Annotated in this window: 42 protein-coding genes (1 of these 42 running past the window's edge); 21 read left to right on the top strand and 21 right to left on the bottom strand. The window is 73.7% G+C overall.

Annotation, left to right across the window (positions count from 1 at the left end):
• Window positions 1-142 precede the first annotated feature (142 nt).
• The 4 genes from ACIRBY_RS09905 to lipB all read right to left on the bottom strand — a co-directional run bounded on the left by ACIRBY_RS09905 (window position 143) and on the right by lipB (window position 3,162).
• The gene (locus tag ACIRBY_RS09905; RefSeq protein WP_403898646.1) at window positions 143-835 is read right to left on the bottom strand and encodes a DUF4191 domain-containing protein; all 693 of its coding nucleotides are present in this window, start codon (window positions 833-835) and stop codon (window positions 143-145) included.
• Between the two features lie 10 nt (window positions 836-845).
• Window positions 846-1,043: a hypothetical protein gene (locus ACIRBY_RS09900; protein ID WP_030233071.1), complete on the bottom strand. Its 198-nt coding sequence runs from the start codon at window positions 1,041-1,043 to the stop codon at window positions 846-848.
• A 251-nt stretch (window positions 1,044-1,294) separates the two neighbouring features.
• Window positions 1,295-2,242, bottom strand: coding sequence for a lipoyl synthase (gene lipA, locus ACIRBY_RS09895; protein WP_385522243.1), 948 nt, complete (start codon window positions 2,240-2,242; stop codon window positions 1,295-1,297).
• A gap of 110 nt (window positions 2,243-2,352) precedes the next feature.
• A complete protein-coding gene (lipB, locus tag ACIRBY_RS09890; RefSeq protein WP_403898643.1) occupies window positions 2,353-3,162 on the bottom strand; it encodes a lipoyl(octanoyl) transferase LipB in 810 nt (269 codons plus the stop codon).
• 292 nt (window positions 3,163-3,454) lie between these two features.
• Between lipB and ACIRBY_RS09885 the strand changes: the two genes are divergently transcribed.
• Window positions 3,455-4,894 (top strand): regulator, encoded by a 1,440-nt coding sequence (locus tag ACIRBY_RS09885; RefSeq protein ID WP_403898640.1) that lies wholly within the window; start codon window positions 3,455-3,457, stop codon window positions 4,892-4,894.
• A gap of 40 nt (window positions 4,895-4,934) precedes the next feature.
• On the opposite strand, the gene ACIRBY_RS09880 is transcribed toward ACIRBY_RS09885, so the two are convergent.
• From ACIRBY_RS09880 to ACIRBY_RS09870, 3 genes are all read right to left on the bottom strand, one after another.
• The gene (locus tag ACIRBY_RS09880) at window positions 4,935-6,185 is read right to left on the bottom strand and encodes an FAD-dependent oxidoreductase (RefSeq protein ID WP_403898638.1); all 1,251 of its coding nucleotides are present in this window, start codon (window positions 6,183-6,185) and stop codon (window positions 4,935-4,937) included.
• A 255-nt stretch (window positions 6,186-6,440) separates the two neighbouring features.
• Window positions 6,441-7,331: a TIGR01777 family oxidoreductase gene (locus ACIRBY_RS09875; RefSeq protein WP_403898635.1), complete on the bottom strand. Its 891-nt coding sequence runs from the start codon at window positions 7,329-7,331 to the stop codon at window positions 6,441-6,443.
• A gap of 162 nt (window positions 7,332-7,493) precedes the next feature.
• Window positions 7,494-8,183 (bottom strand): VIT family protein, encoded by a 690-nt coding sequence (locus ACIRBY_RS09870; protein ID WP_403898633.1) that lies wholly within the window; start codon window positions 8,181-8,183, stop codon window positions 7,494-7,496.
• A gap of 90 nt (window positions 8,184-8,273) precedes the next feature.
• Between ACIRBY_RS09870 and ACIRBY_RS09865 the strand changes: the two genes are divergently transcribed.
• Window positions 8,274-9,389, top strand: coding sequence for a PP2C family protein-serine/threonine phosphatase (locus ACIRBY_RS09865; protein WP_403898631.1), 1,116 nt, complete (start codon window positions 8,274-8,276; stop codon window positions 9,387-9,389).
• A gap of 52 nt (window positions 9,390-9,441) precedes the next feature.
• Window positions 9,442-10,347, top strand: a complete 906-nt coding sequence (locus tag ACIRBY_RS09860; RefSeq protein ID WP_403898628.1) for a nuclease — start codon at window positions 9,442-9,444, stop codon at window positions 10,345-10,347.
• 59 nt (window positions 10,348-10,406) lie between these two features.
• Here ACIRBY_RS09860 and ACIRBY_RS09855 read toward each other — a convergent pair whose 3' ends face one another.
• Window positions 10,407-10,664, bottom strand: coding sequence for a hypothetical protein (locus tag ACIRBY_RS09855; protein WP_403898626.1), 258 nt, complete (start codon window positions 10,662-10,664; stop codon window positions 10,407-10,409).
• A gap of 106 nt (window positions 10,665-10,770) precedes the next feature.
• On the opposite strand from ACIRBY_RS09855, the gene ACIRBY_RS09850 reads away from it, so the two are divergent.
• Complete coding sequence (locus ACIRBY_RS09850) at window positions 10,771-11,142, top strand: ArsC/Spx/MgsR family protein (RefSeq protein ID WP_403898623.1); 372 nt, start codon at window positions 10,771-10,773, stop codon at window positions 11,140-11,142.
• Between the two features lie 19 nt (window positions 11,143-11,161).
• Here the strand turns inward: ACIRBY_RS09850 and ACIRBY_RS09845 are convergent, their stop codons facing one another.
• Window positions 11,162-11,998: an alpha/beta fold hydrolase gene (locus ACIRBY_RS09845; RefSeq protein ID WP_403898620.1), complete on the bottom strand. Its 837-nt coding sequence runs from the start codon at window positions 11,996-11,998 to the stop codon at window positions 11,162-11,164.
• A gap of 95 nt (window positions 11,999-12,093) precedes the next feature.
• Here ACIRBY_RS09845 and ACIRBY_RS09840 point away from each other — a divergent pair, with 95 nt between their 5' ends.
• Both ACIRBY_RS09840 and ACIRBY_RS09835 read left to right on the top strand, forming a co-directional pair.
• Entirely contained in the window at window positions 12,094-12,534 is a 441-nt protein-coding gene (locus ACIRBY_RS09840) for a MarR family winged helix-turn-helix transcriptional regulator (protein ID WP_403898617.1), read from the top strand.
• Window positions 12,535-12,644: 110 nt separating this feature from the next.
• Entirely contained in the window at window positions 12,645-13,277 is a 633-nt protein-coding gene (locus ACIRBY_RS09835; protein ID WP_403898614.1) for a hypothetical protein, read from the top strand.
• A 203-nt stretch (window positions 13,278-13,480) separates the two neighbouring features.
• On the opposite strand, the gene ACIRBY_RS09830 is transcribed toward ACIRBY_RS09835, so the two are convergent.
• A complete protein-coding gene (locus ACIRBY_RS09830; protein WP_403898611.1) occupies window positions 13,481-14,017 on the bottom strand; it encodes a hypothetical protein in 537 nt (178 codons plus the stop codon).
• Between the two features lie 630 nt (window positions 14,018-14,647).
• On the opposite strand from ACIRBY_RS09830, the gene ACIRBY_RS09825 reads away from it, so the two are divergent.
• On the top strand, window positions 14,648-15,217 hold the full coding sequence (locus ACIRBY_RS09825; RefSeq protein WP_403898608.1) for a hypothetical protein: 570 nt from the start codon (window positions 14,648-14,650) through the stop codon (window positions 15,215-15,217).
• A gap of 32 nt (window positions 15,218-15,249) precedes the next feature.
• On the opposite strand, the gene ACIRBY_RS09820 is transcribed toward ACIRBY_RS09825, so the two are convergent.
• On the bottom strand, window positions 15,250-16,215 hold the full coding sequence (locus ACIRBY_RS09820) for a Gfo/Idh/MocA family protein (RefSeq protein ID WP_403899559.1): 966 nt from the start codon (window positions 16,213-16,215) through the stop codon (window positions 15,250-15,252).
• A gap of 181 nt (window positions 16,216-16,396) precedes the next feature.
• Here ACIRBY_RS09820 and glnII point away from each other — a divergent pair, with 181 nt between their 5' ends.
• Together glnII and ACIRBY_RS09810 are read left to right on the top strand one after the other, a co-directional pair.
• Entirely contained in the window at window positions 16,397-17,416 is a 1,020-nt protein-coding gene (glnII, locus tag ACIRBY_RS09815; RefSeq protein WP_403898605.1) for a glutamine synthetase, read from the top strand.
• A 520-nt stretch (window positions 17,417-17,936) separates the two neighbouring features.
• The gene (locus ACIRBY_RS09810; protein ID WP_403898603.1) at window positions 17,937-18,563 is read left to right on the top strand and encodes a winged helix-turn-helix domain-containing protein; all 627 of its coding nucleotides are present in this window, start codon (window positions 17,937-17,939) and stop codon (window positions 18,561-18,563) included.
• Between the two features lie 55 nt (window positions 18,564-18,618).
• Here ACIRBY_RS09810 and ACIRBY_RS09805 read toward each other — a convergent pair whose 3' ends face one another.
• Both ACIRBY_RS09805 and ACIRBY_RS09800 read right to left on the bottom strand, forming a co-directional pair.
• Complete coding sequence (locus ACIRBY_RS09805) at window positions 18,619-20,079, bottom strand: PepSY-associated TM helix domain-containing protein (protein ID WP_403898600.1); 1,461 nt, start codon at window positions 20,077-20,079, stop codon at window positions 18,619-18,621.
• Between the two features lie 76 nt (window positions 20,080-20,155).
• A complete protein-coding gene (locus ACIRBY_RS09800) occupies window positions 20,156-21,127 on the bottom strand; it encodes a hypothetical protein (protein WP_403898598.1) in 972 nt (323 codons plus the stop codon).
• Window positions 21,128-21,192: 65 nt separating this feature from the next.
• On the opposite strand from ACIRBY_RS09800, the gene ACIRBY_RS09795 reads away from it, so the two are divergent.
• From ACIRBY_RS09795 to ACIRBY_RS09760, 8 genes are all read left to right on the top strand, one after another.
• Window positions 21,193-21,816, top strand: coding sequence for a rhomboid-like protein (locus ACIRBY_RS09795; RefSeq protein ID WP_403898596.1), 624 nt, complete (start codon window positions 21,193-21,195; stop codon window positions 21,814-21,816).
• Window positions 21,817-21,945: 129 nt separating this feature from the next.
• Window positions 21,946-22,740 carry a tyrosine-protein phosphatase gene (locus ACIRBY_RS09790; protein WP_403898593.1) on the top strand — a complete coding sequence of 265 codons (795 nt, stop codon included), beginning with the start codon at window positions 21,946-21,948 and terminating at the stop codon, window positions 22,738-22,740.
• 144 nt (window positions 22,741-22,884) lie between these two features.
• Window positions 22,885-24,807, top strand: a complete 1,923-nt coding sequence (locus ACIRBY_RS09785) for a hypothetical protein (protein WP_403898590.1) — start codon at window positions 22,885-22,887, stop codon at window positions 24,805-24,807.
• Between the two features lie 94 nt (window positions 24,808-24,901).
• The gene (locus ACIRBY_RS09780) at window positions 24,902-25,798 is read left to right on the top strand and encodes a metal-dependent hydrolase (protein WP_403898587.1); all 897 of its coding nucleotides are present in this window, start codon (window positions 24,902-24,904) and stop codon (window positions 25,796-25,798) included.
• Window positions 25,795-26,838, top strand: a complete 1,044-nt coding sequence (locus ACIRBY_RS09775) for a PDR/VanB family oxidoreductase (protein WP_403898584.1) — start codon at window positions 25,795-25,797, stop codon at window positions 26,836-26,838. The genes ACIRBY_RS09780 and ACIRBY_RS09775 overlap by 4 nt, the downstream gene beginning before the upstream one ends.
• Before the next feature lie 64 nt (window positions 26,839-26,902).
• Window positions 26,903-27,610, top strand: coding sequence for a TetR/AcrR family transcriptional regulator (locus tag ACIRBY_RS09770; protein WP_403898581.1), 708 nt, complete (start codon window positions 26,903-26,905; stop codon window positions 27,608-27,610).
• Window positions 27,611-27,673: 63 nt separating this feature from the next.
• Window positions 27,674-28,198 (top strand): GNAT family N-acetyltransferase, encoded by a 525-nt coding sequence (locus ACIRBY_RS09765; RefSeq protein WP_403898578.1) that lies wholly within the window; start codon window positions 27,674-27,676, stop codon window positions 28,196-28,198.
• Window positions 28,199-28,365: 167 nt separating this feature from the next.
• Window positions 28,366-28,959, top strand: coding sequence for a hypothetical protein (locus ACIRBY_RS09760; protein ID WP_403898575.1), 594 nt, complete (start codon window positions 28,366-28,368; stop codon window positions 28,957-28,959).
• A gap of 66 nt (window positions 28,960-29,025) precedes the next feature.
• On the opposite strand, the gene pulA is transcribed toward ACIRBY_RS09760, so the two are convergent.
• Together pulA and ACIRBY_RS09750 are read right to left on the bottom strand one after the other, a co-directional pair.
• Window positions 29,026-34,410, bottom strand: a complete 5,385-nt coding sequence (gene pulA / locus ACIRBY_RS09755; protein ID WP_403898572.1) for a pullulanase-type alpha-1,6-glucosidase — start codon at window positions 34,408-34,410, stop codon at window positions 29,026-29,028.
• Window positions 34,411-34,490: 80 nt separating this feature from the next.
• A complete protein-coding gene (locus tag ACIRBY_RS09750; protein WP_403898569.1) occupies window positions 34,491-36,194 on the bottom strand; it encodes a carbohydrate-binding module family 20 domain-containing protein in 1,704 nt (567 codons plus the stop codon).
• A gap of 256 nt (window positions 36,195-36,450) precedes the next feature.
• Between ACIRBY_RS09750 and ACIRBY_RS09745 the strand changes: the two genes are divergently transcribed.
• Complete coding sequence (locus ACIRBY_RS09745; RefSeq protein ID WP_403898566.1) at window positions 36,451-37,140, top strand: HNH endonuclease family protein; 690 nt, start codon at window positions 36,451-36,453, stop codon at window positions 37,138-37,140.
• Window positions 37,141-37,211: 71 nt separating this feature from the next.
• Here the strand turns inward: ACIRBY_RS09745 and ACIRBY_RS09740 are convergent, their stop codons facing one another.
• On the bottom strand, window positions 37,212-38,780 hold the full coding sequence (locus ACIRBY_RS09740) for a M4 family metallopeptidase (RefSeq protein ID WP_403898563.1): 1,569 nt from the start codon (window positions 38,778-38,780) through the stop codon (window positions 37,212-37,214).
• 252 nt (window positions 38,781-39,032) lie between these two features.
• On the opposite strand from ACIRBY_RS09740, the gene ACIRBY_RS09735 reads away from it, so the two are divergent.
• The 3 genes from ACIRBY_RS09735 (at window position 39,033) to ACIRBY_RS09725 (ending at window position 40,767) form a co-directional block, all read left to right on the top strand.
• A complete protein-coding gene (locus ACIRBY_RS09735; RefSeq protein ID WP_403898561.1) occupies window positions 39,033-40,217 on the top strand; it encodes a helix-turn-helix domain-containing protein in 1,185 nt (394 codons plus the stop codon).
• A gap of 111 nt (window positions 40,218-40,328) precedes the next feature.
• The gene (locus tag ACIRBY_RS09730; protein ID WP_403898558.1) at window positions 40,329-40,502 is read left to right on the top strand and encodes a hypothetical protein; all 174 of its coding nucleotides are present in this window, start codon (window positions 40,329-40,331) and stop codon (window positions 40,500-40,502) included.
• Window positions 40,495-40,767: a hypothetical protein gene (locus ACIRBY_RS09725; protein ID WP_403898555.1), complete on the top strand. Its 273-nt coding sequence runs from the start codon at window positions 40,495-40,497 to the stop codon at window positions 40,765-40,767. Before ACIRBY_RS09730 ends, ACIRBY_RS09725 begins: the two co-directional genes overlap by 8 nt.
• Before the next feature lie 142 nt (window positions 40,768-40,909).
• On the opposite strand, the gene ACIRBY_RS09720 is transcribed toward ACIRBY_RS09725, so the two are convergent.
• From ACIRBY_RS09720 to ACIRBY_RS09700, 5 genes are all read right to left on the bottom strand, one after another.
• On the bottom strand, window positions 40,910-41,923 hold the full coding sequence (locus ACIRBY_RS09720; RefSeq protein ID WP_403898552.1) for a LacI family DNA-binding transcriptional regulator: 1,014 nt from the start codon (window positions 41,921-41,923) through the stop codon (window positions 40,910-40,912).
• Window positions 41,911-43,515, bottom strand: a complete 1,605-nt coding sequence (locus ACIRBY_RS09715) for a glycoside hydrolase family 13 protein (protein ID WP_403898549.1) — start codon at window positions 43,513-43,515, stop codon at window positions 41,911-41,913. Before ACIRBY_RS09715 ends, ACIRBY_RS09720 begins: the two co-directional genes overlap by 13 nt.
• 74 nt (window positions 43,516-43,589) lie before the next feature.
• Entirely contained in the window at window positions 43,590-44,486 is an 897-nt protein-coding gene (locus tag ACIRBY_RS09710) for a sugar ABC transporter permease (protein ID WP_403899556.1), read from the bottom strand.
• A gap of 26 nt (window positions 44,487-44,512) precedes the next feature.
• Window positions 44,513-45,544, bottom strand: coding sequence for a carbohydrate ABC transporter permease (locus tag ACIRBY_RS09705; RefSeq protein WP_403898547.1), 1,032 nt, complete (start codon window positions 45,542-45,544; stop codon window positions 44,513-44,515).
• An 8-nt stretch (window positions 45,545-45,552) separates the two neighbouring features.
• Window positions 45,553-45,584: the 3' portion of an extracellular solute-binding protein gene (locus ACIRBY_RS09700; RefSeq protein WP_403898545.1), read on the bottom strand. It continues 1,243 nt past the right edge of the window; 32 of the gene's 1,275 nt are visible here — the last part of the coding sequence; its start codon lies beyond the right edge, outside the window — the gene reads right to left on this strand; it ends in the stop codon at window positions 45,553-45,555.

Raw genomic sequence — 45,584 nt, 5'->3', positions numbered from 1 at the left:
CGCCCGCCCCGGCCCCCGGGGGGGCCCCGGGGCGGTCTCGGCGCCCCCCCCGGCGGGGGCGGGCGCCGTACAAGGCACCCCGCCCCCCCCCCGCGCCGCCGGGCGGGGGGGCCGCTCCTCTTCTGTTTCGTATACGTGCGGGTCAGCGGGGCCGCTGGCCCCGCATGCCGCGGCCGGGGACCGGGCCCTTCGGGATGGGCATGTTGCTCATGAGGTCGCCCATGGCCCGGAGCTTGTCGTTGACCTGGGTGATCTGCGGGCCCGACAGGACGCGCGGCAGCTTCAGCAGCGTCGTGCGGACCTTCTTGAGCGGCACCTCGCCCTCGCCGGTGCCCACGATGAAGTCGTGGACCGGGACGTCGGGCATGATCCGGGCCAGCTTCTTCTTCTCGGCCGCGAGCAGGGACTTCACCCGGTTGGGGTTGCCCTCGGCGATCAGGACCACGCCCGCCTTGCCGACGGCCCGGTGGACGATGTCCTGGTTCCGGTTCATCGCGACGGCCGGGGTGGTCGTCCAGCCCCGTCCCACGTTGTCCAGTACGGCCGCGGCAGCGCCCGGCTGCCCCTCCATCTGCCCGAAGGCAGCCCGCTCGGCCCGCCGCCCGAAGACGATCGCCATCGCGAGGAACGCCACCAGGAAGCCCAGGATGCCCAGGTAGGCCGGGTGGCCGATCAGGAAGCCGATCGCAAGGAAGACACCGAAGGTGACGATTCCCACGCCCGCGACGATCAGACCGACCTTGGGGTCGGCCTTGCGCGTCATCTTGTACGTCAGGGCGATCTGCTTCAGTCGCCCGGGGTTCGCAGCAGTCTCTGCGTTTGACTTCCTCGCCATAAGGCGAAGTTTACGTGGCCTGCGGGGTACGGGTGGCCGCGGCCTCGAGTACGTGCTCGGTTTCCACCCGGTCCTTGGCCCTGCGGCGGTCCTCCAGGACGGCCGTCCAGGCGTTGCGCCGGGCACCGCTCATGAGCAGCGATTCGATGCCGCGGAAGGCCTCGGTGAAGGACGGAATGGCGATGGCGCGGACGGGCGCGGCCTGCATGATGTCGGTCCCTACTCTCGGTACTCGCATCGGTGGCGTGTGCGGTGCGTGGATCCAGCGTCACTGACTGGTGTTACCAGGGCATGACCGGTGGGTCAAACGTGATGAAATATTGACGCGGCCCGCCGGGCTCTCCCAATGAAAGAGCCTAGGGGCCGCGTCATCACGCATTACTGCCTGGTAATTTTTTGTGCCCGACTTCACACGGTGCGTGGACCAATGGATCACGCACCGTGCCCGCCCGCCGCGGGTCAGGCGCCCGCGCGCTTCTCCATCGCCTGGCCGTAGAGGCGGCCGGCGCGGTAGGAGGAGCGGACCAGCGGGCCGGACATCACGCCGGAGAAGCCGATCTCCTCGGCCTCCTTCGCCAGCTCGACGAACTCGGCCGGCTTCACCCAGCGCTCGACGGGGTGGTGGCGCGGCGAGGGCCGCAGGTACTGGGTGATGGTGATGAGCTCGCAGCCGGCCGCGTGCAGCTCCTTGAGCGCCTCCGAGACCTCCTCGCGCTCCTCGCCCATGCCCAGGATCAGGTTGGACTTGGTGACGAGGCCGTAGGCGCGGGCCTGGCGGATCACGTCGAGCGAGCGCTCGTAGCGGAAGCCGGGGCGGATCCGCTTGAAGATCCGGGGGACCGTCTCGACGTTGTGCGCGAAGACCTCGGGGCGGGAGGCGAAGACCTCCTCCAGCAGCTCCGGGACCGCGTTGAAGTCGGGGGCCAGCAGCTCGACCTTGGTGTGGCCGCCCTCGCGGCCCGCCGTCTGCTGGTGGATCTGGCGCACGGTCTCCGCGTACAGCCAGGCGCCGCCGTCGGCCAGGTCGTCGCGTGCGACGCCGGTGATGGTGGCGTAGTTCAGGTCCATCGTGACGACGGACTCGCCGACGCGGCGGGGCTCGTCCCGGTCCAGGGCCTCGGGCTTGCCCGTGTCGATCTGGCAGAAGTCACAGCGCCGGGTGCACTGGTCGCCGCCGATGAGGAACGTGGCCTCGCGGTCTTCCCAGCACTCGTAGATGTTCGGACAGCCGGCTTCCTGGCACACCGTGTGCAGTCCCTCGCCCTTCACGAGGTTCTGCATCTTGGTGTACTCGGGACCCATCTTCGCCCGGGTCTTGATCCACTCGGGCTTGCGCTCGATGGGGGTCTGGGCGTTACGGACCTCGAGGCGCAGCATCTTGCGTCCGTCGGGTGCGACTGCGGACACGACCGGCTCCCTGTGACTTCGATTCTTCGGCGCCCACCAGGGTACGCCCGTAATTCGTACGCTCTTACGTCCGGCCAACCCGGGGGCGGCAGGACGCATTCCCGCGGCCGTCAGCCGGCGGCGGGCTCCGGCTCCCGCTCGATCTCGCGCGGCTTCAGCTCGGCGTGCTCCAGCACGTCCTTCAGGTGCCGTTCGACGACCGGCAGCACCTCGGCGATGGTGATCTCGCGGCCCAGTTCGTACGAGAGCGAGGTCACACCGGCGTCCCGGATCCCGCAGGGGATGATCCGGTCGAACCAGGTGCTGTCCGGGTTCACGTTGAAGGAGAAGCCGTGCATCGTGACGCCCTTGGCGACGCGGATGCCGATCGCGGCGAGCTTGCGGTCCTCGCGGCGCTGGCCGGCGTTGGACGGGGCGTACTCGGGGCCGTTCAGGCGGGCGTCGAACTCGTCGTCGCCTATCCGGGGGTCGAAGTCCAGGGAGAGGCCCCCGATCCTCGGGCGCTCCTCCACGGGGTCGCCGAGGACCCAGACGCCGGAGCGGCCCTCGACCCGGGTGGTCTCGACGCCGAACTCGGCCGCGGTGCGGATGAGGGCCTCCTCCAGACGGCGGACGTGGGCGACCACGTCGACCGGGCGGGGCAGCTTCATGATCGGGTAGCCGACGAGCTGGCCCGGGCCGTGCCAGGTGATCTTGCCGCCGCGGTCCACGTCGATGACGGGGGTGCCGTCGAGCGGGCGCTCGCTGGGGTCGGTGCGCCGCCCGGCGGTGTAGACCGGCTCGTGCTCCACCATCAGGCAGGTGTCGTCGATCTCGTCGGCGAAGCGGGCCGCGTGGACGCGCCGCTGCTCGTCCCAGGCCTCGGTGTACTCGACGGATTCCGGCCCGAAGCCCAGATGGACAAACCGAAGCTCAGTCACCGCAGCGCCTCCTCGTTGAACCTGCTGTGTGCACGTATCCGCACCGGTCCAAGAGTACGGCGGCCCGTGCGCGACCCCTCGGGCCCCCGGTCCGGGCCCCCGGGGCCGGCGGACCGCGGCGGCGCCGCCCATGGGGGAGGGAGGGGAACGGTCCGTAAAGAGCCCTACCCATTCTGCACACGATCGGATGAATGTGGGGCAGAGAGGGCGGCACAGCCGGAGTTGGCCGCTACATTCACGCCGTTCACAGGGCCGGGACCCCGGTCCGTCACGTACGGGAACCGTGGAGCCGATGACGGAACGACCTGCCCAGCGCGTCCCCAACCGGCAGCTCGCGGCGCTGATCGCGGAAGCCGGGTTCTCCAACGCCGGGCTCGCCCGCCGCGTCGACCAGCTGGGGCTGGAGCACGGGCTGGATCTGCGGTACGACAAGACCTCCGTGACCCGGTGGCTGCGCGGCCAGCAGCCCCGCGGCACCACCCCCGCGCTGATCGCGGAGGTCTTCACCCGGCGCCTGGGGCGCAGACTCTCGGCGCAGGACCTGGGCCTGGACGCGTGCGCACCGGTGTACGCGGGGCTGGAGTTCGCCGCCACCCCCGAGGAGGCCGTGGACATCGCGAGCGGGCTGTGGCGCAAGGACTCCGGCTCGCACGCCGAGCTCCGCAAGATCGCCTTCACCCCGGCCGGGCTGGTGGTGCCCAGCCGGGACTGGCTGATCGGGCGGGCCGACGAGCGGGTGGGGCGCGGCGCGGACCCCGCCGCGCACCGGGTCCCCGCGCAGGGCCGCACCACGGTGCCCCGGCAGCGGCAGGTCGACCGCGGGCCCGGGCAGCGGGTCACCGGCGGGGACATCGCCGCGCTGCGGTCGGTGAGCGAGCTGTTCCGCACCCTGGACCACACCTACGGCGGCGGGCACGCCCGCCAGGCCCTGGTGCGCTACCTGGAGCACGAGGCCGAGCCGATGCTGCGCGGCACCTACGGGGAGACCACCGGGCGCCGGCTGTTCGCGGCCGCCGCCGACCTGACCCGGCTCGCGGGCTGGACCTCGTACGACATCGCCGCGCACGGGCTGGCCCAGCGGTACTTCGTCCAGGCCCTGCGGCTGGCGCAGGCCGCCGGGGACCGGCCGTACGGGTCGTACGTGCTGGTGACGATGAGCCGGCAGGCGGTCTACCTCGGCCACGGCCGGGAGGCGGTGCAGCTGGCCCGGGTCGCCCAGCAGGGCGTGGGCTCGGGCCCGCCGCCGGTGGTGCAGTCGCTGCTGCACGCGGCCGAGGCGCGGGGGCACGCGGTGCTGGGCGAGGTCCGGGCGGCGACCGCCTCGCTGGTGCGGGCCGAACGGGCGCTGGGCGCGGCCCGGCCCGGGGACGACGTACCGCACTGGGCGCGGGCCTTCGACGAGGCGCAGCTGGCGGACGAGTTCGGGCACTGCCACCGCGACCTCCAGCAGTACCGGGCCTCCGCCCAGCACGCGGAGCGCTCGCTCCAGCTGCGCTCGCCGGGGTACGCGCGCTCGCGGCTGTTCTGCCGGGTGGTGCTGGCGACGGCCCGGCTGGGGCTGGGCGAGCTGGACCAGGCGTGCGCGCTGGGGGCGGAGGCGGCGCAGCAGGCGAGCGAGATGCGGTCGGTGCGGGCGGTGGAGTACGTGCGCGACTTCGAGCGCCGGCTGGAGCCGTACCGGGACGCCTCGGCGGTCCGGACCTACCGGGACCGGGTCTCCGCGCTGTCCTGATCCGGCCGGGGCCCGTGGGTCCGGGCCCCGGCCGGGGTGGTCAGGCGGCGGCCGGGAGGACCGGCTCCGGGTGGCTCTGGAGGGGGATGCCGAAGTCGCGGAGCAGGGCCGTGGCGGCGCGGCGGGCGGAGTGCAGGGCGCCCTGGACGGTGTTGGAGTCGCGGTGGTCGCCGCAGACGTAGAGCCCGGCCAGGACGCGGACGGGCCGCTGCCGGTCGTGCGGCGGGGGCATGGCCGGGACGGCCTCGGGGGTGTGGTGGACGGCCAGCAGCTCCCAGTCCCGGGTCGGGGTGTCGTAGAGCCGGGCGAGGCGGGCCGCGACCGTGCGGGCGGGCGGCGGGGGGCCGTGCACGGTGGTGGTGACCAGGCCGCGTCCGGCGGGGGCCCGGGTGGGGTCGACCGCGCTCATCACGGTGGTGTGGGCGACGGGCCACTTGGGGTCGGCGTCCAGGAGCAGCGATCCGTCCCAGGGCAGCGGCCCGGGGGTCGCGTGGTGGATGACGGTGACCTCGTGGAAGGCGGGCACCCGCAGTCCGGGGAGCAGTTCGGCGGCGGCGCGGGCGCCGGTGGCCAGCAGGACGGAGCGGCAGCCGAAGCCGCCGTGCTCCTCGGTGGTGACCAGGTTGGTCGCCACCGACCGCACCCGGATGCCGGTCCGTACGGTGCCGGGCGGCAGGGCCGCGGCGAGGAGGTCGGGCAGGGTCGCGGCGCCGCCCTCGGGGACGGCGAGCCGGCCGCGGGCGAAGGTGCGCAGGGCGAGGTCGGCGACGCGGCTGGAGGTGGTGAGGTCCGGGTCGCGCAGCAGGGCGGAGAGCAGGGGCCGCAGGATCCCGTTGACGGTGCGCGGCGGCAGGCCGCGGGAGCCGAGGGCGGCGTGGGCGGTGCGTTCGGGCCGGGCGAGGAGCCGGTCCGGGGGCAGCGCGGCGAGCCGGGCGAGGGCCGCGCTGAGCCGGGCCTGGTCGAGGGAGCCGCTGGCCAGGGCGCGGGCGGGGGTGAGGGCCCCGGCCCGCTGCCGCCTGCCGTCGGCGCCGTGCACCAGGACCCCGGGGGCGAAGGGGCGCAGGGTCAGGCCCGCGAGGCCCGGGGTGCGGGCGGGTTCGGAGTACGCGGTGTTGAGGAGCTGGCCGACCCGGTCGAGGCGGAAGCCGTCGGCCGAGGCGGTGGCCATGCGGCCGCCGGGGTCGTCGGCGGTCTCCAGGACGGTGACGCTGACCCCGGCGGCGATCAGGTGGTGCGCTGCCGCGAGTCCTGAGACTCCGGCTCCTACGATGACGACGTCGCTGCTGAGCACGTGCCCCTCCCCGAGGTCGGCGCGGCGGCTGTGTGGGGATCGTTCTTCCCCCAACGGACTCCGGGAGAACCCGAGTCCGGCGCGGTATTGCGCACAACTCCGGTCGCACGACGGTCGCATGCGGGTCACAACCGGTCGCACATGGACGCCGGATGCGCCCGGACCAGCGCCTCGGCCCCACGGCCCCGGCCGGCGCTCCGGCCGCCGGGCGGGCCGGCGGCCGGCCGCGTACCGGACCAACGGCCGGGCCACCGGCTAGGCCAAGGCGGCCCGGAGCGCCTCCTCGATACCGGGGTGGGCGAAGGTGAACCCGGCCTCCAACAGCCGCGCCGGCCTGACCCGCTGACTGCCCAGCACGTCCTGGGAGAACTCCCCGAGCGCGACGCGGAGCACGGGCGCCGGGACCGCGCACAGGGTCGGCCGGTGCAGCACGCGGCCCATGGCGGCGGTGACCTCGCGGTTGGTCAGCGGCTCGGGGGCGGTGAGGTTGAACGGCCCGGACAGGCCGGGGGTCTCGATCAGGAACCGCAGGGCGGCGACCTCGTCCCGCAACGAGATGTACGACCAGTACTGCCGCCCGTCGCCGAGGCGGCCGCCGATCCCGGCCCGGAAGACGGGGAACAGCCGCCCCCAGGCCCCGCCCTCGGCCGAGACCACCAGCCCGGTCCGGGCGAACACCGTCCGGATCCCGGCGTCCCGCGCGGGGGCGGCGGCGGCCTCCCACGCGACGCAGACGGAGGGCAGGAACCCGGTGCCGGCGGGAGCCGACTCGTCGACGGCCCTCGCCCCCGTGTCGCCGTAGTACCCGACGGCAGACCCGCACACGAGCACGCCGGGCGGGGTGTCCATGGCGGCCACCGCCCGGGAGAGGGCCGCGGTCCCGAGCACCCGGCTGTCGCGGATCTCCCTCTTGTACGCGTCCGTCCACCGGTGGTCCCCGACCCCGGCCCCCGCGAGGTGCACGACGGCGCCACAGCCGCGCAGCCCGACGGGGTCGACGTACCCGCTCCCGGGGTCCCACCGCGCCTCGTCCGGTGCGGCGGGCGCGCGCCGGACGAAGCGGACGGTGTCGTGGCCGTCGGCGTGGAGGGAGCGGACGAGGGCCTTGCCGATGAGTCCGGAGGCTCCGGTGATGGCGATGCGCATGGGGGCAGTCTTCCTTCTCGACGCGCCGCTCACGCGGACCGGCCGCGAGCGGCCTCCCCGGTTTCACACCGCCGCACCGGACCCCGTCCGGGGCGGGACCGCCGTCCACGGCCCCGCCGGCGTTCGGGGCGCGGAGGTCCCCGGGCCGAGCCCCGGGCCCGGTCAGCCGCCGCCGAGCCAGGTGCCCGCCGCGTAGGTGACCGCCATCGCCAGGCCCCCGCCCAGCACGTTGCGCAGGACCGCCCGCGGCACCGGCGCCCCGCCCAGCCGCGCGCTCACCACCCCGCACAGCGTCAGCGCCCCCAGCACCGCCACCACCGTCACCGGGACCCGGGCCGCGGCCTCCGGCAGGACGATGGCCAGCAGCGGCAGCGACGCCCCCACCGTGAAGGCGACCAGGCTGGCGAACCCCGCGTGCCACGGGTTCGCCAGCTCGTCCGGCTCGATCCCCAGTTCCACCCGCGCGTGCGCCCTCAGCGCGTCCCGCTCCGTCAGCTGCTCCGCCGCCTCCCGGGCCACCTCCCGGCTCAGGCCCCGCCCGGCCAGCATCTCCGTCAGCTCGGCCAGCTCCGCCTCCGGGTCCTCCGCCAGCTCCTGCCGTTCCAGGTCGAGGGCCGCCCGCTCCGAGTCCCGCTGCGAGCTGACCGACACGTACTCCCCCACCGCCATCGACAGGGAGCCCGCCAGCAGCCCGGCCACCCCGGCGGTGAGGATCTCCGTGCGCGAGGTGGTCGCGCCGGCCACGCCCACCACCAGGCCGGCCGTGGAGATGATCCCGTCGTTGGCGCCGAGCACCCCGGCCCGCAGCCAGTTCAGCCGCGTGCTGATCACCGCGCTCTGCGTCTGCGTCACGGCACCACTCTCGCGGCCCCCGCCCGCCCCGGCCAGCCCGCCGGGGCCACCCGGCGTGCGCCGCCCGGTACCCCGTACCAGGGTGGAGGGGTGAGACGACGGGCGAAAGGCGTACAGGACGAGCCCGGCGGGCTGCACGGGGCACCGCCGCCCCGCTGGGCCCGGATCGCGCCCGTGGCCGCGCTGGCCGCGCTCTGCGCCGCCCAGTGGACCACCGCCACCGCCGAGCTCGGCTACTTCCTCGCGGCCCTGCCCGCCGTGGCCGCCTTCGCCTACGGGGCCGTCGGCACCGCCGCCTTCGCCGTCGTGGTGCTGGTCCTGCTCGGCGTCCCCCAGCTCGGCGTCGGGCACGCCCGCGGGACCGACCTGGCCACGGTGGCCACCGTCGGCCTGCTCAGCGTGATCATCGCCCTGGTGCGGCGGCGCCGGGACGCCCAGCTGGTCAGCGTCCGGACCGTAGCCGAGGCCGCCCAGCTCGCGGTGCTGCCGCCGGTCCCCGCGCGGGTGGGCGGGGTGAACTGCTCGGGGCTGTACCGGGCGGCCCAGCGGGGCACCCTGGTCGGCGGCGACCTGTACGACGTACGGGCCGGGCCGTACGGGGTCCGTGCGGTCGTCGGGGACGTCCAGGGGCACGGGCTGGCCGCCGTCGGCACGGTGGCCTCGCTGCTCGGCGCCTTCCGGGAGGCGGTGCTGGACGACGCGGGGCTGGCGGCGGTCGCGGTCCGGCTGGACCGGCGGCTGACGGCCGACGCGGCGGCGGACTCGGTGGCCCACCCGGAACTGTTCGCGACGGCCGTGCTGCTGGAGTTCCCGCCCGGGCTGGACCGCGTACGGGTCGTGTCGTGCGGGCACCCCCCGGTCCTGCTGCTGAGGGACTGCACGGTCTCCGAGGTCCTCGCGGAGCCCGGCCCGCCGCTGGGCCTGGGCCTGGCCGGGCCCGCCCCGCCCGAGGTCGCCGAACTGCCCCTGCTGCCGGGCGACCGGCTGCTCGCGCACACGGACGGGGTGACGGAGGCGCGCGACGCGGCCGGCTGCTTCTATCCGCTGGCCACCCGGGTCCCGGTCCTGGCGGGCGATCCCGCGGGCCTGGTCCCGGCGCTGTGGCAGGACCTCGCGGCCTTCAGCGGGGGCGGCCCGCGCGACGACGTGGCCCTGCTGCTGCTGTCGCCCGATCAGCGGTTGTCCGGCGGTCCGGGGCACCACTAGGTTCCGGGGCCATGCACTGAGCGTACTCGTGCCGACACCCCCAGGAGCCGCCATGTCCATGCCCATGCTGGTGATCAAGGGAACCTTCCGGGCGAAAGGCCTCAAGCCCGACGGCGACACCGTCAACTTCACACCCGACGACGTGGCCGACTGGAAACGCGTGCCCGGGGCCAGACCCGTCGTACCGAGGTGGGACGGCAGCGCCTCGATCCGACTGGAGGGCATCGACGCCCTGGAGACCCACTACGGCGACGAGAACTCGCCGTCGGGCGTGCAGCACCAACCCCTGCCCCTGGCACACGCGGCCATGCAAGGGCTCCTGAAGGCGATCGGCTTCACCGCCTTCGACCGGGACGACCAGGACCAGGAGAAGATCAGCAGCACCACCCCCGAGGCCGTGGACGGCTACGTCCTCACCCGCGGCGCCGACGTCTTCGGCCGGTGCGTCGCCCTGGTCGGCCACAGGTTCCAGCCGGCCCCCAACGGCTACGCGGTCGAGGTCGACGAGCGGATGCTGAAGAACACCGCCAACTACCAGCTGCTCAAGTCCGGCTTGGTCTACCCGACCTACTACAGCGAGTTCCCCGAGCTCCTGCGCGCCTCCCTCACCGCCGCCGCCGCGGCCGCGGCAGCGGCGCCGGAGCCGGGCAAGAGCGTCTGGGAGAAGGACGTGACCACCACCGGCGTGAAGGTCACCGGACTGCAGTCCCTCACGGCCGACGACGGGGCGGTGATCCTGCCGAAGCTCTTCCGCCGGCTGAAGGACTACCTCGACCTGAACCCGTCGGACCCCTCCCTGTCCTGCTTCCGCGCCTACCTGGCGGGAGCGTCGGACGACCAGTTCTACCTCCAGGGGAAGCCCGAGGTCTTCGGCGGCATGCACCACGTCGTCGAGGTCGACGGCGACACCGTGCGGATGACCCGCGCGCCGCACGAGATCGTCTTCGTGGAGAAGTGAACGGGACGACGGCCGGCCCGCCGCCGGTGCGGCCGGCCGGCCGTCGGAGCACCCGTGCCTCAGCCGGCGTTCGCGACGATGAAGGCGCGGACCATCCGGCAGGTGAGGTTGGACGGCCGGTGGATCCCCACCCGGACGGCCATGGTCCGTATCTTGCGGTTGGTGGCGCGCTTGGCGTCGTACGTCCCCGTGTCGAGCAGGGAGATCGCCAGCCGCATGGCCTTCAGGCGGCGGTTGTGGTTCTCGTACCACTCGCGGGGCAGCCCCGCAGGCAGCGCCTTCTTCTTGGGCATCACCAAGGTCGCGGCAGCGGCCATCTACAGCCTCCCAAACGGTAGTTGGCTTCCTGTCGTTCTCCCTCGATTTTACCGGGGGGCACTGACAAAAGCCCTGGCCGGACGTGATCTGGCTAGGCTTGCGGGCATGGAGATCTGGATCAACCCCGCCTGTTCGAAGTGCCGCAGCGCGCTGACCCTGCTGGACGCGGAAGGCGCCGAGTACACCGTGCGCCGCTACCTGGAGGACGTCCCCTCCGAGGCCGAGATCCGCGAGGTGCTGGGACGCCTCGGCCTGGAGCCGTGGGACATCACGCGCACCTCCGACGCCCTGGCGGGGGAGACCGGCGTACGGGACCTCCCGCGCGAGGCGACGGGCGCGGCCCGCGCCCGCTGGATCGCCCACCTGGCGGCGCACCCGAAGCTGATCCAGCGCCCGATCATCACCGCCGAGGACGGCACCGCGGTCGTGGCACGCTCGGAGGAAGCGGTCCGCGAGGCCCTGTCCCGCAAGGGATGACGGGCCGCTGCCGCCGCCGCTAGACCACGAGGAGGCGGGCGATCTCGCCGGCCGCCGCCAACGGAAGCGCGTGGTGCGAGACCCCGCGCACCGTGCGGATCCCCGCCCCGGGCAGCCCGGCCCGCGCCGCGGCCGCCGTCCGGGCGGAGTCGTGGCAGCGGGCGCGCTCGGCGAAGAGGATGTCGAGCGGGATCCCGCTGGTCCCCGCCAGGTCCGGACGGGGGCCGGTGACGGGCTTGGCAGCCGGGAAGGCGGCGGTCTCCTCCTGGAGGCGCAGCCAGGCCGGGTCGAGCGCGGTCCCGCCGGTCTCCCAGGCGAGGAAGGACCGGATCCGCGCCGAGGTGGGCCGCACCAGCATCGGGAGCGCCCGCAGGACGTAGCCGGGGCGCAGCCCGGCGAACACCTGGGTGGGGTCGAGCAGCACCAGGCGGCCGAGCCGGCGGCGCGGGGCGGGGCGGGCCGCGCAGTGGGCGGCGATCCACGCTCCGTAGGAGTGGCCGACGAGGGTGACACCGCCCCCGGGGGCCACCCCCTCCAGGACCGCGTCGAGCCAGCCGGCCAGGTCGTCCGGGGTCCGCGCCGGCCGCCCGGCCGCCGGAACGCTCAGCCCCGGCTCCCCCACCAGGTCCACGGCGTGCACCCTGCGCTCCCGGGCGAGCCCGGCCCCCACGCAGGCGCCCCACACGGTGGAGGTGGCCCCGCCGCCCGGCAGCAGCACCAGCGGCGGCGCCCCGACAGGACCGCAGCTGTTCACGCGGGTCACCCCGTAGGGCGTGGGGACCTCGACGGCCTCGACGGGCACGGGCCAGCGGCCGAGCACCTCGTCGTAGGCGGCACGGAAGGACGTCCGGACCATTTCCCGCTCCGTTCCTCGATCGCTGGATCACCGGACCACCAAATACCTCGCCAGGCGATAATCTCGCTCAGCGAGAGATCTTAGGAGGAGATCGCGTGGACGACAACAACCTGGAACTGGTGCACCTGCTGCGGGCGGTGACCGTCGCATTCGGCATGCGCCAGGCGGAGTTCGCCGCCGCCAACGGAATGCACCCGACGGACGTACGGGCCCTGATCCGCCTCCTGGACGCCTCCCGCGCCGCCGAACCGGCCACGGCGGGCTTCCTGGGCGCCCACCTGGGCCTCAACTCGGCGGGCACGACAGCGGTGATCGACCGCCTGGAACGCCTCGGCCACGTCACCCGGGACCGCGACCCCGAGGACCGCCGCCGCGTCCTGCTGTCCGTCACCCCGGAAGCGGTGGCCCTGGGCCAGGGCTTCTTCGGCCCGGCGATCGGGACGCTGCTGGCGACCCTGGACACCCTCGCACCGGCGGAACGCGAAGCGGTGCGCACCTTCCTGACGACGGCACGGGCGGCGTTCGGCGGGGAGTGACGGGGCGCGGGCCATCCGGGCGGGGCGGCGGGGCCGTACGGCATGGCGGGGCGGGGCGGGCGCGCTCCGCGGGGGATGCTGGGGGCTCCCGCGGCAGGAGAGGTCGGTCCGTGAGCGATACGAGCCCTCAGACGGCCCGGACCCGGCCGAAGCCGGCGTCCGCCGCGGCGGACGCGGACCTTCCCGCTCCCGGGGTCATCGGCATCGGACTCGCCGCGGTGCTGACGTTCGCTCTGGCCCAGGGTTCGTGGCAGTGGTTCGCCACGTTCATCGGGGTGACGCTCCTCGCGGTGGTGCTCGCCTTCCAGCGACGGGCGAGGTGGTCGCCGGATCCGCGGTCGGCGTACCTGCGGGGACTCGTCGCGTACGCACTGATCGTCGGCCTGTGCGCGGCGATCGCCCTCGCGCCGCTGCTCCAGCGGCAGGCCCGGCTGTTCCCGATGCCGGGTGCCCGCAGCGACTGCAAGCTGGTGGGCCGCTACCAGGCCCTGGCCACGGAGGCCGCGCTGGGCGCCCTCGCCGGCCACGACGCCACGGCCTTGGCGTACGTACGGGACGCCCAGTCCCGCAAGGCCGTCGACGAATGCCTCTCGGCCACGACGACCCTCTGGCTACCGCTGTACGGGGTGGGGGTGGCGGTACTGGTGGGAACCGGAGCCTGGTTCCGCGACCGCGGCCGGGAACGGGAACGGGAAGCGGACCGGGGTCGGCCGACGCGGGGCGGGGTCGAAGGGGGCGACTGACCGGGACGGTCTCAGAGAGGTCTTGGGGGGTCGGCAGACCGCCCATCCGGGCCCGCCGGCTATGCGATCGCCCCCCCCTGCGCCCCAGATCGCTACGCGCTCCTCATTCCTCAGCGTCCGGCGGCCGCCTGGGGCTGATACCCGCACCAGACGACGACCAGATGGTCATCCGGGGCGGACCGAAGGGCGGACGGGCGAGGACGTCACAGCCAGCCGAGCTTGGCGATCACGTCGGCGGCGGCCTCGTCGGCCGAGCGTGTGGTGACGTCGATGGTGAAGTCGTCGACCGCGGCGCGCTCCAGGATCCCGGCCAGTTCGCCGGCCCTGGCCAGGTGCCATCGCAGCGCCTCGGGCTCGTTCGCGTGGCGGCGCATGAGGCGCTGGTGGACCGCAGGCAGATCGGCCTGGAGCCCGCACACCGAGAGCTCGGCGCCGATCGCCTCGCCGCACAGCGCGCGGCCCTCCAGGTCCTCGATCACACCGGCGACGACCAGCCGGACGGCACCGGCAGCCAGGTAGTTGCCGGAGACGCTGCGGAGATTTCGCAGCATCATGCGGAAGTTGAAGGGGTCGTCCGAAGTCGCGGGCCAGGACTGGCACAGCCAGTCGAGGTCGATGACGGCGTGGGGCAGCCCGGCGTCGGTGAGGAGACCACCCACGCTCTCGGCCACCGTCGTCTTGCCGACACCGACCGTGCCGTTGATCAGGAGGGCGCGGGGTTCGAGAGAGCGTTCGGGCATGCGCATGACTCTACGACCCACCCCCTGCCGCCCATCCGGTCGTCCTCCGGTGCGGATATCAGCCCCAGGCGGCCGTCGGACGCCGGGGAACGAGAAGCGCGTAGCGATCTGGGGCGCCCACCCGCCCCGGATGGCCATCCGGTCGTCCTTTGGTGCGGGGATCGGCCCCGGACGGCCGTCGGACGCTGAGGAATGAGGAGCGCGTAGCGATCTGGCGCGTGGGGCGGCCCCGGCCTCCACCGGATGTCGGCCCGGAGGGGCGGTGAGGCGACCCCCGACCACCCCGCCTCATCGCTGCTCCCGCCGCATGCCCGTCTCTGCTCCGTCCCGTTCCTTTGGGGGGTTCCCGGCAGTCTTCGGCTTTTCGTGGCGGGACGGCCTGTCAAGGGTGGCCGAAGGCCATCGCGCAGCGACGCGACGAAGGAGCGCCCTTGACAGGCCGGCCCGACACGGAAGGACGATGAGACTGGCGGGAACCCCCCAACCCTCCCTGAGACCGCCCCGCCCACATCCCGCCCCCCCGGTCCCGCCCCGCTCTTCACATCGCCCCCACCCTTCACCCCGTAGGGTGGACCGGACACCAAAGGGACAAACAGCAACAAAAGACGCTCCACTGCAAGGACCCCCACCGTGACCGACCACCACCCCCACCCCCACCACCCCCACCACCCCCACCACCCCCAGCAGCTTCACAACGCCGCCCCCACCCCCCTCCCCCCGCCCCGGCGCGGGGCCGACTGGATGTTCGGTGGGGTGTACGGGACCGTGCTGGCCAGCGGGTTGCTGGCCGCGCTCGATCAGCAGGGCGGGGAGTACACCCCGCTCTACGACGCCAGCTGGGTCCTCGTCACCGCCGCCGCGGCCGGGCTCGCGCACGGGTACTCGCACCACATGGCCAGCCACCGGGACGGCTCGGCGGCGCACCGGTGGCGGTTGCTGGTGCGGGCGCTGCGGAACGAGTGGCCGATGATCGCGGCCACCCTGCCCACGGTGCTCCTGCTGGTCCTCGCCGGGATCGCGCACTGGGAGTCGTACGGGGTGACGGCCGTGGGGCTCGGGCTGAACACCGCGCTGCTCTTCGCCTGGGGCTCCCTGGTGGCGGTCCGGGTCGGCTACCGGCTCACGACGGCGCTGCTGATCGGTCTGGCCGACGGCACGATCGGCCTGGCCATCATCGTCGCCAACGCCCTCATCAAGTAGCGGCCGCCGCGTCGGGCGGCGGCCGGCTCCTCTCAGGCGACGGGCGCGGAGACCGCCGCCCCGGTCAGCTGTTCCTCGGCCTCCGCCAGGATCTCCGTCAGGCGGGCTCCGAACTCCGCCCCGCGCGGGTCCGGTACGCCCGTGCGGGCCGCGGTGAGGACGGCGTCCAGGGCGCGCCCGTACGCGCCGGGTACGTCGCTCCAGTCGGGCAGCCTGAAGACGCCCTCGGCCCCGCGCAGCTCCAGGCCCACCCCGGCCGCCGCGCGCGGTGCGCCCAGGCTGAGGACGGCCGTACTGGCGGCGCCGGAGGCGTGCCGCAGGGCGAGCTGCACCAGGTCGGACGGGCCCCGGGCGGCGGTGACGGCGGTGACGTCGCCGAGGATCGGGATCAGGACGGACAGGGCGTGCGGGCCGACGTCCCACAGTCCGCCCTTGGACTTGCGCCAGGGCGAGTCGGCGTAGGCGCTGGGCTCGCCGCCGGGCGGGAAGACCGCGCCGAGCCAGTGCGCGGAGGCGGTGAACCAGCCGCTGCGCCCGGCCTGTTCGAGGACCCACCCGGCGGTGGGTTGGGCGAAGCGGAGCGTCAGGAAGACGACGGAGGCGACCCCGTGCGCGGCGGCGGCGTCGGCCACGGCGCGGGCGTCCGCGGCGGTCGTGGCGACGGGCTTGTCGAGCAGCAGGTGGCAGCCGGCCGCCGCGGCGCGTACGGCGAGCGGGGCCTGGACGTCCGGCGGCAGGGCGAAGGCCACCACGTCGCAGTCCGCGAAGAGCGCGTCGGGGTCTTCGTACACCTTCACGCCGTGGGCGCCCGCCAGCTCGGCCGCCGCTTCGGGCCGGCGGCCCCATACGCCGGCGAAGTCGGAGCCGGTGTGGGCGGCGAGGGCGGGGGCGTGGGTGCGGCGGGCCCAGGGGCCGGTGCCCAGCAGGCCGACGCGGGGGCGACGCCGGCCGGAGGTCCGCTCGGAGCCCTCACCGGAAGAGTTCAAATCGTACGAAATGCTCACCTGCTCAGTCTGCCCCACCCGGACGGGTGCGCGACCGTCGACCCGCACAAGCCACCCGACCTGCGGTGTAAACCCCGGTAACAAGGGGTTCACATACGGGCAACGGGTGAGAAATCGCCGAGGGGGACCCTTCCAGCCAAGACGCAGCACCCGCAGAGTCAGGATGGATGGGCCCGTGAGCTACAAGGCTGAGTACATCTGGGTCGACGGCACCGAGCCGACGGCGAAGCTCCGCTCCAAGACGAGGATCCTGGCGGACGGCGCGGAGCCGCCGGTCTGGGGCTTCGACGGCTCCAGCACCAACCAGGCGGAGGGCCACGCCTCGGACCGCGTGCTCCAGCCCGTCTTCTCCTGCCCGGACCCGATCCGCGGCGGGGAGAACGTCCTGGTGCTGTGCGAGGTCCTGAACATCGACATGACCCCGCACGAGTCGAACATGCGCGCGCTGCTGCGTCCGGTCGCCGAGGAGTTCGCCGCGCAGGAGCCGGTCTTCGGCATCGAGCAGGAGTACACCTTCTTCGACGGCGCCCGCCCGCTCGGCTTCCCGGTGGGCGGCTTCCCGGCCGCCCAGGGCGGCTACTACTGCGGCGTCGGGGCGGACGAGATCTTCGGCCGCGCGATCGTCGAGAAGCACCTGGACCACTGCCTCGCCGCCGGGCTGGAGATCTCCGGCATCAACGCCGAGGTGATGCCCGGCCAGTGGGAGTTCCAGGTCGGACCGGTCGGACCGCTGGAGGTCTCCGACCAGCTGTGGATCGCGCGCTGGCTGCTGTACCGCACGGCCGAGGACTTCAACGTCTCGGCGACGCTCAACCCGAAGCCCGTCAAGGGCGACTGGAACGGCGCGGGGGCGCACACCAACTTCTCCACGAAGGCGATGCGCGAGGACTACCGCGCGATCATCTCCGCCTGTGAGGCGCTGGGCGAGGGCAGCAAGCCGCTGGACCACGTCAAGAACTACGGCGCCGGCATCGACGAGCGCCTGACGGGCCTGCACGAGACGGCCCCCTGGAACGAGTTCAGCTACGGGGTCTCGGACCGGGGCGCATCGGTCCGCATCCCGTGGCAGGTGGAGAAGGACGGCAGGGGCTACATCGAGGACCGCCGCCCGAACGCGAACGTGGACCCGTACGTGGTGACCCGCCTGATCGTGGACACGTGCTGCACCGGGCTGGAGCGGGACGGCCTGGTCTGACCCGGGCGCGCCGTGTTGCCGAGGCGATGTCCCGCCGGGCCGCCCGGGAGGAGGGCTGGAGCGGGGCCGGCATGGGCGTGGGACGGATCCGCCCACGATGCGATACGGGTGACCGGACTGGACTGGCGGAAGCGGCTTTCCTGTTGAAGGTTTGTCGGGATTGCCACGACCTGACGAAGACGTCACGACAGAATATGAGATTCCGATCCACGGAGTGAGACGCAGCCTGCCTCGGGCCCGTTGTTTCTGCTTCAATGGCGCCCATGGCCAGCCACTCGTACACCCCGACAGGTCGCAGCGACCTGGAGCCGTTCTGGCCGTCCCGTCAGGACCACGATTTCGACCGGGTGTGTCGCCGCGCCGAGAACGCGCCGGCCCTCTAAAGCCTTCCGGGACCTCTCACCAGACCCGCCCGGGGCCTTCGGTCTGCGCGGTACGCAACGACTACGTGCATCCGCACACGTGCCCATGCACACGTACGTCTTCTGCCGACCACTCCGCGTGAAAGAGCTGACCACTCATGGCGAACACCCGCTCCATCGCTTCTGCCGCCTCCGCTGCGACCTCCGCTCCCCCGCCCTTCCCGCCCGCCCGCCACCGGCTGCGGGCCGTGGAGCGGGACGAGGTGGCCCGGGTGGTGGACCTGCTCCCGCCCGGCGCCACCTGGCTGCCCGCGCCCCAGCACGCCGTTCCCGCGCTGCCGGGCCAGCCTCCGATGGTCGGCTACCTGGTCCTCGTACCGGCCGACCAGCAGCCGATCGCCTTCGCCCCGCAGTCCGTTCCCGTACCGGTGCGCGGAGCCGGACCGGGAGCCGGAGCCGCCGTGCCGGTCCAGCCTGCGGCCCCGTCCTCGACGACGACCGGAGACGCCCTCGTGCGGATCGACACCGCGCGGCGCACGGCGGAGGTCGACGGCGAGCCGATGGACCTCACCTACCTGGAGTTCGAGCTGCTCGCCCATCTGGTGGCCCACCCGCACCGGGTGCACAGCCGGGACCAGCTGGTGACGACGGTGTGGGGCTACGGCCACGTCGGCGACGGCCGGACGGTCGACGTCCACATCGCCCGCCTGCGCCGCAAGCTGGGCGCGGCGCACCGCGGCGCGATCCAGACCGTCCGCCGTGTGGGGTACAAGTACACGCCGTGACCAGGGCGGCGGCGGGCCCGGCCGCACCGGAGCGCGCCCGGGCCCGCCGTCGTCGCTACGCGGCCCCGGGCGCCCGCCTGCGGGCGACGAGGCCGAGGACCGCGTCCACCACGAGGAACGCCAGCAGGCTGATGCCCAGCAGCGGGACGAACCATCCGACCAGCGCGGTCACGCAGGCGAACGGCAGCAGCACGGTCACCGGCAGCCTGCGCCAGGCCCCGCGCGGCTGGGCGCGGCCGACCGAGAGGGTGCGCTCCTTGGTGGGCCGGCGCATCCACCACATCCGGTAGCCCCAGACGATCAGGAACATCACCGCGACGGCGAGCGCGGCCAGCGCGATCTGGTTGGCGATCCCGAAGGTCAGACCCATGTGCAGGTCGATCCCGAACCGGGTCAGCTTCGCGAGCAGCGGGTAGTCGGCGAAGCGGAGCTCGTCCATGATCCGGCCGTCGGCGGGGTCGACGGCGACCGCGTCCAGGTGCACCGGCAGGGTCTTGTCGGCCTCCTTGACCACGTAGCCCTTGCCCTTGGCGGGCAGGGTGACGCGCAGGCTCTCGGTGACCCCGGCGGCCCGGGCGGCGGCGACGGCCTTGTCGATGCCTATGTCGGTGGCGGGCATCGGCATGGACATCTCCGTGCCGTCGGGCATGACGTGCCCGGCGTGCTCGTCGCCGCCGTCGGCGGCTGCGGCGCCCGGCTTCAGCGCGGCGGCGACGGAGGGGGTGGCCCCGCCGAGCCGGTCCTGGAGCTGCCCGATGTTCTCACCGGCGTACTTCGACCAGGTCAGGCCGGTCGCGGAGAGGCCGACGAGGCCGACGGCGGCCCAGAGGCCGATGCTGCCGTGCCAGGAGAGGGTCTTGCGGCGGCCGGTGGCCTTCCGGTCGGGCACGACGAGCGCGGCCCTGCGGGTGCGGCGGCGTCCGATCCACAGGGCGAGGCCGCCCAGGGTCACCACCCAGAGCCAGCTGGCGGCGAGTTCGCTGTAGTTCCGGCCGAACTCCCCGAGCTGGAGGCTGGCGTGGAACTCGCTCAGCCAGGCCCTCAGGGGCAGCGCGTCACCGCTGGTGGTGAGCTGCCCGCGGACCTCGGCGGTGTAGGGGTCGACGAAGACGGTGCGGGTCTCGCCCTCCGCCAGGCCCGGGTCCTCCATGATCACCCGGGTGGTGGCGTCGGCCTCGGGCGCGGGCCACACGCCGACGACCTTGCCCTGGGGCTCGGCGGACTTCGCGGCCTTCACCTGGGTACCGAGGGGGACGGCGGCCTCGCCGACCCGGTCGACGGTCAGCTCGTGGGAGTAGAGGATCCGCTCGGCCTGCCAGGATCCGGCGTACAGCAGGCCGGTGGCGGCGGCGAGGAAGAGGACCGGGGCGACGAGCAGCCCGGCGTAGAAGTGCAGGCGCAGGAGCAGCGGCCGCAGGGCGGCCCAGCCGCCGGGGCGGCCGGCTCCGGTGTTCTCGGGCGCGGGTCCGGTGTCGGCGTCCCGCGCGGGGGCGTCCGTGAGGTCGTCAAGGGACATGTCGGTCCTAGGTTCGGCGAAACAGGGGGATCGGCCCCCGGTCCCGCCGCGCCCTCACCGAAGGAGGGTGCGCCGGTCAGACGGCGCGGGCGGGAAGCGGCCGGGGGGCCGTGGTGCGGGTGTTCCACCGGAGGGGCGGGCCGCGGCGCACGGCCGTGTGGGCGTGCACGGCTCCGCGCAGGCGGCGCGGCCGCTCGTACGAGGGGCGCTGCGCGGGCGGGCCCGGTACGGGGGCCGTCCGGGCGCGGAGCAGCGCGAGGACGCGGGCGAGCGGCCGGGCGGCCAGCAGGGCGGTGGCCCCGAGGACCCCGGCCAGCCGGAACACGGCGGCCTCGCCCCAGGCGAGCCAGACGGCGCAGAACAGGCCGGCGAGCAGGTGCGCGGCGACCATCCCGAGGCCGCCGTGCCCGGCCGCGCCGAGCAGATCGGCGAGGGCGCCGCCCATGCCGTCGGACATCGCGGACATCGAGCCCATGCCGTCGGCCATGCCCGAGACGTGGGCCGTGCCCGAATGGGCCATCCCCGCCGCCGAGCCCATCCCGTCCGCCATGCCCGAGACGTGGGCCGTGCCCGAGTGGGCCATCCCGGCCGCCGAGCCCATCCCGTCGACCATGCCCGAGACGTGGGCCGTGCCCGTGGCGGTGGCGTCGGCCATCGCGGCCGGGTCGTGCAGCCCCGCGGCGCGGGCCGTCCCGGCGGCGGCTCCGTCGGGGTGTGCCCCCGACGGGCCGGCGCCCATGGGCATGCCCGGCACCGGGTGGTGACCCGCCATCGGGGCGGAGCCGTGGCCCTGGCCGGCGGAGAAGGCGAGGTGCAGCCCCGCCTGTACCGCCAGCAGGGCCGCCGTGATGCCCAGCGGGCCGCAACGGCGGCCGGCGGCCGTCCAGGCGAGGGCGGCGGTCGCCGCGAAGGCCCCCAGGAGCAGGCCCGGGGGAATGTCGGCGCCCGACATGCGGGCGTGCCCCACGGCGGCCAGCGCCACGCACACCGCCGCGAACATCGCGGCGCGCGGGGCGCGCATCGGCACGCGGGGGCGGGGTTCGGACATGTCCCGGTCATGCTCTCACGGGGCCCGGCGCCGTGCGCTCCAGGGCCGTATCCGATCATGGACGGGTGAATCGACTGCTGCGGTCATGGTCCTCGCTCCCCCTGGGCCCGCTGGGCGCGCTCTACACCGGCGGGGTCCAGCTCGGGGCCCACGCGCTGGGGCGGCTGGCCCCGGCCGACCGGGAGCGGATGCTGCGCGACTGCTCGACCAACGTCGACAACCTCGACGGCGGCCGCTGGGAGACCCTGCTCAGCAGCGCGCTCGTCGTCGAGGAGCCGATGCCGCTGCCGTACGCCCTGCTGCTGGTCGCGGTGCTCGGCTACGCGGAGTACACGTACGGGGCCTGGTGGACGGCCGCGGTCTTCCTCTTCGGGCACGCCTCGGCGACGCTCCTCGTCTACGGGGTGCTGCGCCGCACGGCCGACCGTGAGACCCGCCGGGCCCTGGACGTCGGCACGAGCTACGGGTTCAACGCCGTCCTCGGCGCGCTGACCGCGGCCCTGCCGCGCGGGGCCGTGCGCACGACGGTCCGGGCCGGGCTGCTGGCGCTCGCGGTGCGGCCGGTGCTGCGGCGTGAGCGGACCTTCACCGACGCCGGGCACCTCGTGGCGCTGGGTCTCGGGATCGGGGTCTCGGTCGCCGTCGATTGTCTTTCCGGATCAAACCATCGGAAAATCGCTCATATCTGAGCATGGGTGCGACAGCGGCCGCCACCGCGTCGCGACCCCGTACGACCCGCACCACCGCTTGACACGCGTCACCTCACCCCGCCGGGCCGGGCCGTCCCGCCCCGCGCGCAGAAAGCTGGAGCCGCCACGATGACCGCCACGCCCTCCACCACCGTCGCCAACCTCCGCGACCTCGGTGGCACCCCGCTCGCCGGCGGCCGCACCGTCCGCCCGGGCCTCGTCCTGCGCTCGGGCGCCCTCGACCGGCTCGACCTCGACGCCGACCCGGCGGTGGCCGCGCTGGGCCTGCGCACCGTCATCGACCTGCGCAGCGACGCCGAGCGCGCCGACCACCCGGACCTGATACCGGCCGGCGTCCGCCTGCTGGTGCGCGACGTCCTGGCGGACAAGATCAGCGACGGCCGGATGCCCGCCGCCTCGCAGCTCAAGGACCTCCTGGCCGACCCTGCGGTGGCCGAGGAGCACCTGGGCGGGGGCAGGGCGCAGGTCCTGTTCGGCTCGGTCTACCGGTCCTTCGTCGCCACCGGCTCGGCGCACGCCGCGTACCGCACGCTGCTGACCGAGGCCGCCGACGCGCAGGCGGGACCGCTGCTGTTCCACTGCACGGCCGGCAAGGACCGTACGGGCTGGGGCGCGACGGTGCTCCTGTCGCTGCTCGGGGCCGACGACGACACCCTGATGGCCGAGTACCTGGCGGTGAACCCGGCGGTGAAGGCGGCCTTCGCCCCGATGATCGAGGGCTTCACCGCTGCCGGCGGGGACCCGGACATCGCGCTGGCGCTGATCGGGGTGTTCCCCGCGTACCTGGAGGCCGGCCTGGACGAGGTCCGGGTCCGCTACGGGTCGATGGAGAAGTACGTCCGCGAGGGCCTGGGCGTCCCGGACGAGACGGTCGCCGCCCTGCGCGCCCGGCTCGTCGCCTGACCGGCCGGAGCGGCCGGCCCCGCCCGGAGGGGCCCGTAGCCTGACCGGCCGAACCGGCCCGACGTCACGCCCGGAGCGCCCGATTCGTCCGAACGTGTGCGCTGGTGCGGGTGACCATCCCACCATTCGCTCGTTCTGCTGAACGTGACTGCGCCGGATACCGCCACCCGCCCCCTGCCCCCCGACGTCGAGCAGGCCGAGGCCGCCATCGTCGAGCACTACCCGCGGCTGGTGCGGCTCGCCTACCTGGTGCTGCCGCCCGCCCTCGGCCGCAACCGGCGGGTGCTCACCGCCCACTCGCTGACCCAGCGCGCCCTGCCGCGCGGGCGGCGGGCCGCCGACGCCGGGGCGGTGCAGGGCGGGGTGCCGGCGCAGCGGGGCGGGCTGGGCGGGCCCGACTCCGGGTACGCGTACGTGCGGCTGCGCGTGCTGCGCTCCGCCCTGGAGGCGGGGGTGCCGCTGACCTTCAGGGCGCTTCCGCTGCGCGGGCAGCTGCCGGCGCCGCTGCCGCAGGTGTGGGGGCTGCGGCTGTTCCCCCGGGCGGGCGGGGCCGAGGAGCTGGCCCTGGACCAGTGGCTGGCCACGCTGAACGGCCCCGGCCGGGCGGCGTGCGTGCTGCGGGCGCTGGAGGGACTGGCGGAGCCGGACGTGCTGCGGGTGCTCGCCGAGGCCGGGGTGGCCGACCCGGCGGCGGCGGTCGCGGAGTCCGGGGACCCGGCGCACGACGCCCTGTTCGCCTCCCCCGAGTTCGACCCGTGCGTACTCCAGGCCCGGCCCACCGACCTGCTGCGCCGCCGCCGCCTCGTGCGGGCTGCCGTGGCCGGGGCGGCCGCCCTCGTGGTGTGCGGGGCGCTGCTGGCGATCCCGGGCGGCGGCTGGGGCGCGGACGGGCCCGCCGCCCCGCCGTACGCGCGCAACGCGGTGGCGGAGCAGGCCCTGGACCCCGGGCAGCTGGTGCGGGTCGCGCCGGCGGTGTGGCGCACGTCCTCCCGTACGGACTACTCCGCCTGGCCGGCGCGCGGCGACCGGGCCGGGGACACCGAGCTGCTGCGGCGGGCGCTGGCCGTGTGGGCCCGCCCCGGTGCGTCGGTGGTGGTCTCGGCCACCCCCGGCACCCCGTCGGGGCCGCCCATGGGTCCGCCCCAGCTGCTGTTCGCGGGCACCGTCGACCAGGCGGTGGTGGTGCTGCTGTACGACGGGCTGCGCGTGGTGCGGTACGCCGAGCCGCGCAACGGGACGGCTGGCGCGGCCCTGGACTTCGCGCGGACCGACGGGGCGACGGCGGACACCGCGACCGCGCTGGTGCTCAGCCGGGTCGACGGCAACGTCCGCTATCTGACGGCCCCCTGGGTGACCGCGGCCGCCGTGCGCGACCTGCTGAAGCCCGGTGACGAGCCGTCCGCGCTCAAGCTCACCCCGGACGGGCTCACCCCGCCGGTCCTGGGTCCCGCGGCGAACGGCGAGTGCACCGGCTGGAACGCGCTGGCCCTGACCGGCGACGGGGCCACCCGGCTGGTCACCGACCTGGGCGAGCTGACCCCGGCCCGCCTGACCTCGGGCGCGCCGGGTGCCGCACGGGACGTGACGGAGGCGGCGGAGCTCGGCGAGTGGTCGAAGACCGCGTGCCTGCTGCCGTCGGTGCGCTCGCACGGGGTGCGTTCCGTCAACGCGTGGACCTACGCGAAGCAGCCGCTGCCGGAGGGCGACGGGGCGGCGACCTGGCTGTGCAGCCGGGCGGAGACCTGGCAGGGGACGGCGGACCGGGTGCAGGTCCAGTTCCTGGCGCCCGGGGCCGCGCTGGCGGCGCAGGCGGCCAAGGCGGAGGGGTCCCCGGCGTGCGGGCCGCGGGAGCCGCGGGTGCTGGCCGGGGTGCTGTGGAAGTCCCGGGCGGGGCAGTGGTACGTCCTGGCGTCGGGGAGCGCGCAGTTCGCCTCCGTGACGGCGACGGGCGGCGGGGTGAACGGCAGCGCGAACGGCAACCGGCTGGCCGTGAAGGCGCCGGAGGGCGCCCAGGTGGACCTGTCGGGGAAGCTGACCGACGGGAGCAGGGCGGGGGCGCTCCGCTAGGTTCCGTGCCGACCGCGGGCGGCGGGTGCGCCCTTGGGGGATTCGGCCGTGCCGGGGGGTTTTCCTCGGCCGTACCCCTCAGTACATTGACGCCATGTCTAATACGCCGCTCGCGCCCGCCCCCGTGGCGTCGGAACACATAGACCTCCAGGCGCGGAACGTCTCCTTCTCCTGGGACGACACCCCGCTGCACTGGCTGCCCGGCGAACCCTTCGCCGGGCACACCATCAACGTGCTGCACCTGCTGCTGCCCGCCGGTGAGCGCTGGTTCGTGCACGTCTACAAGCAGGTGCTCCCGTACGTCACGGACGAGCGGCTGCGGGCGGACGTCCTCGGGTTCATCGGGCAGGAGGCCATGCACGCCGCCGCCCACGACGACGTGCTGCCCCACCTCAAGCGCCTCGGCCTGGACCCGACCCCGTACACCGCGCAGGTCGACTGGCTCTTCGAGAAGCTCCTCGGCGACCGCACCCTGCCACCCGGCCGGGCCCGCAGGTGGTGGCTGATGGAACGGGTCGCGATGATCGCGGCGATCGAGCACTACACCGCCTTCCTCGGCGACTGGGTGCTCAACGCGCAGGAGCTGGACCGGCGCGGCGCCGACCCGATGATGCTGGACCTGCTGCGCTGGCACGGCGCCGAGGAGGTCGAGCACCGCTCCGTGGCCTTCGACCTGTTCATGCACGTGGACGGCAACTACCGCCGCCGGGCCCGGACCTGGGCCACCGCCTTCACCGCCCTGGTCTTCCTCTGGCAGCGCGGCGCCCGCTTCTTCATGGAGAACGACCCGCTGCGGCCCGGCGCCAAGGCCTCCCTCGGCCAGTTCGTCCGGGCGGGGCGCAGGGGGGTCCTGCCCTCGGCGGGGGCGATGGCCCGGTCGATCCCCACCTACCTCTCGCGCACCTACCACCCCTCCCAGGAGGGTTCCACCGCCCAGGCGGTGGCCTACCTGGCCTCCTCCCCCGGCGCCAACGGCGGGGTGCGGCCGTGAGGCGGGCCCTGGCCGTGACGGCGGTGGCGGGGGCCGCCGCACTGACCCGGCGGGCGCTGCGCCGGCGCATCGGCCGCTCCCCCCTGTGGCCGCTCCCCGCCCTGGAGACACCGGTGTCGGGCCACTCCCCGCGCCGCTGGCTGCGCACCCTGGTCGTCTCGCGCACGGAGCCGGCCGAGGGGGTGCTGCGGCTGGTGCTGGAGTCCGACGAGCTGCCCGCCTGGACCCCGGGCGCCCACGTCGACGTACGGCTGCCGTCGGGGCTGGTGCGCCAGTACTCGCTGTGCGGGGACCCGGCCGACTCCGGCCGCTACACGATCGCGGTCCGGCTGGTCGAGGACGGGCGCGGGGGCTCCCGCGAGGCGCACGCCCGGCTGGTGGAGGGCGCCGAAGCGGAGGTGCGGGCACCGCGCAACCGGTTCGCGCTGCTGCCCGCCCCCGCCTACGCCTTCGTCGCCGGCGGCATCGGGATCACCCCGGTCCTGCCCATGCTCCGCGCCGCGACGGCGGCGGGCGCCGACTGGACGCTCCTGTACGGGGGCCGCTCGCGCGCCTCGATGCCGTTCCTGTCCGAACTCGCCGCCTACGGGGACCGGGTGACGGTCGTCGCACAGGACGAGGCGGGCCTGCCCGACCTGGCCCCGCTGGCCGGGCTCCGGCCGGGCACCCTGGTCTACTGCTGCGGCCCGGACCCGCTGATGCGGGCGGTGCGGGAGGCGGCCCCCGACCCGTCGGCGGTGCACCTGGAGCGGTTCGGCGCGGCGGCCGCCGGGCCCGCGCGGGCCTTCACCGTCGCACTCGCCCGCTCGGGCCGTGCGGTGGAGGTCGCGGCCGACGAGTCGGCCCTGAGCGCGGTGCGCAGGGTCCTGCCCGACACCCCCTACTCCTGCGAGCAGGGCTTCTGCGGGACCTGCCGGCACCGGGTCCTGGCGGGCGGGGTCGACCACCGCGACGACCTCCTGACGGACGAGGAGCGCGCGGACTCGATGCTGCTGTGCGTCTCCCGCGCCGCCTCGGACCGGATCACGCTGGACCTGTAGCCGCCGACCGCCCCGCCCCGTCGCTCCGTTCGGCCCGGACGGGCCTGCGAAGTAGGGTGTCGGCATGACGACCGGGGTGCGGCGCAGGATGGGTGTCGAGGAGCGGCGGCAGCAGCTGATCGGGGTTGCCCTGGAGCTGTTCAGCCACCGCTCCCCCGACGACGTGTCGATCGACGAGATCGCGGCGGCGGCCGGGATATCCCGGCCGCTGGTCTACCACTACTTCCCGGGCAAGCTGAGCCTGTACGAGGCCGCGCTGCGGCGGGCCGCGGACGAGCTGGCCGAGCGGTTCGTCGAGCCGCAGGACGGTCCGCTCGGGGCCCGGCTGCTGCGGGTGATGGGCCGCTACTTCGCCTTCGTCGACGAACACGGGCCCGGTTTCTCGGCGTTGCTGCGCGGCGGTCCGCCCGCGGGCAGCAGCCGGGCCAACGCGATGATCGACGAGGTGCGGCAGGCGGCGTACGAGCAGATCCTGCTGCACATCGGCGTCCAGCACCCCCCGGCCCGCCTGGAGCTCGTGGTGCGGTCCTGGGTGTCGCTGGCCGAGTCGACGGCGCTGCTGTGGCTGGACGGGCGGCGGATCCCCCGGGCCGAGCTGGAGCTCCAGCTGGTGCACGACTTCGCGGCGCTGGCCGCCGTGAGCGCGGCGTACGACGCGGAGATGGCGGGGATCCTCGTACGGATCCTGGCGGGCGAGCCGGCCGACGGGCCGTTCGGTGAGCTGGTCGGGCGGCTGGCGGCCCTGGTGCCGGGGCCGCGCGAGGGCGGGTGAGCGCTGCGCGCCGGCTTCCGGGGGCGGGTGGGACCGGGCCGCGCGGCTGGCGATAATGCCCGCGTGATCATTGACGACGGGATCGTGTTCCGGGCGGCCGAGGAGAAGGACGCCGGAATCCTGGTGAAGCTGTACGACCAGGCCGCCCGGTGGATGCGCAAGCAGGGCATCGACCAGTGGAAGCCGGGCGAGAAGGACGCCGCGCACTTCCGCGCGAAGATGCGCGACGGGGAGGTGTGGCTGGCCGCGGACCCCGACGGCCAGGTGGTCGGGGCGTACGAACTGTGGTGGTCCGACGAGGAGGCCTGGGGGGTCCAGCCGCCGGTCGCGGGCTATGTGCACCGGCTGATGGTGGACCGGGAGACGGCCGCTCCGGGTACGGGGCTGCGGATCCTCGAACACGCCGAGCGGCGGATCGCCCGGACCGGGCGGGAGCGGGCGCGGCTGGACTGCGTGTCCACGAACCCGCGGCTGCTGGCGTACTACCAGGGCGCGGGCTACCGGGTGGTCGGCGAGTTCCCGTCGAAGCAGGGCCAGGACGGCCGGGTGTACGGGGTGATCCTGCTGGAGCGGCGCCTCGACGTCTGAGGCGCGGGCGGCACGGCACGGGCGGCACGGCACGGCCGCGGGGCGCAACCCCGCCGCGCCCGCCATGCCGGGGCGGCTCTCGGCCGTCCGCGCGGGGACCGGTTGCCCGGGTTCCCGGCCCGACGGTACTGATGGTCGCGACCAGTCGGTACCAGGAGGGGAACACCATGAGGATTTCCACGAGCAGGTCCGCGAGCGTCGTCTTGGGGCTGGCGCTGGCGGGCGTTCTGGGGGCCGCGGGCACGGCCGGGGCCCAGGCGCGGCCGTCGGCGCCGGCCGGGGGCGGTGCGGTGGCCGAGGCGCCGGCCTCGGTGGTCGCGGACGTACAGGCGGCGGCCGCCCGCCGGCACGCGCTCGCGCCCGCCGCGCGGGTGGTCTGCTACGCCGCCCACGTGCAGGACATCGGCTGGCAGCCGGCGGTGTGCGACGGCGCCGTGGCCGGCACCACCGGGCAGTCCCGCCGGATGGAGGCCCTGACCGTCGCGACCAGCGGGACGGGCGGGATCTGTGCCGACGCCCACCTGGCCGACATCGGCTGGCAGGGCTGGCGGTGCGCGGGCGACGGCACGGCGGTGACGGTCGGCACCACCGGCCAGTCCCGGCGGATGGAGGCGCTGGGCCTCCAGGTCGGCAACGGCAGCGTGGCGGCGCAGGCGCACGTGGCCGATCTGGGCTGGCTGAACGCGCTGAACGGGAATCCGGTGTACGTGGGCACCACCGGTCAGTCCCGGCGGATGGAAGCCGTCCGCGTCCGGGTCTGAGCCGGGACGGCCTGACGGGGTGGTGCCGGACCGCGGCCGGCACCACCCCGTCTGCGGGCGGGTGCGTCAGGACCGCTTGAACACCGCGACCGTGCGCGCCGGGGTGGTGAACTCCCCCGTCGCCCGGTCGTAGGCCGACGCCTTGACCGCCGGGTCGGAGCCGCCCGCCTGGAGCGGGTGCAGGGCGTAGCCGGTGCCGGCGAGGGCGGGAACGCGCTGGGCCTGGGCGGTGGGGGTGGCGTTGAAGACCACCACCAGGTCGCCGAGGGCCATGGTGAGGACGCCGGGCGTCTCGTCCCGGCCGGAGAGCGGGAAGGACAGGCGTTCCTGGACCGCCTGGGCGGTGGTGAGGGCGAAGGCGGGTTCGGCCGTACGGATCCGCAGGAGGTCGCGGTAGGCGGCCGAGGCGCCGGTGATCTCCGCGCAGCCGGGGACCGGGCCGTTCAGCAGGGGCTTGGCGTAGGGCCACTTGGCGCGGTTGTCGGCGGCCGGCGGCAGGCCCCGGCCGAAGCCGTTGCCGTCGCGGCAGTCCCAGTGCAGGGCGTTGAACCAGTCGCCGCTGTCGAAGGAGTTGCGGTCCAGGGACTTCGAGCGGAGCAGGTCGCTGCCCGCCTGGGAGAGGGCGGGGCCCTGGGAGAGGGCGGCCGTGGCCATGGCGAGGACCTGCATGCGGGCCCGGTCGGCGGTGGGGGTGCCGGCGGGGAGCTTGTAGGCCAGGGCGTCGTACAGGGACTCGTTGTCGTGGGCGTCCGCGTAGGCGAGGGCGTCGCCGGGGGCGGCCGCGTAGCCGGCGGGGGCGCCGTTGTAGTCGAGCTCGGAGCCCTTGGTGCGGCGGCCGGTGGAGTCGGTGAAGGCGTACGGTGCCAGGTTGCCGGTCAGGCCGACCTTGAGCAGGTCCTGGTCGTGCAGCAGGCGGGCGCGCTGCTCGGCCGGGGTGCCGTTGGCCGGGGAGCCGTTGGGGTCGGTGAACAGGCCGGTGGCGAAGCCCTGGACGCGCGGGTCCTCGTCGAAGGGGCCGCCGCCGCGCACGGCGTCGCGGGCGCGGTCGGAGAAGGTGGCGATGCCGGTGCCGGCCATGTTCTTCTGCGTGGCCTGGACGAAGCGGGCGTCGTCGGCGACCTCTCCGAAGTTCCAGCCCTCCCCGTAGAGGACGATCTTCTTCCCGTCGACCCCGTCCTTGGCGGGGGTCAGCTCGTCGAGGGCCTTGCGGACGGCGAGGATGTTGGCCTTCGGGTGGTGGCCCATGAGGTCGAAGCGGAAGCCGTCGACCTTGTACTGCCTGGCCCAGGTGACGACCGAGTCCACGACGAGGCGGCCCATCATCGCGTTCTCGGGGGCCGTGTTGGAGCAGCAGGTGGAGGTGGCGACGCTGCCGTCGGCGAGGAGGCGCTGGTAGTAGCCGGGGACGACGCGGTCCAGGACGGACTGGTCGGCCTGCCCGGAGGCGACGGTGTGGTTGTAGACCACGTCCATCACGGTGCGCAGCCCGGCGCCGTTCAGCGACTGGACCATCCTGCGGAACTCGACCGTGCGGGCGGTGCCGTTGGGGTCGCTGGCGTAGGAGCCCTCGGGGACGGTGTAGTGCAGCGGGTCGTAGCCCCAGTTGAAGCCGTCCTTGGCGGCGGTGGCCGCCACGCAGGCCTGCTGCGCTTCGGAGTCGGGGGCGTGGGCCTTCAGGTCGCAGGCGGGTGCGGTGCGGTCCTTCGGGTCCTCCGGGACGCTGCCGAAGTCGAAGGCGGGCAGGAGGTGGACGTAGGAGGTGCCGGCGGCCGCGAGTTCGCGCAGGTGGCGCATGCCGGCGGAGTCGGTGTCGGTGAAGGCCAGGTACTGGCCGGGGTGCCTGCTGGTGGGGTCCGCGACGGAGAAGTCGCGGATGTGGAGTTCCTGGATCTGGGCGCTGGTGAAGGGGACGGGGGCGGGCTTGCGCAGGTCCTTCCAGCCGGGCGGGGCGAGTTTCGGGTCGGCCAGGTCGACGGCCAGGCTGTACGCGGAGTCGGTGGTCAGGGCGGTGGAGTAGGGGTCGGTGACCAGGTTGCGGACGATCTGGCGGGTGCTGGGCGCCCAGACGGTGACGGCGTAGCGGTAGGGCTTGCCGGCCCAGGAGCGCTCTCCGCGCACCGACCAGACCCCGGTGGTGTCGTCGCGGTGCATGGCGACGGTGCGGCCGTCGAGTTCGAGCTCGACCCGGCGGGCGGTGGGGGCCCAGACGGAGAGGGTGGGGCGGCCGTCCTTGAAGACGGGGCCGAGGGGGGTGCTCTTGGCGTGGTCGGCGTACAGGTCGTCCAGGACGCCGGCGAGCTGGACGCCGGTGGCGGCGAGGACGGCCCCGTTGGCCGCACGGGCGCTCGCGACGAGCTGGCCGCGCAGGGCTTCGCGGACCCGGTCGCGGTCGCGGGGGTCGACGGTGAAGGCCGTGTACGGGGCCAGGTGCGGGAACTTCTGCTTCTGGGCGGCGGTGAGCTCGGAGCGGGTCAGCCGCAGCCACGCGGCGCCCGCTGCGTGGAGGACGCCGTTGTCGGCGGTGATCCCGCCGTCGCGGGAGGCGAGGAGCTGGACGGAGGCGGCGGTCGCCGGGGCGTTCCAGGCGAGGGTGTCGCGGTCGATCCAGACGGCCTGGGCCTTGGTGAGGTCGAGGGCGGCGCCGGATCCGGCGGGCTGCGGCAGGAGGTACTTGTCGCGGCCGCCGAGCATCCACACCTCGTGGCCGGTCGCCTTGAGGTCGAGGGACTGGTCGGCGGGGAGGTCCTTCTCGTCGCCCTTGTGGAGGATGTAGCTCAGGCTGCTCGCGCCGGGGGCGAGGGGGACCTCGTAGACGGCTCCGTAGGAGTCGGTGCGGGTGGGGAGCAGGGGCTTGGACCAGTCGGTGGGGGTGGCGGCCCCGGCCCACACGTGCAGGCCCCAGCCGTCGTAGGCGCCGTCGGGGCGCTGGTAGTGGAGGACGGCCTTGGCCTGGTCCTGCGGCGGGTAGGCGGGTCGGTCGGTGCGGGCGGGCTCCTTGCCCTGCTCCAGCCAGACCTCGCCGGCGCGGGTGAGGTCGAGGGTGCGGTCGGCGGGGACGTCCTTGGTGCCGTCCTTGTCGATGACGAGGTAGCCGAGGGTGGTGGCGCCGGGCTTCAGGCGGACGTACGCGAAGGCGCCGTAGGCGTCGCGGCCGGTGAAGGGGTGCCCCTGCGGCCAGGGAGTCGCTTCGCCGTCGGCGAGGTCGCCCCAGGCGTAGAGGCGCCAGTCGGCGTAGTTCCCGTCGGGGCGGTTGTAGTGGACGACGGCGTAGTCCCGCTGGGTGGCGGTGGGCGGTGTGGGCGGCGGGGTCTGCCCGGCGGTGGTCCCGGCGAGGGCGGAGGCGGTGCGGCCGGTGGAGTCGACGGCGACGGCCTTGTAGCGCAGGGCGGTGCCGGCCGGGGTGGCGGCGTCGACGGTCTGGGTGACCTTGTAGGGGGCGTGGTCGGCGGAGCCGAGGACCTTCCACGGGCCGGTGCCGGTCTGGGCGGCGAAGACGACCCGGTTGAGCGAGCCTCCCGAGGGGGCGGCGGACAGCTCGACGGTGCCGGTGGCGCCGGGGGCGGGGGGCGTGAGGGTGAGGGAGGGGGCGGTGGCGGGGGCGGGCAGGGGGGTGGTGGCCTGCAGGACGGTGGTGGCGAGGGCGGGGACGGTGACCGTGAGCTTGCCGGCCGGGGAGGCGGTGGTCAGGCCGGTGGACCAGAGGGAGCCGGGGGTGGTGGGGGCGCCGTGGAGGATGCGGTACCGGGCGTCGGCGGGGGCGTCGAGCTGGACGGTCTTCGGCTCGGTGCCGTTGTTGGCGGCGACCAGGTACTCGGTGCGGGTCTTGGGGTCGGTGCGGGCGAAGGCGTAGACGCCTCCGTCGGAGAGGCGCTCGCTCTGGATGCCGTCGCGCAGGGCCGGGTGGTCCTTCACCAGCTTCGAGAGGGCGCTGATCTGCCGGTAGAGAGGGTGCTCCGTGTCGTAGGCATCGCTCGCGGCGGTCCGGGTGGTGCCCAGTTCGTCGTCGTCGAGGTAGTCGGCGATCCGGGTCGCGAAGAGGGGCTGGCGGGCGTCCTTGTCGCCGCCGGAGCCGGTGAAGCCCTGCTCGTCGCCGGAGTAGACGACCGGGTTGCCCCGGGAGAGGAACATCAGCTCGTTGGCGAGCCGGTAGCGGTCCAGCAGCTCGGGCTCGCCGGCGCCGGGCCGGTCCTGCTTCAGGAAGGAGCCGAAGCGGCCCATGTCGTGGTTGCCGAGGAAGGTCACCTGCTCGTAGGCGTTGGCCTTGTCGGTGGTGTAGCGGTAGTCGTCGCCGAGGACGGAGGCGAGGCGTCCGGCGGGCGCGCCCTGGGAGGCGTAGGCGCGGATCGCGTCCTGGAGCGGGAAGTCGAGGGTGGCGTCGAGCCGGCCGCGGGTCACGTACGGGGAGGTGACGGCGGTGTCGGCGGAGTAGACCTCGCCGAACATGAAGAAGTCCTTGCGGCCGTGACGGGCCGCGTACTGGTCGAGGGCGGTGGCCCACTGGGTCCAGAAGTCCATGTTCACGTGCTTGACGGTGTCGATGCGGAAGCCGTCGACGCCGAAGTCCCGGACCCACTTCTCGTAGATCTTCTCCATGCCGCGGACGACCTCGGGGCGCTCGGTCCAGAGGTCGTCGAGGCCGGAGAAGTCGCCCTGCTCCGCGGACTCCCCGGCGAAGGTGGAGTCGCCCCGGTTGTGGTACATCGCGGGGTCGTTGAGCCAGGCCGGGGACTTGGCGTCCTTCTTCGCGGCGGGGACGGAGGGGGTGCGGGGGAAGGTGCGGGCGGCGTCGACGGCGGGGAACTTCTTCTTCCCGTCGGCGTAGTCCGCGTCGTCGAAGGGGACTCCGTCCTTCGTGAGGTACGGGAAGGCGCCCTGGGAGAGGTAGTCGTGGGACCCCTCCTTGTAGTCGACGACGTCGGCGGTGTGGTTGGTGATGACGTCGAAGAAGACCTTCATCCCCTTGCCGTGCGCCTTGTCGATGAGGCGGGCCAGGTCGGCGTTGGTGCCGAAGTGCGGGTCGACCTGGGTGAAGTCGGTGATCCAGTACCCGTGGTAGCCGGCCGAGGCGTTCGCCCCCTCCCCCTGCACGGGCTGGTTCTTGAAGATCGGCGCCAGCCAGATGGCGGTGGTGCCGAGCCCCTTGATGTAGTCGAGCCGGTCGGTGATGCCCTTGAGGTCACCGCCCTGGTAGAAGCCCTTGTCCGTCGGGTCCAGGCCGGTCTGCAGCCGGGTGCCGGTGAGTCCGCCGGTGTCGTTGCGCGGGTCGCCGTTCGCGAAGCGGTCCGGGAGCACGAAGTAGAACTGCTCGCGGGTCAGGTCGTGCCGGGCGGGCACGGCGGCGAGCTTCGCGTCGGAGGGCGGGGCCGGTGGCGCGGCCGCGGCCGCGGGCAGGGCCGGCAGGAGCGCCGCGGCCAGGGCGGCGGCGGCGAGTCCCGCTGCGGGGCGTGTCAAGGGGTCTCTCCTCGGGAGGTGAGGGCCGCCCGGCGCGGCAGGGTCAGGGGTGCCGGGCGGCCCTGGTCGGGGGGCGCGGGTCAGTTGCGCCAGGTGTCGGTCAGGGTGACCCTGCCGTTGGCCGGGACGGTGGCGGAGCGGTTGGCGCCGCTCTCCCAGGTGACGTTCCCGGAGCCGTCCTTGCGGACGTACTTGTAGGAGAAGGCGGTCCCGGCGGGGAGGGAGGCGTCGAGCTTCCAGACCGGGTAGGAGGCCGGGTCGAGCCTGAGGGCGGCGCCCGGGTTCCAGTTGCCGAGCTCGGGGCGGTCGCCGGTGACGTAGACGTCCTGGCCGGGGACGGTGGTGGCGTTGACGGCGAAGGAGGCGCCGGTGGCCGCGGACGGCGTACCGGTGCAGGTGCGGGCGCCGGTGTGCAGGGCGAGGGCGGTCTGGGGGGCGAGCGTGGCGGTGAACCGGCCGCTGGAGTCGACGCTCACGGCGCGCCCGCTCTGGACGTCGCAGTAGGTCCCGGCGGGCAGGGAGGTCTGGAAGGTGCGGGTCAGCGGCGCGCCCTCGTGGTTGAGGGCCGCGTACGCCTTGGTCCCGCGTCCGAAGGCGATCTGGTTGCCGCCGTTGTCCCACCAGTCGGTGACGCCCTGGCCGCGGGAGGTGTTGCGGAAGGCGACCATGGAGGAGATCTCCGGCCAGGCGTGCTGGCACTTCCACCCGTCGGTGTAACAGGCGTTGACCGTGCCCCCGTTGGGCGGCCCGGCGTCCTTGTCGGTCCACTCGTAGCCGGAGTGGACGTCCGGGGATCCGTAGGGCCAGGCCAGCATGAAGACGCTGGCGAGGGTGTAGTCCGCGCCGTTCTTGTAGGTGAGGGTGTCGCCGACGCGCTCGGTGTCGTGGTTGTCGACGAAGACGCCCGCCTTGGCGGCGGCCATGTACCCCCAGGCCTCGCCGAAGTTCTTGAGGTAGGCGAGCTTCTCCCCCTGGAACACCCGCTTCAGGTCCCGGGCGTAGCGGAACTCCTGCACGTCGCCGTTGCCGAGGTACTCGGTGGGCGATACGGCCTCGCCGGCCCCGTAGATCGCCTCCTGCTTCCAGTAGGCGGAGGGGTTGCTCAGCCGGGACTTGATGTCGGCGAGGTCCGCGGCGGGCATGTGCTTGGCGGCGTCGATCCGGAACCCGTCGACGCCGAGGGAGAGGAGGTCGTTGAGGTAGCCGGCGATCCGGCCGCGCACGTACTCCTCGCCGGTGTCGAGGTCGGCGAGCTGGACGAGCTCGCAGTTCTGGACGTTGGCGCGGTCCTGGTAGTCGGAGATGGTCGCCCGGCAGTCGTCCATGTCGGCGCCGGAGTAGGTGCCGGGGTAGTCGTACTTCGTGTAGGGGGACCCGCCGGTGCCGACGCCGTCACCCGCGGCCATGTGGTTGATGACGGAGTCGGCGACGACCTTGACCCCGGCGGCGTGGCAGGTGTCGACCATCCGCTTGAAGGCGGTCCGGTCGCCGAGCCGGCCGGCGATCTTGTAGCTGACGGGCTGGTACGAGGTCCACCACTGGGGTCCCTGGATGTGCTCCTGCGGCGGCGAGACCTGGACGTACCCGTACCCGGCGGGGCCGAGGGAGTCGGTGCAGGCCTTGGCGACGGAGTCGAACCGCCACTCGAAGAGCACGGCGGTGACGTCCTTCTCGCCGGGCGGGGCCGCGGAGGCGGGCGCGGCCTGGGCCGTCAGGGTGGCGGCGAACGCGACGCCGGCCGCCAGGACGGCTCTTCCGGCGCGCGCGGATACGGATCGAGCCATGTGGGGGGCCTCCTGGCGGGAAGGTGTGGGGGGTTGCACGCGACCGTAGGGGGCGCCCAGGAGTGTTGCAAGAGCTTGCGCAAGAGATTGCAGAATTGTTTCCGGCGCAAGCGCACAGGTTTCCGGCGTAGCCGGACAAGCCGCGGCAACCTCCGCCGCGCAGTGCCGTTTTTGCAGGTGAACTCCACGGTCCAGGCGGCCCAGTCGGCGGCCCGCCCCCGCTCCGGGGACGGCGGCCGCGACTACACCTCGTGGTGTGATCGAGCACCTGATGGCGCGCGGCCTGCCCGCGCTCGCCCTGACCGCCCTGCCCCTCCTCGCCACGGCCCCGGCCCACGGCGCCAGCCCGGGTACGCCGGCGGCCGCTCTCCCTGCGGCCGCCCTGCACCGCCGGGTCTTCCCCGAACCCCCGCCCGCCGACGCCGTCCGCGCCGAACTGGACCGGCTCACCGTCGAGTCCCCGCACTCGATGGCGGGCTACAGCCGGGCCATGTTCCCGCACTGGGCGAGGCAGTTCGCGGAGTGCGACACCCGCGAGGTCGTCCTCTCCCGCGACGGGCAGGGCGTGACCCAGGACTCCGCCTGCCGCGCCGTCGCCGGGACCTGGTACAGCGAGTACGACGACAAGACCGTCGACTCGGCCTCGAAGGTCGACATCGACCACATGGTCCCGCTGGCCAACGGCTGGCGCTCCGGCGCCGACACCTGGGACACCGCCAAGCGCAAGGCGTTCGCGAACGACCTGGACCACTCCCAGCTGATCGCGGTCTCCGCCGCCTCCAACCGCTCCAAGGGCGACCAGGCCCCCGACCAGTGGGCCCCGCCCAACACCTTCTACTGGTGCACCTACTCCCGGGCCTGGACGCACATCAAGAGCCTCTACGGGCTGAGCGTCACGGCGACCGAACGGGCCAAGCTCATCGAGATGCTGAACACCTGCGACTGACCCGGACCCCTGACGCGCAAAAGGGCGGGGGGTGCGGCGATCCGCACCCCCCGCCCGTACCTCAGGGCCCGCTACTTGACGTTGACGGCCTTCCAGGCGGCCGCCACCTGCTGGTACTCCACGCCCGTCGAGCCGTACAGGTCGGCCGTCGCCTTCAGGGTCGCCGTACGGGCGCCGGCGTAGTCGGTGGTCGACGTCATGTACGTGGACAGGGCCTTGTACCAGATCTTGTAGGCCTTGGTCCGGCCGATGCCCGTGACGGTGGAGCCGTCGTACGTCGGCGAGTTGTACGCCACACCGTTCACCGTCTTCGCGCCGCTCCCCTCGGAGAGCAGGTAGAAGAAGTGGTTGGCCACGCCCGACGAGTTGTGGACGTCGAGCCGGCCCACCGTCTTGGACCAGTAGTCGGCGGAGGCGCCGTCCTTGCTGGGCTTGTCCATGTAGCGCAGCGGGCTGCCGTCGCCCCGGATGTCGATCTTCTCGCCGATCAGGTAGTCGCCCGGGTCGGAGGCGTTGTTGGCGAAGAACTCCACCGAGGTGCCGAAGATGTCGCTGGTCGCCTCGTTGAGGCCGCCGGACTCGCGGCTGTAGTTCAGCTTGGCCGTGGCGGCGGTCAGGCCGTGGCTCATTTCGTGGCCCGCCACGTCCAGCGCGGTCAGCGGCTTCTGGTTGTTCTGGCCGTCGCCGTAGGTCATGCAGAAGCAGCTGTCGTCCCAGAAGGCGTTGACGTAGGCGTTGCCGTAGTGCACGCGGGAATAGGCGGCCCTGCCGTCGCCGGCGATGCCGTTGCGGCCGAACTCCGTCTTGTAGAAGTCCCAGGTCACGGCCGCGCCGTAGTGGGCGTCGACGGCGGCGGTCTGGCGGTTCGACGGGGTGCCGTCGCCCCACTTGTCGTCCGCGTCGGTGAACAGGGTGCCCGTACCGGAGGTGCCGCCGTTCAGGTCGTAGGTCTTGTGGCCGCCGCGCGCCGTGTCGGTCAGGCTGAAAGCCGATCCGCTGGGCGCGGTGCCGAGGGTGACGGAGCCGGAGTACTCGCTGGTGCCGATGCCGGTGTCGATGGCCTCGTAGGAGTACAGCTCGGCGCCGGTGGCGGCGTCGGTGATGACGTGCCGCTCGCTGGGCGTGCCGTCGGCCTGCTTGCCGGTGACGACGGCCTCGTAGGCGAAGACCGGCTTGCCGGTCGCGGCCCACACGACCTGGCGGGCCCCGGCGGGGGCGGCCCGCAGGGCGGAACGGGCGGCGGCGGGGGCTATCTTCGCCTCGACCGCCTTGTCGGTCTTGCGGCTGCCGTCCTTCTTCTGGTGGACGACCAGGTCGCCGCCGAGGACGGGCAGGCCGGCGTAGGTGCGCTCGTAGCGGGTGTGGACGGTGCCGTCCGCGTCCTTGACCACGTCACGGGCCACGAGGCGCTCGTCGTCCGCCAGACCGATGGCCCGCGCGGTGTCGGCGGAAGCGTTCTGGGCCTCGCCGATCGCCTGGGCGCGCGCCCCGGCCGACAGCGTGAGGGCGGTGGCACCGGCCTCCCGCTCGGCGGCCGCGCTGGCGGAACCGGCCTGGACGGAGAGGGCGACCATGGCTGCGGAGGCGACGATCGCGGCGGCGCGCAGCGTCCGGGTGCGGGGGGTGGGGGAAGAGGACATGGGGGAGGTCACTCCTTGGTAGCCGTGGGGGACTGGCTGAGAGAGTGCCAGGAGATTGGCCGAAGTGACAGGTACGCAACAAGGATTTGACCTGCCGTTGTTCGTTGAGCGACGCACAAGCACCGCTCAACGAACGAAAACGCCCCATTCCGCTTGCTTCATCGGACAGTTGGGTGCCGCCGTCTCGCGGCCGGAAGGGGTGTGCCGCACCCGGATAGTGTTTCCGGTGTCGAGTCAGAACGGAGCAACAGCATGCACGCTCTCCCGCACGACCACACCGGCGCACGCATCAAGCGCCTCCGCCTGCAGCACGGCCTGACGCAGAAGGCCCTCTCCGACCTCTCCCAAGTCCCTTACTCCACCCTCACGAAGGCGGAGCAGGGCGTGAAGCCGGCATCGCCGTACGTCATCGCTCAGGTGGCCCGCGCACTCCGTGTCGACGTAGCCACGGTCCTCGGCCAGCCGTACGCCGCCGAACTCCGCGAGGACCAACTGGACGTCCTCGTCCAGCCGATCCGCGAAGCCCTGGACGTCTACGACCTCGGCGCCGACCCCGAGATCACCCCGCGCCCCCATCAACTCCTCGCCGAAGACGCCGAATCGCTCCTGATCGCCGTCCGAGCCGGAGAGATCAAGCAGGCGGCCGCCGCCGTTCCCGGCCTCATCCTGGAGGCCACCACCTCCGCGCACGCGGCACCCGGGCACGAACGCTGGCTCCTGTTGGCCAGCACCTACCGAACCGCATACGACATCACCACCAAACTGGGCTACGGCGACCTGGCCACCATCGCCCTGGCCCGCATGGACTGGGCCGCCGAACGCGCCTCCAGCGCCCCCCTCGGCGGCATCTACCGGTACATGCGCGCCCTCACCTACCTCCGCGACGGCCAGTACCGCACCGGCCAGCGCCTCACCGCCCTCGGCCTGGGCCTTCTGGAGCAGGCCGACCCGGGCCGGGAGCGCGAGGTCGTGACCGGCCAGCTGCACCTCGGCGCATCGGTCATGGCCGGCCGCTCGAAGGACAGGACGACCGCCGAGCTCCACCTGTCCGAGGCCGAACGGATCGCCGCGCGCACCGGTGAAGCACCCACCGTGCACTACCTGTCCTTCGGCCCCACCAACGTCAAGGTCCACCGGGTGAGCGTCCTGGCCGAGCTGGACGAGTACGGAGACGCCGCACGGACCGGACGCGGCGTCGAGATCCCTCAGGACTGGCCCCGGTCGAGAAAGGCCCACCACCACGCGGAGCTCGCGCGAGCGCACCTGTGGACCGGCGACCTGGACGCGTCGTTCGACCATCTGCTCCGCGCCCGGAAGGCCGCCCCACAGCAGGCTCGCTACCACCAGACGGTGCGGGACACCTACACCGGCCTGGAGGCCGCTCGCCGCCAGCTGCCCGACAATTTCCTCTCCTACGGCACCTGGCTGGGCGTGTAGCAGCACCCCGTAAGGCCTTGGCCCCGACTATCACCAACTCGTGCCAGTCGGGGCCTTCCCGCACCCCCACTCTGGTCACCTCATCCGGCTGACAACGGCAGGGAGTGGCCTGTGACCAGCCACATCGCAAACAGCTGTCCTCGCGAAGCGCTCAGTGTCGAGACCTCGGACAACTCGTCGGCCCGTGTGACGGTCATAGACACCCCCGGCACCTGCCTGCTCACCCGCGCCCACGCCGGCTGGGAGCGCTTCCTCGGCACCTTCGAGGAGCCACCCCATGAATGAGCAGTACGAGTACGTCCCCCACCGGCTCCTGCGCCGCCGCGTCCGGGACATCGCCTCCGGCGTCGAAGGGGAGCTGATGGCCGTGATCAACGAGAACGTCTCGGACTCGGACGCCTACGAGCACTGGACGGAACTGGCGTACATCCGGGGCGCCTCCGGCCGCGAATTCACCACCGCCGTCGCGAACGTCCAGCCCGCCCGTGACCAGCCCCCGGCGGGCCGCGGCCGCCGAGACCCGGGAAGCGCGTGGCGATCCGACGCGTGAGGGCGGCCCCGGCCACATCGCCAGGGGCCCGGATGGCCGGTCTGCCGACCGACGGCCCCGCCTGAGGAGGCGGGGACGGGCAGGCGCCGGCCCGCCCCCGGCCCCTCGAAGGGGGAGGGGGCGGGCCCGCGCCCCGAGCCCCCTACTCCGGCCCCGGCCCGGTGGACCCCCGTACCACCAGCTCCGGCTGGAAGACGTACTCCGTGCGCTGGACCGGGGTCCCCGCCACCGCTTCGAGCAGCGCCCCCACCGCCGCCGTGGCCATGGCCCGCACCGGCTGGCGGATCGTCGTCAGCGGCGGGTCGGTGAAGGCGATCAGCGGGGAGTCGTCGAAGCCGACGACCGAGACGTCCTCGGGGACCCGCAGCCCCCGCTCCCGGGCCGCGCGGACGACCCCGAGGGCCATCATGTCGCTCGCGCACACCACACCCGTGCAGCCCCGCTCCAGCAGGGCGATGCCCGCCGCGTGGCCCCCCTCGACGGTGAACAGGGTGCGCTGGACCAGGCCTTCGGCGTCGGCGCCCGGCCGGGCGGCCAGGAACCCCTGCTCCTTGCGCGCCGAGGGGACGTAGCGCGTGGGCCCTATGGCCAGGCCGATGCGCCGGTGGCCCAGCTCCTCCAGGTGGCGCACGGCCATGTCCGCCGCCGCCCGGTCGTCCGGGGAGACGAAGGGCGCGTGCACGTGCTCGTTGAAGCCGTTGACCATGACGAACGGCAGCCCGCGCGCGGCCAGCCGCTGGTAGCGCGCCGGGTCGGCCGTCGCGTCGGCGTGCAGGCCGGACAGGAAGACGATCCCGGTGACCCCGCGCTCCTCCAGCTGCTCGACGAGCTCGTCCTCGGTCGCCCCGCCCGGCGTCTGGGTGCACAGCACCGGCGTGTACCCGTGCCCGGCCAGCGCCTGCTCGATGACCTGCGCGAACGCCGGGAAGATCGGGTTGGTCAGCTCGGGGATCAGCAGCCCCACCAGCCCGTTGCTCCGCCGCTTCAGCCGCACCGGCCGCTCGTAGCCCAGCAGGTCCATGGCGGCCAGCACCCGGTGCCGGGTGCCGGCCGCCACGCCCGCCTTGCCGTTGAGCACGCGGCTGACCGTCGCCTCGCTGACCTGGGCCTGCGAGGCGATGTCCGTCAGCCGCAAGGGGGAACTCACCCCTGCCACCACACCGCGGTGTCGGCCGGCAGGACGTCCAGGTCGGCGCCCAGCCCACCGCTCGCCAGCAGCACCGCGCCCCGGGCACGGCCCGCCGCCGGTATCCGCACGTCCTCGCCCGTCGTGTTGACGGTGCAGACGAACGACCCGCGCCGGAAGGCCAGCACGCCCTCGGGCGCCTCCAGCCACTCCACCGCGTCCCCGGCCCCCAGGTCCTCGTGGGCGCGCCGGATCCGCAGCGCGGAGCGGTAGAGCTCCAGCGTGGAGTCCGCGTCCCCGGTCTGCGCGGCCACGCTCAGCCCCGCCCATTGCGCGGGCTGCGGCAGCCAGCTGCCGCCCGGGCCGAAGCCGTACGGGGCCTCCTCGCCCGACCACGGGATCGGGACCCGGCACCCGTCGCGCAGGCCCTCCTGCCCGTTCTCCTTGAAGAACGAGGGGTCCTGGCGCACCTCGTCCGGCAGGTCGGTGACCTCCGGCAGCCCGAGCTCCTCCCCCTGGTAGACGTACGCCGAACCGGGCAGCGCCAGCATCAGCAGCGCGGCCGCCCGGGCCCGCTCCAGGCTGCCGAAGCGGGTCCGGTGCCGGACCACGTCGTGGTTGGACAGCACCCAGGTCGTCGGCGCGCCCACGGGCCGCATCGCGTCGAGGGACTCGTCGATGGTGGCGCGCAGCGCGGCCGCGTCCCAGCCGGTGCTCAGGTAGTGGAAGTTGAAGGCCTGGTGCAGCTCGTCGTGGCGCAGGTAGAGCGCGGTGCGGTCGGCGCTCGGGGTCCAGGCCTCGGCGACGCCGATGCGGTCGCCGGCGTACTCGTCGAGGACCTTGCGCCAGGAGCGGTAGATCTCGTGGACCCCGTCCTGGTCGAAGAAGGGCAGCACCTGGTTGCCGAGGAGCTTGAGCTGCTCGTCGCGGCCCAGGTCGGGCAGTCCGGGCGCCTTGACGAGACCGTGCGCGACGTCGATGCGGAAGCCGTCGACGCCGAGGTCCAGCCAGAACCGGAGCACGGAGCGGAACTCGTCCTGCACGGCCGGGTGTTCCCAGTTGAAGTCGGGCTGCTCGGGCGCGAACAGGTGCAGGTACCACTCGCCGTCGGCCACCCGGGTCCAGGCGGGCCCGCCGAAGATGGACTCCCAGTCGTTCGGCGGCTCCTCGCCCGACTCCCCCTTCCCCGGCCGGAAGTGGAAGCGCTCGCGCAGCGGCGTGCCCGGTCCCTCGCGCAGCGCCTGCTTGAACCATTCGTGCTGGTCGGAGCAGTGGTTGGGGACGAGGTCCACGATGATCCGCATGCCGAGCCCGTGCGCGTCGCGGATGACGGCGTCGGCGTCGTGCAGGGTGCCGAACATGGGGTCGATGGCCCGGTAGTCGGCGACGTCGTAGCCGGCGTCGGCCTGCGGGGAGGCGTAGAAGGGGCTCAGCCAGACGGCGTCGACGCCCAGCTCCTTGAGGTAGGGCAGTCTGCCGCGGATGCCCTCGAGGTCCCCCATGCCGTCCCCGTTGGAGTCGGCGAAGCTGCGCGGATAGACCTGGTAGATCACCGCGTCTCTCCACCAGCCGGACCGGGTCCCGGTCGGGGTGGGGAGGGCGTCGGCGAGGTGCTGGGTCATGGTGTCCTTGGAGAGTCGGGCCGGTCGTACAGAAAGCGGGAGTCGAACGCCAGTGGCCGGGCGGGCCGGGGTGGTCAGCCCTTGGTGGCGCCCGCCGTCATGCCGGCGACGAGGTGGCGCTGGGCGAACAGGAAGAAGACGGCCGCGGGGATGGCGATGAGGACGGAGGCCGCGCTCATGGCACCCCAGTTGGAGGTGTACTGCGTGACGAAGGTCTGGAGCCCGCCGGCCAGGGTGAGGTTCTCCTCGCCGACCATGAACGCGGAGGCGTAGGCGACTTCGCCCCAGGCGGTGATGAAGGCGTAGAAGCCGGTCACGGCGAGACCGGGCTTGGCGAGCGGGAGGATCAGGCGCCAGAAGGTGCCGAAGGGGTTGAGCCCGTCGACCCGGCCGGATTCGTCGATCTCGACCGGGATGGTGTCGAAGAAGCCCTTCATCATCCACGCGCAGAACGGCACGGCGATGGTGAGGTACGTGATGATCAGGCCGAGCGGCTGGTTCAGCAGCCCGAGGTCCCCCATCAGGTTGTAGAGCGGGACGATGAGGATGGCCATCGGGAACATCTGCGTGATGAGCAGGGTCCACATCAGCGGCTTCATGCCCGGGAACCTGAAGCGGCTGACGGCGTACCCGGTGGTGGCGGCGATGAACACGCCGAGCACCGTGGTGACCCCCGCCACCAGGACCGAGTTCCAGAACCAGCTGAGGAAGTGGCTGGACTCCAGCAGGTAGGAGTAGTTCGCGAGCGTCGGTTCCTTCACGAAGTCCGTGCTGATGGCGTACTTCGCGGGCTTGAGGGAGGTCAGCAGGATCCACAGCACCGGGAAGACGGCGATGACGGACGCGACGAGGAGGGTGGCGTGCAGGCCGAAGGAGGCCAGCGGCGAGCGGCTGCCCCGGGGGCGGGCGCCCCGCCCGGAAGCGGACCCGGAGGAGGATCCGGAAGCAGTCCCGGCGGTGGTCCCGGGCACGGTCTCGGAAGCGGTCTCGGACACGGTCACCACACCTCTCCCTGCTTGCGCAGCGAGCGCCGGTAGACCAGCGCGAAGATCATGAGCAGGCCGAGGATCAGCACGCCCCAGGTCGCGGAGCCGGCGAAGTCGCGCGGACTGGCGACGAAGGCCTCGCGGAAGGCCTGGGTCACGAGGATCTCGGTGGAGTCGCCGGGACCGCCCCGCGTGAGCAGGAAGATCACCGGGAACATGTTGAAGGTCCAGATGGTGGAGAGCAGGATCACCGTCATGCTGACGGCGCGCAGCCCGGGCAGGGTGATGTGCCGGAACCGCTGCCAGGGTCCGGCGCCGTCCATCTCGGCGGCCTCGTAGAGCTCCGCGGGGATGGACTGGAGCCCGCCGAGCAGGGCGACCATCATGAACGGCACGCCGAGCCAGACGTTGACGGCGACGACGGAGAGCTTGGCCCAGGTCGGGTCGTCCAGCCACGGGATCGCGGAGATGCCGCCGCCGTCGAGGATCTTGTTGAGGATGCCGTTGTCGCGGTTGAAGAGGAACCGCCAGGCGAAGACGGAGACGAAGCCGGGCACGGCCCAGGGCAGGATGAGCGCCATCCGGTAGGCGGCGCGGCCCCGGAACTGCCGGTTGAGGACGGTGGCCAGGCCGAGGCCGAGGGCGAAGGTGATCGAGACGCAGGCGACGGTCCACGTCACCGTCCACACCAGCCGCTGCCAGAAGACGGGGTCGCCGAGGACCGCCGTGTAGTTGTCGAGGCCGACGAACTCGTAGGTGGCCTCGATGTGGCGCACGCCGATCGTGCGGGCGACGTTGCGCTCGCTGGCGTTGGTCAGCGACAGGTAGACGCCGCGGACGAGCGGCCAGCCGACGATGACGCCGAGGACGAGGACGACCGGGGCGACCATGGCCCAGGCGTACCAGTGCGTGGCGAGGGCGCGGCCGATGCCGCCGCGCGGGCTTCCGGCGGTCTTGGCAGTCGTGCGGCCGGGGCCGCGGTCGGCGAGGGTCGTCTCGCCGTCCGCGGCCCGTGCCACCGACCGGCTGGTGTCAGCAGCCATCGTTCGTACTACTTCCAGCCCTTGAGGATCTTGCGGAACT

Origin of the sequence: Streptomyces sp. NPDC096136, assembly GCF_044763325.1 — a bacterium.
GTDB lineage: Bacteria > Actinomycetota > Actinomycetes > Streptomycetales > Streptomycetaceae > Streptomyces.
This window is presented reverse-complemented; position numbering and strand designations above follow the sequence as displayed.

Bases quoted from the DNA above. Each gene is read 5' to 3' on its own strand.
- ACIRBY_RS09905 (WP_403898646.1), bottom strand. From the start codon at position 835: ATGGCGAGGAAGTCAAACGCAGAGACTGCTGCGAACCCCGGGCGACTG.
- ACIRBY_RS09900 (WP_030233071.1), bottom strand. From the start codon at position 1,043: ATGCAGGCCGCGCCCGTCCGCGCCATCGCCATTCCGTCCTTCACCGAG.
- ACIRBY_RS09885 (WP_403898640.1), top strand. From the start codon at position 3,455: ATGACGGAACGACCTGCCCAGCGCGTCCCCAACCGGCAGCTCGCGGCG.
- ACIRBY_RS09875 (WP_403898635.1), bottom strand. From the start codon at position 7,331: ATGCGCATCGCCATCACCGGAGCCTCCGGACTCATCGGCAAGGCCCTC.
- ACIRBY_RS09860 (WP_403898628.1), top strand. From the start codon at position 9,442: ATGTCCATGCCCATGCTGGTGATCAAGGGAACCTTCCGGGCGAAAGGC.
- ACIRBY_RS09855 (WP_403898626.1), bottom strand. From the start codon at position 10,664: ATGGCCGCTGCCGCGACCTTGGTGATGCCCAAGAAGAAGGCGCTGCCT.
- ACIRBY_RS09850 (WP_403898623.1), top strand. From the start codon at position 10,771: ATGGAGATCTGGATCAACCCCGCCTGTTCGAAGTGCCGCAGCGCGCTG.
- ACIRBY_RS09845 (WP_403898620.1), bottom strand. From the start codon at position 11,998: ATGGTCCGGACGTCCTTCCGTGCCGCCTACGACGAGGTGCTCGGCCGC.
- ACIRBY_RS09830 (WP_403898611.1), bottom strand. From the start codon at position 14,017: ATGCCCGAACGCTCTCTCGAACCCCGCGCCCTCCTGATCAACGGCACG.
- ACIRBY_RS09810 (WP_403898603.1), top strand. From the start codon at position 17,937: ATGGCGAACACCCGCTCCATCGCTTCTGCCGCCTCCGCTGCGACCTCC.
- ACIRBY_RS09805 (WP_403898600.1), bottom strand. From the start codon at position 20,079: ATGTCCCTTGACGACCTCACGGACGCCCCCGCGCGGGACGCCGACACC.
- ACIRBY_RS09800 (WP_403898598.1), bottom strand. From the start codon at position 21,127: ATGTCCGAACCCCGCCCCCGCGTGCCGATGCGCGCCCCGCGCGCCGCG.
- ACIRBY_RS09790 (WP_403898593.1), top strand. From the start codon at position 21,946: ATGACCGCCACGCCCTCCACCACCGTCGCCAACCTCCGCGACCTCGGT.
- ACIRBY_RS09780 (WP_403898587.1), top strand. From the start codon at position 24,902: ATGTCTAATACGCCGCTCGCGCCCGCCCCCGTGGCGTCGGAACACATA.
- ACIRBY_RS09770 (WP_403898581.1), top strand. From the start codon at position 26,903: ATGACGACCGGGGTGCGGCGCAGGATGGGTGTCGAGGAGCGGCGGCAG.
- ACIRBY_RS09760 (WP_403898575.1), top strand. From the start codon at position 28,366: ATGAGGATTTCCACGAGCAGGTCCGCGAGCGTCGTCTTGGGGCTGGCG.
- ACIRBY_RS09750 (WP_403898569.1), bottom strand. From the start codon at position 36,194: ATGGCTCGATCCGTATCCGCGCGCGCCGGAAGAGCCGTCCTGGCGGCC.
- ACIRBY_RS09740 (WP_403898563.1), bottom strand. From the start codon at position 38,780: ATGTCCTCTTCCCCCACCCCCCGCACCCGGACGCTGCGCGCCGCCGCG.
- ACIRBY_RS09735 (WP_403898561.1), top strand. From the start codon at position 39,033: ATGCACGCTCTCCCGCACGACCACACCGGCGCACGCATCAAGCGCCTC.
- ACIRBY_RS09725 (WP_403898555.1), top strand. From the start codon at position 40,495: ATGAATGAGCAGTACGAGTACGTCCCCCACCGGCTCCTGCGCCGCCGC.
- ACIRBY_RS09715 (WP_403898549.1), bottom strand. From the start codon at position 43,515: ATGACCCAGCACCTCGCCGACGCCCTCCCCACCCCGACCGGGACCCGG.
- ACIRBY_RS09705 (WP_403898547.1), bottom strand. From the start codon at position 45,544: ATGGCTGCTGACACCAGCCGGTCGGTGGCACGGGCCGCGGACGGCGAG.